The following is a 56,195-nucleotide window of genomic DNA, read 5'->3' as shown; positions in this document are numbered from 1 at the left end:
CGACAAGGGGCTGTGCCACAAGGTCGGCTCCTATTGTTCGGACAAGGTGCTCGGCATCTGCGTCACGTCGAAGGACGCCTATTGCTGCTTCGGCAGCAAGCTATCCCGCATCCTGCAGGAGCAGGGCCGCCAGCAGATCAACAAGCCGTGGGGCAAGCCCAAGGACGAGACCTGCAAAGGCTTCACCATCGAGGAGTTTCAGCGCCTCGACCTGTCGAAAATGGATTTCTCGGAGGTCTATGCCGAGTTCATGGACGCCGCGAAATTGCCCGACGAGGTCAGTGTCATGACCGACATCCAGCAGAAAATTCAGGGGTATTATGACCTTCACGGGGGCAAATGATGTGGAAGGTCCGGGGGGACCATGCGCCGTCGACATGTCGGTGCTCGACCTCGCCATCTTCCTGCGGATCCACCGCTCCGGGCGCGGCACGTCAGCCGGCGAGGTCGCACAGACGGTCGGGCACTGGTTCGACTGTCAGATCGACCCGCGAGAGATCGAGCGATCGTTTCCTCGCATGGTCGACGCCGGTTGGCTCGTGCGCCGCGACAGCGGGATGCGCGCCACGATCAAGGGCCGCAAGCACGGCCGCAGTCACCTCCGTGGGATCGTCCGCATGCTCGATCAGGGCACCAAGATGCTCGACGTCGCGCGGATGATGCACGTCCTTCAACTCGCAATGATTGAGCTCGACGGGGAGCACGACGATGATGACGATCAGGGATAACCGCCGCGGCCGCGTCGCCGCCACGCTTCTCATGCTCCTCGCAGCTGCCGCGCCGGTCGCGGCGCCGGCGGGGGCGCAGTCGCTCGATCTCCAATCAGTGGCGATGGCCGATGCCGGCGACGACGCGGAGAGCGAGGACCAGGTGCAGCCTGAGGTCCTCGAGGCAAACGTCGATACGCCTGTTCAGGGTGACGATTTCTACTGCGGCCAGCGCCGCCTCGGGCAGTGGTTCTATTGCGAGCGTCCGAAGACCCCCCCCAAGTCCCCGCAACCTGCCCAGCAGGCTCAAGCATCGGCGACGGACCGGATGAAGGCGATCTCCAAGCAGCTCAACGAGCTGAAGAACCGCGCCATCCTCGAGCCGACCGAGGCCAACGTCATTGCCTATGTGCGCTATCAGCGCGAGCAGTTGGATCGGGCCTCCACCTTCTCCGACACCTGGCAGCGCGCGCTCTGGCAGAACCCCGACATCGACTACACGCTGCAGCGACCGGTCTCCACCGTCGGCAAGCGTGCCTGGACCGATAACCGCAGCGCAACGCGCGATCAGGCGCTGTCTCGTATCGGCCAGCGGTACGGCATGTTCTACTTCTTCGCGCAGAGCTGCGCCGCGTGCGAGGTCTTCTCTCCGATCCTCCGCTCGGTCGCCGACAGTCATCGTATGACCGTGATGGCCGTCTCAACCGATGGTGGTCCGAGCCGAACCTTCCCCAATTACGTGGTCGACAGCGGCCAGCGCGAGCGCATGGGCGTGCCGCTGGCCACGCCTGCGCTCGTCCTCTTCGACACCGTGACCCGCAAGACCGTGCCCATCGGCTTCGGCGTCATGTCGGCCGACGAGGTCATGGAGCGGATCTTCATGCTCACCAACACCAAGCCGGGTCAGGATTTCTGATGACCGCTACCACCTGCAAACCCCGCCCCTCCCCCTTCCGCGTCTTCCTGCGGCGGTCCGCCGCGGTCGTCGCGTGCCTCGGGGCCGCGAGCATGATCCCGGTCGACATCGCGCGTGCCGACGTCGCCGGGCAGATGAATAGCTTCTTCCAGGACGCGGGCGGCGCCGCCAATGTCACTGGCCCCAGCGCATATCAGGGCCAGAGCGCCGGATACTATTCGATGGGCAATGTCTGGACCCGCTTCCCGCAAAAGAGCGTGCAGCCGCTCAATCTCCAGATGCCGAGCGTGCGCGCCGGGTGTGGCGGCATCGACATCTTCACCGGCTCCTTCTCGTTCATCAACGGCGCCGAGATGGTCGCTATGCTGAAGGCGACCGCGAACAACGCGCTCGGCTTCGCGTTCCAGCTCGCGATCGACAGCGTCTCGCCCGAAATCGGCAAGGTCATGGATGGCATGGCCAACAAGGCGCAGCAGATGAACCAGATGAACATCTCGTCGTGCGAGGCAGCGCAGGGCCTGGTGGGGGGCCTATGGCCGAAGATGGCCGGAGCGCGGTCCAACGTCTGCGCAGCGATCGGCAACAGCCAAGGTATCTTCTCCGACTGGGCGCGGTCCCGTCAGGAGTGCGGACCGGGAAATAAGCAGGAGTCGACGATCGACGCCAACACCGATCCCAAGGTGGCGGAGAATGCGGCCGGCACGCCGCGCAACTACACCTGGGACGCAATCCAGAAGTCCAATAAGTTCGGCACCTTCGATCAGGCGTTCTCGGAATACCTGATGACCCTCGTCGGCACGATCATCGTCAACCCGAAGGGTGGCGATGACGGCGGCCCGGCTGTGGTCTTTCATGGGCCTGCCGAGGAGGCGGTCGTCACCGCCCTTCTCGATGGTACGGGCACGGGCGGGCAACCGGTCAAGTTTCTGAAGTGCGACGAGCAGCTGAAGTGCCTCAAGGTCACCGAACAGAATCTTCAGATCGCGACCGGACTTCGCACGAAGATCAAGGGCATGATCGACTCGATCAACTCGAAGATCCGCACCGACAGCGCGCTCGACGTTGGGGAGCAGCAGCTCCTCAATATGACGACGATCCCGCTCTACAAAATGCTCGCGGTCCAAGCGATGGCACACCAGAGCTTTAATCCCGGTGAGACGAACGCTCTTGCCGAGATCGTCGCTGTGAACATGCTCTCGGCGATGATCGACAACATGCTCGATCGGATCAGCCAGTCATCGGTCCAGGTCCAGTCGGGTGACGTCGACGTCAGCAAGGCATGGCGCGAGCAGCTGGCGTCGGCACGTGACCGCTACTCGCAGCGCGACTTCAAGCTGAACGACAAGCTCAATCAGACGATCTTCCTCATCAACAAATCCGTGATGCTGGAATCGACCCTGCAGAACAGCATGTCGCCGGCGATGGCCGCTTCGCTCAATTTCTCGCGCGGGCTGAGCGCGCAGGGCCTCAACTAAGGACGAACGGCATGGTCGAGGTCTTCACGATCGGCGGTGGCGAATACATCGTCAACACGTTCAACGCCGTCGCAGCGTGGACGGGAGGGGGCGGCTACCGTTCGCTCCTTCGCGTCGTCATGGTCCTCGGCCTGATCTATTCGCTTCTGTGCGTCGCCTTCACGATGAACGTCCGCGTCTGGATGAACTGGTTCATTGGCTCGACGCTCATCTACATGTGCTTGATGGTCCCTACCGTGTCGGTGAAGGTGACCGACCGCATCAACCCGTCGCTGGCCCCTGCCGCCGTTGCCAACGTGCCCCTCGGGCTGGGCGTGATCGCGAGCTTCACCAGTCAGGTCGGTGACTGGCTCACCCGCACGGCCGAGACGGTCTTCACGATGCCAAGCCAGCTGAACTACTCAACCAACGGCATGGTCTATGGCGCGCGCCTTTTCGACGCGACGCGCAATTTCGAGATCCGCGACGCCGAGTTTGCGACCAACCTGTCGGCGCATTTCAAGAACTGCGTGTTCGGCGACATCATGCTCGGTCAGAAGTCGATGACCGACTTGGCGAACGCGAAGGACCTATGGAGCGCGATGGGGCCGGGTTCGGTCGCCCGGTCGCAGCCTTGGGTCAGCCGCAACGGTGCGTCGGTGACAAGCGACATCATCACGTGCAACAACGCCTACAACCTGCTCTCAGAGCAATGGATGCCGATGATCGCGGCGCACACGCCGATCTGGTCGAAGCAGGCCTTCCCCAAACTCTCGACCGCCGTCGCCTCGGCTAAGCTTCGTGCCGATGTTCCGATCGTCAATCAGGCCTTCACCGCCTCGAGCGCCAACTACGAAGCCGTGATGCGGCAGAACACGGCGATCAACGCGTTCATGCAGGCTCGCGACGGGATGGCCGGCGGTCCGGGCGCGGCGTCGATCGATACCTTCGCCACGACGCGGGCGGACATTCAGGCGCGCAACACGTACAACTCGATCGCCCAACAGGCGATGAGCTGGGTTCCGATCCTCAACATCGTGCTCACGGTCGTGTTCTACGCGATGTTCCCGGTGATTTTCCCGCTCTTCCTGATGCCTCAAACGGGGGTCGGGGCGCTCAAGGGCTATCTGACCGGGTTCTTCTACCTCGCGTCTTGGGGGCCGCTGTACGTCATCCTCCACATGATCTGCATGACGCGCGCCACCAGTGCCGCCCAGGGCGCAGCGGAAGGAGGTATGTCGCTAGGCACGTTCGCGGGCATCGGCGCCGTCAATGCCGAGACGGCCACGATCGCCGGCTTCATGCTGATGAGTGTGCCCTTCCTCGCGGCGGGTCTCGCCAAGGGCGCGATGAGTATCTCGGGTCAGGCGACATCGGTCCTCAACCCGGCTCAGAACGCAGCTGAAGCGGCTGCGGCCGAGCAGACGACCGGCAACTATTCTTATGGCAACACGAGCTTCGCCAACTCGACATCGAACATGCGTCAAAGCAACAATTGGCAAGACACACCCATGTTTTCGTCGGGTGCTGCCGGTTCGAGCTTCCGATTTGACAATGGTGCCACCGCAAGCAGCTATGGCAACGGCCACTCCGTAATTGATACAAACGGGGCAATTAGTCGATTTGAGAGCACGCCGACCCTCAATGCGGGCTTCCTTTCGGATATGAAGACCACGAAGAGCGCCTATGACCGATCTGCTGAAAGTGACGAGGCCTCTGCAGCGGCGTTGACGACATATAGCCAGACGGGTCGTTGGGCCACCGGGGTTTCTGCCGAGCAAATCCGAGGCTGGGAAACGGGATCAACCTCGCAGCATACTGCGACGGTCGACCGGAGCGTCCGTAACAGTCAGGGCACATCTACCGGCCTCGAGGATCAAAGCGCCATTACGCAATCGAGGCGGCTTACCGACGGCAACAATCGTAGCGCTGAGACAATCGACACTGTTCGTGGCACGATCGGAGCCAGCATCGGCGGGGGTGGCGGTCGCCGTTCCAGTCCTGCTCCGGAAGGGGCAGGCGCCAACACTCCAACGACGGGCCGCGGCGGATTGCTCGGTCGTGCCGTTGGTGCTCTTCCCTCGATTGGTGGAGAGGTCTCCAAGACCGGGATCCAAGGCGACCGCCTCAGTCACAACGCGGATCAATCTCGCGGCACTGATGATCGCAATTCGACGACGCAGAGCGTCCGCGACGACACCACTGTCGCCAACGGCGCAAGCATCGGCGATACCGACACAAACCGCTCCGGGACGTTCGCTCGCGGCAGCACCAGTCGCAGTTCGTCGCTTTCGCGCGAAGAGGCCCTTGCCCGGGCGCATTCGTTCGAGGAGCGCGCGCGCCAGTCGCGTGAGAGGGCACAGCAGCTCTCCCAAGATATCAGCTATGCCGAAACGCATAGCATGCAGATGAGCACCAACCTCAGTGCTGAGCTTGGTGATTGGTACGCCCGCGAGAGCCAGAAAGCCGGTGGGCTTGATGCGCCTGGGCTTCATGAAGTTGGCCTGACCGGTCATCGCCGGCAGGTGCGCGATACCTTGATCGCGAAGTTCCTTTCTGAACGTCAGGAAGGTATGTTCAACGAGGTACAGGGCCAGCTCCATCTAAATGACCCGCATGAGCTGAGTGGTCCGGCGCTGGCCGGCGCAGGAGCCATAGAGAAGATGTATAAGCCCGGCGGCCTGATAGATGCTGGCGGCCCTGGGCAGTCAGCCGCACCCGTCGCTGCGGCCGAGGCGATTGAGGCAGGGTCGGGCAAGGTGCAGGATGCGCGTAGTCTGGCTACGGCGCAGCGCTCTTCTACCGTTATGGCTGCGCAGCCCGTGAAGGCAGAGATCGACGAAAAGCTTGGAAAGGGCTTCTTCGTCGACCCCTCGCTGAGGAAGTGAAGCCTAACTCCAGAACCAAAGAAGGAGGCCGACGAAACATGCACCGTAGACTGCCAAATAGGCAAGCTGATGGCTTCGTGGTGCATCCGCAGCCGGAGCTTCAACAGCCGGGATTTCAGACGCCGGCGTCGCGATCACGCCGCCAGAGCCGCTCTGGTCTCGCGTAATCAGGTACTGGGTGAGGTCGTAGGCCATGGCACATTGCTCCCGCCGCAAGGATACAGCGTTTGTTAATGGCCATCAAGGCGTTCGCCGCACCGGAGTTCATAACGAAAACCCGTCAGCGCGACAGGTGTTTGACGGTGCGCTGCTAGGGTTTTCTTGGCTCCTGGTTATGATGATCGGACTCTTCCCGTTGGCAGAGGCATGGTTGAATAGATCACCATCGATAACGATGCCTACGACCATCGCCTTCTTCATCGCCGTCGGCAGCGGCATCTTGCTTCGAAAGCGGCACTCCTGGGTAGGTGTGGTACTCCACATCTACGGGCAGATCGCCATCTGGCTTTCCCTGTTCGTCATGTCGCTCGCTATCGTACTGGCCCTGCTGGGTCACAAATGATCCCATTCTGCCTGATCCTCGGTGACAGCACCGCAGTTGGCACCGCCGCAGCGTTGGCGATGTCGGGCATTCAGTGCGAGACGCGCGCTCGTGTTGGCGCATCTTCCAGTGACGCGCTGCGGTTCTCCCCTGAGACGTTGTCTGCCAGCCTCGTTGTCATAGCTCTCGGTTCGAACGATCCGCGCAGCCCTAAGCTTCTTCGAAATCTGGACGTCATCCGGCGTAGAACCACTGCGTCCCGGGTCGTTTGGATCGCGCCGTATAACCCGGCTGCCTCAGCGATCGTCAGGACTGTTGCCGTGACCTTCGGCGATACGGTCGTGCACCTGGACGCCTTTCGTACACAAGACGGCATCCACCCTGTCAGTTATAGCTCAGTCGCTCAGATGGTGAGTGCGCCACGACCAACACAACGCTCGCCAGGTGCCCGGTCAACCTCACCAAGCGCTCAGCGGCTCGTCCGCCAAGCCGTTGTTGTCACCTTCTAAGCCGTGGCGGGTCTTTGCAACAGGCTGAAGGTCCTCCGCAAAGAGCGTGGTTGGAGCCAAGCACAGCTCGCTGAAAGGCTTCAGATCTCACGGCAAGCGGTCAACGCGATCGAAACGGGGAAGCACGATCCATCGTTGTCTAGCGCGTTCCAGATTGCACGCCTTTTCAGTCGACCGATTGCCGAAATCTTCGGCGACTAGGTCAAGGTTTTCGGTGACGGGACGTAGGGATGTGCCTGGCGCACAACCTCTGCGGCTTTCGCAATGGCGTCGATCTCCTTCATCGTGCCGCTCTGATCAATCCTCCAATTTGACCGGGGATTGAATACGATGGGCAAAGCCGTCACCTCGCCTATCAGCTTTTCCCAGTGCGCTTCGGGCTTGCCAGTGACGCCAGCGAGTAAATGGGCGAGCAGCGCCCGAATATCGTTCGTGTCTTCCGGAGCGTCATGGTTGGCCATTGGTCACCCTTTCTCGCCGTTCTGCGGCAGTCTGAACCGGGAGGGGCTCCTATCGGTTTGCTACCGGCAAACGAAAAGGATGACCATGAGCGACGCATCTCTCGTCAACGTAAACACTGCGACGGCCGAGCAGCTGGATGCTGTTCCCGAGCTCAAAGGCCATGGTTTCGAGATTGTGCGCTACCGTGAGGAGCGCGGCAAGTTCACCGATCTTCGTCAGCTTGATGAGGTGCCCGGCATGGCCGGAAAGGCCGACGGCGGAAGGTCTGCACTGACCGTTGGCGACGCCTGATGCCTTAGCGGCGCAGGATCGGCACCGACGATACAGAAGCATGGCCGCGGCGACCGCATCCTCGGCATCGCAACCGAATGACCTTGGATGCCACGTCGCCGTCGCCATGAAACCGTTCGAGGATTTGGCCTGCCGGCATGTTCATGCTCCGACCGCAGACGCATGCAATCCGCATGTCGGCGCGATCGGCCGCCCATTCACCGAGCGTTTTGTACGGTGCCTCGATCGTCGGCCGTTTGCTCACAGCGGTGACACGTCCTCATACCGTCCCGCCTTGCGAAGCTGGCGAACGATCCCGTTAAACGCGGCCGTCACGCCTTGGGCTCTGCCAATTTCGTTCGTCTGGGATGCTGCATCCCAATAGAGCTCGAGGGGCCAACGTTCAGGGCAGTGGGGTAGAAGACAGCGTAGCGCGAGACGGACTTCCATGCCGTCGACGGTCGTCTCCGAACACCTGGCCACGCCGGCACGCAGGATGTGCACCGACAGCGCGATCACCACGCGCTGGTGCCGAGGCAGCGTCGACACGGATTAGTGGAAGTCGTGCGATTTGAAGCGCGCGACCTCCTCAGGATCCTTACCGTCCGCATGGGGCGGCCAGTATTGGTTGCGCGGCTCGGGCTGCCATCCCTTGTCCCCGCGATCCGGTGAGCCTGGATGTTGGCCCGCATCGCCGCGCCCGGTGCGGTGCGGGAAGGACATATCTCCGACACGGTGGAGCAGGTCGCCATGGTCGACGATCCGGTCGCAGATGACGTGGATCACCTCGCCTTCCTTCTGCACGCGCCCCTTTAGACCGACCATGGAGGCCGACATTACGGTTCGGCGCTGCGCCTCGAAGCGGTCGGGCCAAAGTATGCCGTTGGCGATTCCGGTCTCGTCCTCGATCGTTATGAACAGCACACCCTTCGCGGAACCGGGCTTCTGACGCACAAGGATGATGCCCGCGACTTCGACATGGCGGCCGTCGCGGACGCTGGCGAGATCCGCGCAGCGCGTCACGCCGCGACGTGTCAGCTCGTCACGCACGAACGTCAGCGGATGAGCACGGAGCGACAATTGCAGGTTGCGATAATCCTCGATCACCTCACGGCCATCAGTCAGCGCCCGCAGCTGCACCTCTGGCTCAATGCCTTCCGCGCTCAGTGTCTCGGCCGCGCGGTCAGCCGCGGCAAAGAGCGGCAGCGGAGCCTCGCCGAGCCCCCTCACCTTCCATAGACCCTGCCGGCGATCGGCACCGAAGCTGTGAAAGGCATCGCCGTCCGCCAGCTTCTCGATCGCGGCACGCTGCGCGCCGGATCGGCGCCACACGTCCTCGACGCAGTCATATGCGGTGGTGCTGCGCGCCGAGACGATTTTCGCTCCGTCAGCGTTCGATAGGCCGCGGATTACTCGCAGGCCAAGCCGCACCGCCAAATAACGCCCGCCTGTTCGCTCGAGGGTGCAATCCCACCGGCTCGCATTGACGCAAGGTGGCCGCACCTCGACCCCGTGCTCGCGCGCGTCGCGGACGATCTGTGCGGGCGCGTAGAAGCCCATGGGCTGCGCGTTCATCAGCGCGGCGCAGAACACGTCCGGATGATGGTGTTTCATCCAGCTGCTCGCATAGGAGATCTTGGCGAAGCTGGCGGCGTGGCTCTCGGGGAAGCCGTAGGAGCCGAAGCCCTCAAGCTGGCGGAAGGTGCGCTCCGCGAAGTCGCGGGGATAGCCGCGTGCGACCATGCCCTCGATCAGCTTCTCGCTGAAATGGCTGACCCCGCCGGTGAATTTGAAGGTGGCCATGGCGCGGCGCAGCTGGTCCGCCTCGGCCGGCGTGAAGCCCGCGCCGACGATGGCGACCTTCATGGCTTGCTCCTGAAACAGGGGAACGCCGAGGGTCTTTTCCAACACCGCGCGCAGCTCCGGGCGCGGGTACTCCGGCCGTTCCAGCCCCTCACGCCGGCGAAGGTACGGGTGGACCATGTCACCCTGGATCGGCCCCGGCCGCACGATCGCGACCTGGATCACGAGGTCATAGAAGCGGCGCGGTTTCATGCGCGGCAGCATGCTCATCTGCGCGCGGCTCTCGATCTGGAAGGTGCCGAGCGTGTCAGCCTTCTGGATCATGGCGTAGACGGCCGGGTCATCGTCCTGCAGGTCGGCCAATCCAACCCGAATGCCTTTGTCCTGTTCGAGTAGGTTGAAGGCCCGGTTCATGCAGCCGAGCATGCCGAGGCCGAGGACGTCGACCTTCATGAACTTGAGGGAGTCGATGTCGTCCTTGTCCCACTCGATGATCTGCCGATCCTCCATCGCAGCGGGCTCGATCGGCACTAGGTCGTCAAGGCGATCATGGGTCAGCACGAAGCCGCCCGGGTGCTGCGACATGTGACGCGGCACGCCGATCAGCTTGCGCGCGAGGTCGAGCGTCAGGCGCAGCCGGCGATCGGCGATGTCGAGGTTGAGCTCGTCGACCTGCTTCTCGCCGACGCCTTCGGCCGACCAGCCCCACACAAGGCCGGCGAGCGAGGAGGTCAGGTCCTCAGGCAGCCCAAGCGCCTTGCCGACGTCGCGCACCGCGCCGCGCGCGCGGTATCGCGTCACGACCGCCGTCAGCGCGGAGTGGTTGCGACCGTATGTCTCATAGATCCACTGGATGATCTCCTCGCGGCGCTCATGCTCGAAGTCGACGTCGATGTCGGGCGGTTCGCGGCGCTCCCCCGACACGAAGCGCTCGAACAGCAGCTCATGCTTGATCGGATCGATCGAGGTGACGCCGAGCACGAAGCACACGCAGCTGTTTGCGGCCGAGCCGCGGCCTTGGCAGAGGATCCCGCGCCGACGCGCCTCGCGCACGATGGCGTACACGGTGAGGAAGTACGGTGCGTAGCCTAGCTCGCCGATCAGCCGCATCTCATGCGCGATCTGCGTCGTGTAGGCCTCCGGCACGTTGCCGTCGAACATCCGCTCGACCGCTTCGGTCGCCAGCTTCTCCAAGGCTTCTTGCGCTGACAGCCCTTCGATCAGGCGCTCGTGCGGGTACTGATAGGCCAGCTCGCCAAGGTCGAAAGTGCAGATGCGCGCAATGTCGACGCTGGCCTGTAGCGCGTCCGGATAGGCGCGGAATCGCCGGACCATCTCGTCTGGCGACTTGAGCGCCCGGTCCGCGTTCACCTCCCGGCGATAGCCGAGCTCGTCGACGGTGCATTTCTCGCGCACTGCAGTCACGACGTCCTGCAGCAGTCGTGCCTCGGGCGCATGATAGAGGACGTCGCCTGTCACGACGGCACGGACGCCTGCCCCGCCCGCCTGTCGCGCCAGCGCATCGATGCGGACCGCGTCCCCCGGCCGACGCCGCTGGAACAGGGCCATATAGCCGCGACGCCCGTAGATAGCCTTCAGGTCCTTCAGCGCGGCGACGTTCTCCTCGTCCGCCTCGTGCGGCAGCAGGATGGCGACAACACCCTCGGACCACGGCTCGAGGTCGTGCCAGTGGAGGAGGCACCCGCCCTTGCCCGCCCGCTTCTTGCCGACGGTGAGCAGCCGCGTGATCCTCGACCAGGCGGGCCGGTCGGTCGGATAGAGCAGCAGGCGCCGGCCGCAGGACAGATCGACGCGCGTGCCCGCGATCGAGCGGACGCCTGTGGCTTTCTGCGCCTCCCATGCCCGTACGACACCCCCAACGGTGCCGATGTCGCTGACGCCGATCGCCGGGTAGCCGAGCAGCGCCGCGGCCGCGAACAGCTCCTCCGGCGACGACGCGCCGCGCAGGAGCGAAAAATGGGTGAGCACCTGTAGCTCGACATAGTGGGTCATCCGAAGACCCCGTGCATCCACCAGGACAGGTCGCCCGTATCTTCCTCGAAACCGTCACCGCGGCGGAAGACCCAGTAGCGGCCGCCCGCATCGTCCTCGACACGGTAATAGTCCCGCACCGCCCACACCTCGGCATCGCGGCGCCACCACTCGCCGTGCACGCGCTCGGGGCCGTCGCCGGCAACGATCTTGTAGGTCTTGCCCCGCCACTCGAACCGACGCGGTGGCTGGTCCGGCATCAGCGCCATCACGCGCGCCAGCGGTTCAGGCCGGGCAAAGAGGCGGATCGGGCGCTTCCATGCCGGCCATGATCCTGGCATCTCCACCGGGTCGGAGCGGGTGACGGCCCGCTCCGGCACATGGCTTTCGACGGGCGCAAGCCGGTAGACGGCATAGCCTCCAATCCTGCCGGCGATGACGTCGACGAGGCGCGCCGGGTCCCGCACCAGCGTCTCGCCGGCGAGGACCGCGCCAAGGTCGACCGCATCCAACGGTTCGGTATGCGGCGCGACCAGCCAGAATTGCTCGAGACCCATGCCAGGGTCGATCCGCTCGATCCTGAGCTTCAGGAGCCTGAGAAGGTGCGATACCTCGCGCGTCGGCCGCGACGTGCCGACACCCACGACCTGTTCCGTGCCGTCGACGCGCACGGCCGTGAGGCGGAGTGCCCGTGCGCCCAAGCCTCGCGCCTCCAGGACCTGCGCTAGATCGTTCAGCAGGTCGCCCATAACCTGTTCGATCGCCTCAGCTGTGCCGATCGGCTCAAGGAGGCGACGTTCGACGATCGGAACTTCGGCATCCTCGCGCGGGGTGATTGGCTCGGCCACGGCGCCGAGCGCCTGGTCCAGACGCGTGATCGCCGGCAGGCCGAGCCGACGCGCCAGCGGTCCGCGCGCGACCGGCAGCAGATCCGCTATCGTCTCGAAGCCGAAGCGTTTGGCCGCGCTGATGGCGCTCGGCGCCAGGCGCAATGCGACGATCGGCAGCGGCGAGATCGCACTGGCGGTTGCACCCGGCTCGACGCGGGTCAGCTCGCTGCGGCCGAAGCGAGCGAGGGCATGGGCCGCCCCTGCCGTATCAGCGACGGCCACGCGTGCGGTAAAGCCGGCACGACGGCAGAAGGCGATCAGCCGCCTGCAGAACCGCTCCTCACCACCATGCAGATGCGCGCAGCCAGCAAGGTCGATCCAGAGCCCATCGGCGGGCGTGACAGCAGCAATCGGAGACCAGCGCCGAACCGCGAACAGCGCCAAGCGGTCGAGGAGTGCAGCATCAGCCTCCGGCTCGGCCGGACGGAAATCGAGATCCGATACGAGCGCGCGCGCATGGGTCGCAGCCATACCGGGATGGATGCCAAGCGCCCGTGCGCCTTCGCAGGCAGCAACCACCTCCTCGCGCCGGCCAGCCTTCCCGATAAGCGCCAGAGGTGGAAAGCCATGGGTTTTAATATCCAACGGCGATGCTTTTGGCTCCGGATGCCCTGCGATCACGGTCTTATAGGGGTGGCTTGCTGCCTCCGATCGCCGGCCGAGCTCGCGCATAGGCGGCTGCGCATGTGTTGGCAGCGCCGCGATCTGCGTCTCGACGTCGACGCGGGACGGCAGGCCCTCGCGTGCCCACCGCGCACCTGGCCGCCAACCGCCGCCCCGCGGCACCGAACAGGCGCCGGGGTCGTCATCTACCGGCAGCTCGAGGACAAGCCGTTCAGGCTGCCGCGAAGCGGACCGTTCCAACCGTCTCAGCCGCTCGATGGCCAAGTCCGGCAGGAACAGCGAGACGACCCGTCTCATCGCTGCCCTCCACAATCAGGGAGAAGCCCTCACCACCACGCTGGCGAGCGCATTCCACCGTCCATCTCGCCCTTCCTACACCCGCGACCTCAAGCCGCTCGGACGGTGTGGTGCCGATCCGCCAGCGGGTCCAGGCCGCGGATGGTTCGGCAAGCGGATCCTCGTTGAGTCCGCGTCGACGGCGCAAAAGCAGGACCGGCATGTCAGCCTCGGCCGCGACCAACTGCAGGCGGCGGGTGGCGACCATGGAGACTTTGCTCGCCTCCGCGACGATGGCAGACGGTGTACCGTCGCGCACCGTATCCTCGATCACCGCCAGAAGGGCCGCGTCATCGCGCGGTTGGGCATGGATCACGGCTGCGCTGGGTAAGCCGATCTGCTCCAGCGCCGGCGCATACAGGTCAGCGCGGCAGCTCGCCCACAACACCGGCCCGCCTGTCGCAGCAGCTTCGCGCGCGGCGATGCTGGCGAGGAAGAGGGTCGTCGCCGCGTCGTCGACCATCGTGGCACTCTGTGCCGTCGCCTCGTGTAGCGCGCCCGCGCGAAGGCCCCCTGCCCCGAGCCGCCCGTCGATCGCATCGACACCGAAAGGCATGATGCGGAAGTCGGTCGCGGGTGTGGCGATCGTCCGAAGATGCGCTATGGTCGGCGCTGATGAATCAAGGGCGGCGGGCATAAGGGTTAGACTCTACTCGTTCCCTTTATGTTCCGTTACCGAGCTCTATTGGTCAAGCCTCGATCCTCTCGGTTCATCGTTTCGCGGTGGAACACCTGCAAAACGGTGTGAAAACAAACGGCGAAAATCAGCTTTCCAAGGCTGGTCGCGTGACTCATAGAAATGCGATGCCGATCCGCGCCGAAAACCGTTGGCTTTACCCGATCGACTGGCAGCAGCTGTCAGGCACGATCCGGTTCGACCGCGCCGGCAGGCGCTGCGAGCAATGCGGTCGGCCGCACCTTCGGCGGGTCGCTCACCTTGGCGATGGACGCTGGTGGGATGCCGATGCGAGGTGTTGGCGGTCAGACCAGGGCAAGCGGGTTTCGATGAAGGGCGGCTTTACGCTGGCGAGCGTCCGGACGACCTATGTCGTGCTGGCATGCGCGCACCTCGATCATGATCCGAGCAACAGCGCCCCGGCTAACCTGCGAGCGCTCTGTCAACGCTGCCACATGATCCACGATGCGGCCGAGCACCGCTGGCAGCGCTGGTGGAATGGGTTTCGGCTGCGGGCGATGCGGGACCTGTATGAGGATCCGCGCATCACCCGCGAGCGACACGCTGCAAGTTAGAGGTCAATGTTTCGGTTCTTCATGGCGTCAGCCGCGATGTCAGCGATCGGCCCTATCCCGCCGACTGCCTCATAGATCACGGTAACATCGTGGTCCTCGAGCTTGTCGAGCATCAGCGCAACCGCTCGGGCGTTCGCCTCATCCAGTACGGTCTTTGTGTCGTCGCTCGTCATGAGTAAGGATTCCGCTCGTTTTTCTAGGGAGCATGAATAGCATGAACATCAGCGAGCTGGCCAAGGGCGTCGCCACGTCGACGGGATCGAGCGAAGCCGACGCCAAGAAGGCGATCACGGCGGTTTTCGATCAGATCGCGGACGCTGCAGCGAAGGGCGATGAAGTCTCGATCCCTGGTTTCGGCAAGTTTGCCGTCAAGGATCGGCCCGAGCGGCAGGGCCGCAACCCGGCGACCGGCGAAGCCATGACGATCGCGGCGTCGAAGAAGGTGTCGTTTACCGCCGCGAAGGGTCTGAAGGACAAGCTCTGACGAACAAGCGCCGGCGATCGTCGCCGGCGCCGATAGGAGGCGCTGATGTGTAATCGGTATCGATTAACGGCGAAGCAGGCCGAGGTGGCTGCGACGTTCGGCATCCGCACCCCCTATGAGGTGGAGGAGACGTTTCCAATTGGCGATATCTTCCCGACGGGGAAGAAGACGCCGTTCTATGGCGCTGTCGTTGTGCAGGATGGCGACGATCGCAGGCTCGAGCGCATGGAGTGGGGCGTGCCGACGCAGGTGCCGAGTAAGCGTGATCCGACGGTAAAGCTGACGAAGTACGTGACCAACGTGCGCAATCTCAGTTCCAGCTTCTGGCGGTCGATGCTGACCACCCCGGCTCGGCGTTGTCTCGTGCCGGTTACGTCGTTCTCTGAATATGGACTCGCGCCTGGTGAGGACGGCAAGAAGCCGCTGCACTGGTTCGACGTGCCCAGCCGACCTGTCTTCGCCTTTGCCGGAATTTGGAGACCGACGGAGCGCGGGAATGCTTATAGTTTTCTTACTACTGAGCCCAACTTCCTAGTCTCGCCTATACACCCCAAGGCAATGCCTGTCATTCTGCATGACGACGATTATGCTCGATGGCTCACTGGCCCCTGGAACGAGTTAGAGCCACTTGTATCTCCGTATCCGGCGCAACTCATGCGCTTAGAATAGCGCTGCACTTGCAAGCGGCCGCGCCGACTTTGCCTTTTATGCGGCACCGTTATGGGGATTTATGAGGCTTCGGCTTGGTAGGCTGCGGATGCGGATGTTGAATAGTGGTCTTCATCACAGTGAGGCCGTCGTCGCTCTTCACCCAATTGGCATTCCCCGATTGATCTATGACAATGATTTGCTGATCCGTCGGCATTGGATAACCAGAAATCCTCGATCCGCCGCTCGTAATAATTGATACGCAATCTGTTCTGCCGCCATTCGCCGCTGGTCTCTTTAGGCCAGCGCAAATCAAGGCACTCGATTTTGCTTCCTTCGCGAGCCGCATGCCCTCTTCGTAACCAACCGAGAGGACTGTACCTGATGCAAAGAAAAGACCGTACAGGATACCGAAGACGATCATGGCAACAAAGGGGCCGGACCCAATTATAATAGGTCCAAAGCAGCCTGCTGCCTTCATACCGTTCATGCCTGCTCGGCTGACCGCCCTTACGCGATGACCAACCTTCCGATCGATCCATCGTATTCTATCGATGATCGCTAGGCAGGTCATGCTTACAGCGCCGCCTAATATGCATATCAAGGTAACCGCCAGAAAGATCGCTGTCGCGGAGGCGTTCAGGATAGCGACTATTCCGGCTATGAAATCGCCAGCCGCAGTCTGGTCCTGCAAGCCGGATGGCAGGCCAAACTCATTGAACAACGAAAGCTGGGATGATTCTCCCACAAATAATATATAGGGAGGTATTAGCAGTGTGACGACTGGAAGCGAAAGGCGCAGGACCTTTACAGCGCGACCGAGGAAGCGCTGCCTTAAATTACCGTGCTGACCGTCTGCTAAAATAGGCACTTCCAGCCCTAACTCCGAAACGTCATATCGGTTCTAGGCGGGGCTACAGACACTCCGCCTCATCGATTTACGCCTATGCAAGTGGTACGGTAAACGCGTCTATAAAGCGATCTGCTGTCAGGTTATGTGTGGCGAGTTGTTGATGTACGGCCGCGGGGTCTCCAAGAACCTCCTCATTCGCCGCTTTAACGAAGTCCAAAAAGCTATCTCTAAGTAGCCGAAGCCGGTGCCCATCTATGACCCGGCAATCCGGTATAGCAGTGGCCTGCGGCCCTACATACGAGAGTGGATGAATGATAATCGGGATAAATGGCTCGGTATCCCCATATCGGTCTTTGAACCACTCGATTGATTGGCCGAGTTGGCCGAGGTCGCGCTTTTTTATGCCTTCCTCGGATCCAGCCTCATTTTTGCATTCTATGACCAGAAACTCCCTCCCTGGTAGCCGCCAGAGATTATCCGGACCTTCCTGATAGTCCTCCTCTGGCCGCTGCGAGAGCATCCCGATTGCTAGACCAAGCTGACGCACAGCCTCCTCAAAACGTTTGTAAGGCACGCGCTTAAAGGCAAGATCCTCCTTGACGTCCGTCGCGAAAAAGATCCGATCCTGATGCTCAAGACGGCGGGTCCGCAGGTAACGTATTGCAGACACAGCCTGAGCTTCGTTCACTGTTGAGAGGCGTTCATAGCTAAGCGCTTCGAGTGGGCGGGTTACGCTCCGGTTCAAAGCGTAGGCCGCCTTGGTTATTTTCTGCGCCTCTGCCCGATCGTGAAAGTGCGTAAGCTGCGCAAGGCGGCTCATCAACCAGGCCTTATTGTCATCGTCCGTTGCTGAGGTCACCACAGGTTGCAGCGTTGCGACTGCTCCCCTCGTATCGCCATCTCGAGCCAAGTCGATTGCGGATCGCAGGGTCACCTGCGTGCGGTCAAAGCGCAATTCATTTGATCCCTCGGCTTTCAGCAGTGCCGACCGCGCTGATTTTCGCCACCCGTCGTGCCTGCTCAGACAGTGGTCGACGACTTGAGCGACCTTTCCGATATCGATTGTCCCGCCCGCCGCCTTCTCGACCTGTTTCGCGAGTTTTAGAGAAAGGTCGAGCTGCGCACTCGTCGCGGCGGTAAGCATCGCCTTTCCGTCCGCAGAAAGAAGCCTCTCCGTCAACTTCGAGCCGAACAGGATGACGGCGCAAAAGTCGTCAATTGATCTCACGCCACGACCCATGCCTTGCTCTATCCGCTGCACCTGCCGGTGCAGAGTGACACCGGACGCGCTCAGCACTGTCATGTCCGCGCGTTCTACCAGCGATGCAGCCTCTGGCAGACCTACAATAGCGAGAACGCGGCACGCGTCGTCCGGGAGATCGATGCCGTCATATCTGTTCACAAGCACCGTCATACCGACGTGCGATTGCCTGAGCTTCGCGACACCGTCAGCAACATCATCGCCCATCAATATTTGGTCGGCGTGGTTAGCCCATTCCTCAGAAGCTGCTTTCGATGGAACAATAACGACGACGTTATGCTCCTTTGAAAGCTCCTTCAACATACCGCTGACGTCGTTGAACGTTATGTCCTTGTTGAGCTGTTGCGGCATCAAAATCATCCGCTCGCCCATTGTCGCGGAAGGCGTGGTTACCGCCACCTCCAGAACGTCAGGGTCTGCTCCAAAGTGAGTGGCTAGGATAGTGTCATCAGAGAGCGTCGCGGTCATGTAGATGCGCCGTTTGGCACGCCTAAAGGGGTTGACCAGGTCTGCCCAGGGATAGACGGCAGAAATCTCCATCTCTTGGCCGCCTATTATCACCCGGCAGAGCGCGAGGCCTTCGCCAAGGAATGGGACGACGTATTTGAAGGGCTTTTCGCTCTCGGCGTTGACTAACTCTGTCAGTAGTTCATCTGCAGCATCTTTGAGCGCCCAGTAGGGCACCTCAACGTAATCGCTGTGATCGTTAGCTTTAATCCGTTTGAGGCTGCGTGGGCTTTGTTGGTTGATTGCCTCCTCGAACCTGTTGAGAGCCCATTCGTAAACGGGATGGCTGGACGGGATCGTTAGCCGGAATTGCCGCTCAAGAGTGCGCAGGCATGCATGTGCATCGTCCACGACGATGGCGCCTATGGGGATCTTCTCGCCCTCTTTGGCGACGCCAAACACTGACATGCCATTAAAGACGTGACGTGACCCCCGTTTCTTCATCCACTTGGAACTAGAGACCGGCCCTCGAAGGGACGGACGGAATGAAGCGGAAGCAGTTTTCGGAAGAGCAGATCATCGGCATCCTGAAGGAGGCCGAGGCAGGTGCGGTGGTGACGGAGCTGTGCCGGAAGCACGGGATGTCGAGCGCCACCTACTATGCGTGGAAGGCGAAGTTTGGCGGCCTGGAGGTGTCCGACGCAAAGCGTCTGCGGTCGCTCGAGGAAGAGAACGCACGGCTCAAGCGCCTGCTCGCCGACACGATGCTGGACAACGCCGGTCTGAAGGACCTGCTGTCAAAAAAATGGTAGCGCCCGCCGCGAAGCGGCAAGCAGTCGTGCATCTCCAGACGACGCTGGGGATGAGCGAGCGGCGGGCGTGTGCTGTCGTCGGAGCGGATCGCACGAGTATGCGATATCGCTCGTGCCGAGCGGATGATGGTGACCTTCGATCGAGGTTATGTGAGCTGGCGCAGCAGCGCCGGCGGTTCGGCTATCGACGTCTACACATCCTGCTTCGCCGTGACGGCATCACGATCAACCGCAAGAAGACCCAGCGGCTCTACCGCGAGGAGGGGCTGACGGTCAGGCGCAGGAAGGGACGCAAGCGCGCCGTCGGCGCGCGGGCACCGGCGCCAGTGCTGGCACTTCCCAACCAGCGCTGGAGCCTGGACTTCGTTCACGATCAACTCGCCACCGGCCGCCGGTTTCGGGTGCTGAACGTCGTTGATGATGTGACCCGCGAGTGCCTGGCGGCGGTGGTCGATACGTCGATCTCGGGCCGTCGGGTGGTGCGCGAACTAGGTGATCTGATTGCCAGACGTGGTGCGCCGAAGATGATCGTCAGCGATAACGGCACCGAGCTGACGTCGAACGCGGTGCTGGCCTGGTCCGGCGATGTGGGTGTCGAGTGGCATTACATCGCGCCGGGCAAGCCGACCCAGAACGGGTTCGTCGAGAGCTTCAACGGTCGCATGCGCGACGAACTGCTCAACGAGACGCTGTTCTTTACCATCGGCCAGGCCCGCTCGATCCTCGCGCGCTGGGTCGATGACTACAACACCGAGCGGCCGCACTCGTCGTTGGGCTACGCTACCCCGGCCGCATTCGCTGCCGGGCTTGAACAGCAACGGGCGGGGTTAACCCCGCCCGTTGCTTCACCCGCGCTCATGCGCGACAACACCGGTCGGTCTCTGGTTGCCGCTGGATGAAAGACTGGGGTCACGTCAGACGTGATAGATGCTTGTAACGAGGATCTTAGAGCCGGCTTTGACATCAGGGTCCCGGGTGGCCGTAGAAACGGCGATACCCAAGCGATCTGCCTCCCATACTACTTGGTCGACTAGAAGGTTATCCGCGCATACAAATACGGCCGGATAAATTCCCTCATTAATCGAGCTTTGCAGAGCGAGCAGTCCGACGGTCGTCTTTCCGGATCCTACATTAAGCTTGATGACAGTGTCTTTAGACGTTCTCCGGGAGAACCACCCGTCGAGTACGTCCCGTTGAACATCCCGAAGAAAATCGAAATCCTTATGTTTGTCGAGGGTCTGGAATATCTCACGCGGGTTAATAGGTGCGACCTCGTCGTCATCCAGCAGCGCATCAAAGTCGATATCCATAAGGCACCCTCTTCCGATTAGAGTAGAGGACTCGCATTGATTACGCCTGCCCTGCAATGGGTAAATGTCTCTGCCTGGCTTCAATGTGTGCGGTCTGGTATGGGTATACCCTCTGCGTTCCTACTCTGGCCGGTCCGATTTCCGCCAAAATTGGACGTCATAAATTTGGCTCGGGTTGGCCCTTTGGTCCGCCTGAAGTCCTAACCAAGGAGGACCAAAGGGCACCCTACCAAACGGCACCGCAGAGCTCCTTTGAGGATTGAAGCTCTGCCTTATGTGCGCTCGCAAGACGGTGTCGGCGCGTTGAATTTACTGCTGGCGACTGTCCTACAAACGATAGGCCCGCGAGACAGTCGGGTGCTCCACCTCGATGCTTGGACACATGGGTGAGGTTATGTCTTAATCCTCGCTCTATGTAGATTCGTTTCAATGCGGCGTCGAACACCGCCTGGTACCGATCAGCGGCCAAGCGTTATGGGTTTGCGTGTGTTCATTGACGGGTATGCCACAGTCCTCGTGGCACACCTCACATTTCAATCGAACTATAATTTTCGAAGGCATTCTAGAAAGGGTAAGCGGGTGCTGTTCCCTTGATGGTCGTCCACTGCCAATGCGTAAACTCTTCCCAGTTCGCCGGGCCGCCGATCGATGTTCCGTTACCAGATGCTCCGACACCACCGAAAGGGTTAACGACGTCGTCGTTCACGGTTTGGTCGTTGATGTGGACCAGACCCGCCTGAAGGCGGTCACCAATGGCCATACCGCGTCCAACGTCGCGGGTGATGATCGCCGCGGACAGGCCGTATTCAGTGTCGTTGGCGAGCGCGATCGCCTGTTCATCACTCTCGAACGGTACGACAACCGCCACAGGCCCGAAGATTTCGTCGCTGAACGCAGGCATGTCCTTGCTTACCCCTGTCAGCACGGTCGGCTTGAAAAACAAACCATCGGACGTGCCACCCGCAGCTACCTTCGCACCTTGGGCAACGCTTCCATCTAGGACCTTGCGGGCGTGGTCGGCTTGCGTCTGGTTGATGAGCGGTCCAACCGCGACCTGCCCGGACATTGGATCGCCCACCGGCAGCGCTTCCGCGTGAGCTACGAGGCGCTTGGTGAACTCCTCGACGATGGTCGCATGCACCAGCACCCGCCCTGCAGACATGCAAATCTGTCCCTGATGAAGATAGCTCGCCCATGAGGCATTCTTGGCTGCCAGTTCGAGATCCGCGTCTTCGAGGACGATCAAAGAATTTTTACCGCCAAGTTCCAGCGAGACCTTTTTCAGGTTTTCGCTGGCCGTCTTGCCTACCATCCGACCAGCGGCGGTAGATCCAGTAAATTGAATCATGGCGACGTTCGGATCACGGCACAGCGCCTCGCCCGCGTCGCCGCGTCCCGGCAGTACCTGGAGGACGCCATTTGGTAGACCCGCAAGCTCGAACAACCGGGCGATCACGAAGCCGCCACAAATGGACGTGCGCGGATCGGGTTTTAGCACAACTGCATTGCCGACCGCGATCGCTGGTGCGACTGCGCGCATCGCCAGATAGAGCGGAAAGTTGAACGGGGCGATGATGCCTACGACGCCTAACGGTCGGCGACGGGCGAGGCTGATGCGCCCACGCTCGCTCGGCAGCACAAGCCCCTGCGCTTGCTGTGGCATGGCACCCGCAAGCGAGATCGACTTGATGGTTATAGACAGTTCGAATTCGGCCTTCGCTCTGACCGATCCACTCTCGCGCATGATCCACTCGACGATCTCGTCCCACCGCTCGGTTGCAACCTGCACAACCTTTGGAAAAACGGCTGCCCGATTATCCGGAGTATCGGAGGCCCATGCCTTCTGAGCGGCGCGCGCACTCGCGGCAGCCGCCGCGATGTCGTCGGGGCTGGCGATGCCGATCTTGCCTAACGTCGCTCCCGTTGCAGGTTCTTGAACGTCTGTCGTTGTCGACAGCGTTGTCCAGCTCCCGGTGAACGCCCCGCCGCTAAGCTGCTCGTCTCCGATCAGTTTTGTGCTGTCCGTCACTTCCGCTCTCCTAGCTTTTCGTTTGGCATAGCGTACCTTCGATCAACATCGGGCCGCAAAGACCGTTGAGGTCGCTCACCGATACCCAGTGGATATGATGACCCTAATTTAGGCGTTGTTTTCGGTCTACAAGCCAATTGGTGGTACGCAGGCGACCGTGGCGAGCTACCGTCAGGGTATTGGATAGATACAAGATCTGTATTGGACGGCAGTCGACTCTCGTCATTACGCTCCTGAAATCGACACGCACGAAAAGCGGCGATGCGTTCGGCTGGAGCCGAAGCGACACGATGCGGCGCCATTGCCGCAAGGAGAGGATTGATGAACGACGACGCGAGCATTCGGGCGCTCAACGCAGTCCTCGCCGCTGAGGATGGCTTGATGCAGGGGCGGCTCGAGCGGCGTGACTTCTTGCGAGTTGCCGCAATGGCGGGAATCGCTTCCACAACTGCTGTGAGCCGGGCCGCATTCGCGCAGGCCGCCCGCGAAAATCAGCTTCAGCTTGGCGCGGCACTCCAAAAGCAGTACGATTATATCGTTTGTGGCGCCGGTTCGTCCGGGTCGGTTGTCGCGCGCCGTCTCGCTGAAAACCCGGCGGTCAAAGTGCTGCTTCTTGAGGCAGGCGGCAGCGATCAGGTGCCGAGCGTTACCAATCCTGGCGTTTGGTTCACAAACCTCGGTAGCGAGCGGGACTGGGGCTTCAAGGGCGCGCCAAATCCCAAGATCAACAATCGCGAAATCGCATTATCGATGGGCAAGGTCCTGGGCGGCGGATCGTCGATCAACGTTATGATCTGGTCGCGTGGTCACAAGAACGACTGGGACTATTTCGCGAGTGAGTCCGGTGATCCGCGCTGGAGCTACGAGAACGTGCTCGGAATTTACCGCCGCATTGAGGATTACCAAGGTCCTGCCGATGCGCACCGACGAGGCAAGGGTGGTCTTGTATATGTCGGCGAAACACCAAATCCTTCGCCCATTGCGCCCGCGATGCTCGCATCGTGCAAAGGCGTTGGGATCCCGACTTTCCCTGATCAGAACGCCATCCTGATGGAGGGCGTCGGCGGGGCTGCGATCCCCAACGTTCGCTACAAGCCCGGCGAGCGCCTCAACGTGTTCAGCACCTATGTCCGGCCGATTCTGGATCGGCCGAACATCACGGTCCTCACGCAGGCGACGATCCGCAAGCTCACCACCAAGGGCACGCGCGTCACTGGGGTCGAGTTCACCCATGGCGGAAAGCTGATGACCATCGGTGCGACGCGCGAGGTAATTCTTTCGACCGGCGCGATCAACACGCCCAAGATCCTGATGCAGTCGGGCATCGGCGAGGCGGCGCAGCTTCGCAAATTCGGCATTCCTGTCGTCGCGGACCTCCCGGGTGTCGGCAAGAACTTCCAGGATCACGTGATGATCGCGGGTTGCGTCTGGGAGTACAAAGAGCCGATCGCGCCGCGCAACAATGCCGCCGAGGCAACTTTCTTTTGGAAGAGTGACTCCAAGCTCGACACGCCGGATTTGCAGCCGTTCCAGATCGAGATTCCCTACGTGAGTGAAGTCACGGGCAAGCAGTACAACCCGCCTGCTGGAAGCTGGTCGCTATCACCTGCCGTGGTGCGTCCGAAGAGCCGCGGTGAGATCACCATCACCGGTGCGGACCCCAGTTCCCCGGTCAACATTGCGGCAAATACCTTCGCTGAGCCCGATGACATGACGGCAATGCTCCGTTGCATCGAGCTTTGCCGCGAGATCGGCAATACCGGTCCACTCGCGGCTTTCAACAAGCGGGAGGTTATGCCGGGGAAGATCACTGGCGCCGACCTCCAGGACTTCGCCCGCAACGCGGCGGTGACCTACTGGCACCAGAGCTGCACCGCCAAGATGGGTCGGGATAACATGTCCGTCGTGGACGGGCAGTTGCGCGTTCACGGCATCCAGGGCCTCCGCATCGCGGACGCCTCGATCATGCCTCGCGTAACGACCGGCAATACCATGGCAGGCTGCGTCATCATCGGGGAGCAGGCTGCCAGCGCCATCACCGCCTAAACGAACACGATCAAAAAAGAGGGGAATGCACCATGCCGATTTCGGCAACGATCCGTGGCGTCCTGGCGACGTCCGCCGCCCTGCTGGGCTTTGCTGCCGCCATACCCGTTCAAGCTCAGACAGCGGTCGACCCCGGTGACTACACGGCGCTACCCCCCGGCACCGACCTCGCGCTGGTCTACGGCCAGTTCATCAACCGCGACAAGCTCAAGCTTCCAGGCGGCGGGGAGCTGAAGGACGACACCAATCTCAACACATCGGTCGCGCTGCTGCGCTACGTCCACTTCACGAAACTCGGGCCGTTCGTCGTCGATCCGCAAATCATCGTACCGGTGGGGTCGGTCCATGATGCTCGGGTTGGTGGGCAGAATCTGGGATCATCCACCGGTATCGGAGACGTTCTCGTCTTTGCGACGATCTGGTTTGTTAACAAGCCGAGCGATAACTATTCGACGTATCTCGGCTTCTCGCCGATCGTGGGTATCCCTACCGGGACGTACGACCGCAACAAGGCCGTCAACTTCGGCAATAATCGGTGGTCGTTCGATCCGCAGATTGGCTTCATCCAGGGGCTAGGCAAGAACGTCACCCTCGATCTCTACGGCGACGTGAACTTCTTCACGGTCAACAATGACGTCGGCGCGCTCAGCCAGCGGTTGACGAAGAAGCCCGTCTACCATGTCCAGAGCTGGCTTCGGTACGCCTTGCCCGACAAGAAGACGACGATCGCCATCGGCACCGCGAGTATGTGGGGAGGCAAGGAGCACCTCGACGGCGTCTATACCGGTCAGCGCTCTGAGCGTCAGCAGATTAGACTGGCGATCCAAAAATTCGTCGCGCCGAAGTGGCAGCTCGAGCTGATCGGCGGACGTGACGTACAATCACGAGAGGGCTTCAACGAAGCTGCCCGAATTCAGGTGCGGGTCCTAAAAATCCTCTGACCGACCCTGCGGAACCAAGCTCGAAGCCGAGGTGGGCCGGTCGCTGCGGCGATCGACCCACCTTCCTTATGTTCCCCCAGCGTCAATCTGCCAACTTCGCGCCGCTGAAGCCTCGGTGGTTGCCTCAACGCGTGAACACCCCTGAGCTATTGGAGGGCGCCAGCGACCACCTCGGTTGCGACTCCGCGCTGCTGCCGCATTCGCACTTCCGGCTTTGCAGGCGCCCCGCCCCGTGCGCGAACTCGCAAGCGTGGGGGGGGCATATCCAGCGCCGCCGACGAACGTTCCAAAGGGCTCACCCGCTTCTACAGATCATTGGTGTGCCATCGATTTACATACCATGCCGGTATCGGCTAAGAATTCTTTGGCGGGGGCATACTTGATATTCCCGAAAGACTGATTTGCCTTGTTGGTGTCACCGACCTCCTAGGTATCGATCGCATACGTCATCTGTATTGGACGTTCGGAAAGACTTCTTCCTAACTTTCGTCAACGAACGCGTTCTGACCGGGCGGAGCCCCGGCAGTCGAGCGAACGGGGAGGAAATACATGAAGGCTCATCGAAGCTACACGGCGACCATCCGCCGAACTGTGTCCAGCACGGCACTCGCGATCGGTCTTGGCGTGGTTCCCGCCCCTGCCTTGGCACAGACCACCATTCCCGCCCAAACGCCACCGGAACAGCCCGTCGTTGAGGCGGGCACCTCGGCAGCACAGGCCGCGCCGGCCCCGGCGGCCTCCGCCCCACCCGTACAGCAGTCCGACCCCATCGCCGAGGAACCTGGAGGCATTGGCGACATCGTCGTGACGGCGCGCCGTCGCGAGGAGAGCATCCAGAACGTCCCTATTTCCGTCGCGGCGTTCGGGGGCAGCGCGCTCGCCGAGCGTCAGATCGACTCCTCCGACAAGCTCACCCAGCTCGCTCCCAATGTCCAATTCAGCGCGGTTGCGCCCGCATCCGGCAACAGCTCGTCCTCCGCGATTTTCATCCGCGGCGTCGGTCAGACCGACTTCCTGGCCTCGACCGATCCCGGCGTTGGCTTCTACGTCGACGGCGTCTACTTCGCACGCGCCAGTGGAACCGCCATATCGCTACTTGATGTTGAGCGCGTCGAGGTGCTCCGCGGCCCGCAGGGGACGCTGTTCGGTCGCAACACCGTCGGCGGTGCCATCCAGGTCTTCTCCGCGCGCCCAAACTTCTCCGGCGTGTCCGGCAACGTTGGCTGGACGCTCGGTGACTATAAGCGCGCGGATCTGCGCGGCGTCCTCAACCTCCCGGTGAGCGAGACGCTGGCGGTACGGTTCGCGGCCACCAAGCGCATCCGCGACGGCTACGTCACCAACATCCTCGACGGACGCGACTTCGGTGACGTCAACACATTTGCGGCCCGTGCAAGCCTGCTGTGGAAGCCGAGTGACAAGTTCGAGGCGCTGCTGATCGGCGACTACACCAAGGACGACGTGAACGGGTCGCCGACCGTCTTCGGCGGGATCAACACCAGCGCCGCGTTCGTCCGCTTCGCCTCGGTAATCGCGGGTTGTCCCGGCTTCGCGCTGACGAACCCCGTCACGCCGGTGCCGGAGAACAACGATCGCCGCTGCGCCAACAACCAGTACTCGGCCCTCGGCCCCTTCAAGGTCGCCTCCAACGCGCCCAGCCGGTCCGAGCTGGAGATGTACGGCATCGGCCTGACACTCCAGTACGACGTCGCCGACTGGCTGACCGTCAAGTCGATCACTGCCTATCGCGAGACCAACCCTTTCTCGATCCGCGACGCCGACAACACGCCGCTGCGCATCCTCGAGACCGTCAACCAGGACAACATAAAGCAGTTCACCCAGGAGCTGCAGTTCCTTGGCGAGACCCCCAACGGCCGCCTCAAGTACCAATTCGGCGCCTACTATTTTCGCGAGACCGACTACCAGTTCTACCCGGTCTTCCTCCCGTCGCAGATCAGCGCCACCACCGGCGAGGAACTGCGCGTCGGCGGCCTCAACAACAACGCCGACATCAAGAATGAATCGCTGGCGATCTTTACGCAGGAGTCCTTCGCGATCACGGACAAGCTGAACCTGACGGTCGGCCTCCGCTACACCCGCGACAAGAAGGAGGCCACGCCGTTCGAGACCGCCGCCGTCAGCGGCTACGGCTACACGAACGTCGGCTACAACGTGGCCTATCCCGCGCCGCTGAACGCCCAGAACGTCTGCCTCGGGCCGCAGCGCACGGGCGCGGTGGCCGCGACCTGCACCGGCTCCCGGACCTTCCTCTTCAACCCGGTCCTCAACTCGAAGACCAACAGCAAGTTCACGCCCGCGGCGACGCTGCAATATCAGTGGACACCGGAGCTCATGACCTATGCGAGCTACTCGCAGGGCTTCAAGAGCGGCGGCTTCAACACCCGCATCGTGCAGCCCGTCATCTCGCCCAACGCGCCGACGGGTCGGGAATTTCTGCCCGAATTCGACCCCGAGCAGGTGACGTCGTACGAGATCGGCGGCAAGCTGCTCATCGGCCGCACGCTCCGGCTTTCCGCCGCAGCCTTCAAGTCGAAATACAAGGACATCCAGATCGTTGTGCGCGAGGGCGTCGCCCCGGTCGTGCGCAACGCCGGCGAGGCGACGATCAATGGCTTCGAGGTCGAAGGAACCGTCAGCCCGATCGGTCCGCTGCTGATCAATTTCGGCGTCGGATACACGGATTTTGGCTACGACAGCTTCACGAACGCGCTCAATGCCGGGCAGGCGAACCTTGCGCCTGGCGCGCTAGGTCGCGTCGACCTCGACGACATGCAGGCCTATACGCCGAAGTGGAGCCTCAACGGCGGGTTCGCCTACCGCATCCCGTTGAGCTCGGGTTCGCTCACTCCGCGCGTCGACGTCGCGTACCGCAGCAAGACCTACTTCGACGCGCCGAACACCGAGCAGATCGCCCAGAACAAGTATGCGCTGGTCAACGCGACCTTGCGTTACGCCGACCGGGCCGACCGCTACAGCATCGCTGCGGGCGTCACCAATCTGACCAACAAGGCCTATATTGGCAGCGGCAATTCGTCCCTCACCGCAGCATCCGGCTATGCCGAGGTGACGTACGGCCCGCCGCGCATGTTCACGGTCGAAGGCACGATCAATTTCTGAACCCTCTCTCCACGGGCAAGTGTCCGGTAGGTCCCGGTCGCTTCCCGACCTCGTTACGGTCGCCCCGATGCTGTTCGTCAGCATCTGGGCGACTGGCTTTTTGGTCGCACGCCTCGTCGCGGGCCACGCGGACCCGCTCACTTTCCTGACCATCCGCTTCGCGTGCGGTACGGCCATATTCACCGGCTTAGCTGCGCTCGCCGGTGCGTCCAGGCCCCGCGAACCGCGGTTGTGGGCGAACGCGGTCGTCGCTGGCCTCCTGCTCCAGGGAATTTATCTGGCGGGCGTGTTCTGGTCAGTCAGCCATGGCCTGCCGGCAGCGGTCTGCGCCCTCATCACAGGCCTGCAGCCGCTCCTGACCGCAGCGCTGGCCGGGCCGATGCTTGGCGACCGCGTCACCCGTCGGCAGTGGATGGGAATCCTGGTCGGCTTGATCGGCGCGACAATGGTGCTCGCCCCGCAGGTGACCTCGTCCGTCCACGCGGCGGCTCCCGTCACCGTCGCGGTCGCGGCGCTGGCGACCGTCGCCATCACGCTCGGCACCATCTGGCAGAAGCGCAGCGGCGGTGGCGTTGACCTACGCGTCGGCGCGGCGATCCAATTCGCCGCCTCGGGCCTCGTCATCGCGCCCGTCGCGCTCCTGACCGAGGATATGCGCTTCGATGGCAGCTGGGAGGCGTGGAGCGCGCTAACCTGGTCGGTAATCGGCCTGTCGGTCGGCGGGATGACCTTGCTCCTGATGATGATCGGGCGCAGCGCGGTCTCGGTCGTCGCCTCGCTGTTCTACCTTGTGCCGCCCGTCGTGGCGGTGCTGGCGTTCATGCTCTTTGGGGAGGCGCTCGGCGCGGTGCAGATCGCCGGCCTGATCGTCGCCTCCGCGGGGGTCGCGATCACGACACGGGACAGAAGCTGACGTATGTTGATGGTCTAGGAAGGGCGCCGGTGAGAGGATGGTTCAAGTCGTACGCTAAGCCCGGCGACTGCTCCGATCGGGATGGTGAAAGGGGAATGCTAGCGGGAGGTCCGCTGGCTTGGGATTAGCGCCCGATCCCGGACCGGCCGTTCGCGACACCATTTCAAAAGAGGATCGTTTTCTCAGGGAAGGATGCTGTTAGATGTCATTGGAGCTAAATAAGGCGAACGTGATCGCCTTTTACGAGATGATGTTCAACGACTGCCGACCTGCTGAGGCAATCAAGCAATATGTCGGCGGAGAATATATCCAGCACAACCCTCAAGTCGCTACCGGAAAGCAGGCATTTATCGACTATTTTGAGCGGATGGCACGAGAGTGGCCTGGCAAGAGAGTCGAATTCAAGCGGACTATTGCAGAAGGAAATACCGTGGTCCTGCACTGCCATCAGCACTGGCCCGGAGACCACGACTACGCTGGCATCGACATCTTCCGATTAGATGATGAGGGTCGTATCGTCGAGCATTGGGATGTGCTTCAAATTATCCCCGACCACTTTGAAAACCCGAACGGCATGTTCTGATGAGGGGTCCGTACTCCCACATTCTGCCATTGAGCCTGCTCCGTACGGTCCCGAAGGCTGCCAGCCATTTATCGATCGAGTACCGCCTTTGAGCGCCCGCCGGTTCTTCGTAACAGGGAGCCTGCAGTGAGACAGCCGGGAAGTATGCGCTGATCGCACGGGCAGGCGATGGGCTTGCCTACCCTGACCGATTCTGCTGAGCCTACGTCCTTGATGCGGGCACCGACGGCTGACGGCCTCAGGCGGGTAGCGCGGCCCCCGGCAGCTCGTCCGGAACGTGCGACCTGTACCGCCGAGCGAAGAGCATCATCGCCGCGACCGAGATCAGCCCCGGCACCGCGAAAGCGACGAAGTTCAACGCCATCGGCAGCTTGGCAGCGAGCAGCAGTCCGCCCAGCAGCGGCCCGACGATCGCTCCGACCCGACCGACTCCCGAGGCCCAGCCGAGCCCCGTCGTCTTGATAGAAGCGCCGTAGAAGTCCGCCACGGTCGCGTAGAGGAGGATCTGCGTGCCCGTCGTGCCTGCTCCCGCGACGAATATCAGCAGGTAGAGGACGGCCGTCGGGCTCTTCGCGCCGAGCAGCGCGATACACGTCGCGCCGATCGCGAAGGAACTGACCACAACGCGCACCAGTCCGTAACGGTCGGCAAGCCGCCCGCCGCCGATGGCGCCGAACATACCGCCGAAGTTGAGGGCAAGAAGAAACGACAGGCTCGAGCCGAGCCCGTAGCCGGCGGTGCGCATCAGCTGCGGCAGCCAGGAGCCGAGCGCGTACACCATCAGCAGGCAGCAGAAGAAGCATGTCCACAGCGCCAGCGTTCCACCCGCCCGGCCATCGTGAAACAGCGCGGCGATGGAGGATGAGCCCGCTTTAGCGTCCCGCAGGACCAGTTGGCCGCCCGGGACCGTGCGGCCGGGTGCGATCTTCGTCAGAATGGCACTCGCACGTCCCTCGTCCCCCCGACGTATCAGAACGGCGAGCGACTCAGGTAGCTTCCAGAGCACGATCGGGAGCAGACAAAGAGGCACCGCGGCAGCGAAGAACATGGCACGCCAACCAAACGTCGGCAGCAGCCAGATGCCGAGCCCGGCGGCTACCATGCCGCCGACTGCGTAGCCACTGAACATCAGCGCCACGAGCGTCGTTCGCAGGCGTTTCGGTGCATATTCATTCGTCAGCGCCACGGCGTTGGGCATGAGCCCACCGCATCCTAGTCCCGCCAGGAAGCGCATGACCCCGAACTCCGTTGTGTTCCCGACGAAGCCGTTGACGATCGTCGACACGCTGAAGATGGAGAAGCAGATGGCGATGCAGCGCTTGCGCCCGATCCGGTCGCCCAGCGATCCGAAGGTTAGCGCGCCGATCATCATGCCGAACAGCGCCCAGCTTGCGAGCGAGCCCGCCTGGGGTGGGGTGAGGTCCCACTGTTCCATCAGCTGGGGCAGGATCGCGCCATAGATGAAGACGTCGTAGCCATCAACGATGAGGAGCAGGCCGCAGAGGACGACGATTGTCCAGTGGAAGCGGCCGAACGTGGCCTCGTCGACAATGTCGTTGACCACGGTGCCTGCCATAGACCTACTCCCCTGCAAAATCGGTGACGTCTCAGACACGCTCCAGCATGAGCGCGATCCCCTGGCCGACGCCGATGCACATGAATGCCATGGCGTAGCGACCACCGGTGCGATGCAGCTCCTCAACGGCCGTCATCGTAATCCGCGCACCCGACATGCCGAGCGGATGGCCGTACGCAATAGCCCCTCCGTTCCGATTTACGCGCGGATCATCCTGCGCGATGCCAAGATCACGCAACGTAGCGATGGCCTGACTGGCGAATGCCTCATTCAGCTCGATCACGTCGAGCCGATCAAGGCTAATCCCGGTATTCCTGCTCAGCTTGCGCGCCGCCTCGATCGGACCGACGCCCATGATCCTTGGCGCGATGCCAGCTGCTGCCATGCCAAGCACACGTGCGCGAGGACGAAGCCCGTTACGTGATGCGGCGTCTTCGGAGGCGACGAGCATAGCTGCTGCGCCGTCATTTAGCCCGGAGGCGTTCCCCGCCGTCACCGTACCGTCGTGGCGTACCACCGGCTTCAGCTTGGCAAGAGCGCCCAGGCTTGACGCGCGCGGATGCTCATCCTGTGAGAAATCGATCGGATCGCCCTTTCGCTGAGGAACGCTGACCGACACGATTTCAGCCGCCACACGACCACTAGCGATAGCTGCTGCGGCCTTCTCCTGGCTGGCGAGGGCGAAGCGGTCCTGATCTTCGCGTGATACGCGCCACACGTCAGCGACGTTCTCGCCGGTTTCGGGCATGGAGTCGACGCCATAGGCGTGACGCATCGCGGGATTGACGAAGCGCCATCCCAGCGTCGTGTCCTCAATCTTCTGAGAGCGGTCAAAGGCTGAATTAGCCTTGCCGAGCACGTACGGTGCCCTGCTCATGCTCTCGACACCGCCGGCGATTATGAACTGTGCATCCCCGCAGCGTATCGCCTGCGCCGCGATGCCGACAGCGTTTAGGCCTGAGCCGCAGAGGCGATTGACGGTTGTACCTGGCACGGCTTCAGGCAACCCGGCCAAAAGCACGGCCATGCGCGCGACGTTGCGATTGTCCTCTCCCGCTTGGTTGGCACAACCAAGGATCGTGTCGTCAACGGTTTCCCAGTCTACGCCTGCGTTGCGTGCGGCGAGCTCGCGGATGGGGATGGCCGCGAGGTCGTCGGCGCGGATCGATGACAGGCCGCCATTGAGCTTGCCGATGGGGGTACGGATGGCGTCGCAGATGAAGGCGTCAGGCATGGGACCTCAGACGAAGGCGTCGATAATGGCGTCGGCAAGGGCGTTTGGTGCGTCAAGCGGAGCAAGGTGAGCAGCATCGAGCATGACATGTTGAGCACCCGAGATGCGTTCGATCAGGTGCTCGCCATGACCGACGAACGGTGTCGAGGTATCGCGGTCCCCCGAGACGACGAGCGTTGGAACGGAGATTGTTTGCAAGCGATCAGCGATGTCCATGTCACGGATAGCAGCCGCGCACCCGGCATAGCCTGCCGGCTCCATACAGAGCAGGCCACGTCGTACGCTGGCGGCGATCTCGGGCCTGGCTTGCACAAAGCTTGGCGATAGAAACCGCGACATGGCAAGGTCAGCGATCCCAGCTACGCCTTCCTCCCGCACCTTCTCGACCCGAGCCGTCCAGGCGGATCGATCCATCGTTGCCGAGGTGCATATGAGCGCCAAGCCGGTAACTCTTTCCGGCGCGTCCATTGCAAGCTGCATGGCGATCATGCCGCCCAGGGACACGCCCGCCACCAATGCGGCTTCAACGTCAGCTGCATCCATAGCCGCTGCCACGTCGCCTGCGAGCATCGACAGCTCATAGTCTCCTGCCGGGGCATCGGATGCGCCGTGACCACGGGTGTCGATGCGCAAAAGCGAGAACCGATGCCTAAGCGCGGGAATTGCCGCGTCCCACAGGTCCATGTCGGTCCCAATGGAATTCAGCAGCACCAGCGACGGAGCAGCGGTGTCGCCTTCGACCTTCCAGTAGATGTCAGCGCCTTGCGATCGGATGAAAGGCATCAGGCAGCGCGCTCTAACGCGGTTTCGTCTGTGAATGATGCATCAGTCTTCGCCCGCACCTCGTCCACGGTGATGCCTGGGGCCAGCTCGATCAGGCGTAATCCAGGCTTGTCGCATGCGAGAACGGCCAGGTCCGTGATGATCAGATCAACGCACGCCTTGCCGGTGAGCGGCAAGGTGCAGGCCGGCAGTATCTTAGATACGCCTGCCTTGTTGGCGTGATCCATGACGACCACAACACGCTTGACGCCGGCGACGAGATCCATCGCGCCGCCCATGCCTTTCACCATCTTGCCCGGGATGGTCCAGTTCGCGATGTCACCAGTCTCGCTGACCTCCATCGCGCCGAGAACGGCCATGTCGATGTGCCCGCCGCGGATCATCGCAAAGCTGTCCGCCGACGAGAAGAAGCTGGACGTGGGCAGCGCTGTAATCGTCTGCTTGCCGGCGTTGATGAGATCAGGATCGACCGCATCACGCGTAGGAAATGGGCCAATTCCGAGCATTCCGTTTTCTGACTGAAGCGTCACGTCAAGACCTTCAGGAACGTAGTTGGCTACCAGCGTCGGTATGCCGATGCCGAGATTGACATAGAACCCGTCTTGCAGCTCGCGAGCGGCCCTCGCCGCCATCTGTTCGCGGGTCCAGCCCTTCGTATCGCCGGCCATCACGCGTCCTCCTTCTCGCGAACCGTCAGCTTCTCGATCCGCTTCTCGTTGATGGTCGACAGGACGACCCGGTCGACAAAGATGCCGGGCGTGTGGATGCAATCGGGGTCGAAGCTGCCCGCTTCCACGATCTCCTCGACCTCCGCCACAGTGACCCGACCCGCTGTCGCCATGTTCGGGTTGAAGTTGCGCGCGGTCTTGCGGAACATGAGGTTGCCCGCCGGGTCCGCCCGCCAGGCCTTTACGATCGACAGGTCGGATCGCAGCCAGGTCTCGCGGACGTACTCCTCTCCGTCGAAGTTCTCGACGGGCTTGCCCTCCGCCACGACGGTGCCGACGCCCGTTTTGGTGTAGAATGCCGGGATGCCCGCACCGCCCGCACGAATGCGCTCAGCCAAGGTTCCTTGCGGCGTAAGTTCAAGGTCAAGCTCGCCCGAGAGGTACTGCTGCTCGAAAAGCTTGTTTTCGCCCACGTACGACGAGATCATCTTCGCGATCTGTCGGGTCTCCAGCAGCATCCAGAGGCCGAAGCCGTCGGCGCCGGCGTTGTTGGAGATGACGGTCAGCCCCTTCACCCCGCTTGCGCGAATTTCCGGGATCAGGCTTTCGGGATTGCCGGACAGGCCGAAGCCGCCCGACATGATCGTCATGCCGTCGAAAAGCAGCCCGTCGAGGGCCGCCGCCGGATTGTCGTAGACCTTGTTCTTCATGTCGCTCCGATCAGCCCAGGTCACCGCCCGCGACGGGCAGGATGGAGCCGGTGATGTACGATGCCTCGTCCGAGGCGAGGAAGAGGATCGGCGCGATCTGCTCATCGAGCGTCGCGTACCGTCCGAGGAACGTGGACGTCGTGACCTGCTCGACCGCCTCAGCCATCCAGGCCTGCTCACGTGCGTCGTCCCCGTCGGGATTGCGCGGCACCATGCGGGGCGGGGCCTGCGTTCCGCCCGGCGCCGTAGCAACGACCCGGATGCCGCGGTCACCGTATTCCATCGCCAAGCTTTGGGTCATTGCGTTGATGCCGCCCTTGGCCGCCGAATAGGGTACCCGTCGGATGCCACGCGTCGCGTTGGACGAGACGTTGACGATCGTACCCACTCCCTGGTGGAGCATGATTGGCAGGACGGCGTGGCAGCTCCAGAGCGTTGGCATGAGCGATCGCCGGATTTCGGCCTCTATCTGCTGCGGCTCAAACTCGGCGAACGGTCGCATACGGATCGCGCCGCCTACATTGTTGACGAGGATGTCGACGCGGCCGAACTCGGTTTCGGCCGCGCGCATCGCCGATACGGCACCCTCGCTCGTCTCGAGATCGCAAACAAAGGCGCGCGCGGCCCTGCCTGCTTCATGTGCGACATCGGCGACAAAGTCGGCGCGATCGACAAGCATGACGGCCGCACCTTCAGCGGCCGCACGTAGCGCAACGCCGCGGCCGATGCCCTGCGCCGCGCCCGTCACGACCATCGTCTTGCCACGGAACCGGTCGGCAAAGATCATGCCGCAGCCTTTACCGAACTCTCGCTGGGCGCGAATTTTTCGTAGTGGAAGTGCTTTGGCTCAACGCCCTTGTCCCGCAGAAAGGTGCGTACAGCCTCGACCATGGGCGGCGGTCCACACAGGTAGATGTCACAGTCACCGGCGTTGAGGTGGTCGTCCGAAAGATGCTCGGTGACATAACCCTTGAGGGGATGTCCGCTCTCCGGATCGGCGACGCATACCGCAGAGGTCAGCGTCGGCAGGCGGGCGGCCAAAGCGTCGATGCGCTCCATCTCGACCATGTCGCCATCTTTGGTCACGCCATAGATCAGGTGAAGCGGCTGCTCGGTGCCCTGATCAGCAAGGACCTCCAACATCGACAGGATCGGCGCTAGGCCGGTGCCACCGGCGAGGAGTATTGTCGGGCGATCGACGTTTCGCAGAAAGAAGCTGCCCTGCGGTCCGACAAAGCTCATCCGAGCGCCGGGCTGCGCCTTCTCGCTAAGCCAGCTGCTCATCAGGCCGCCCGGAATGTTGCGGATAAGGAAGCTGGCTTCCGCCGCGCCAGGTTTGGAGCTGAACGAATAGGAGCGGTGTTGCCCAGTGTCCGGAACCATCAGGTTCACGTACTGGCCCGGGAGGAAGCCTAGAGCGGCGGGATCGTCCACCCGCAGCGTGAGGATGATCGTGCTGTCGGAGACCATCTCCACGCTGGCAACTTCGCCGCCATGTATGGCGGGCTTCACCTTGCACGCCGACGACGGCACCGGCACTGCGATCACGCAATCGGACGAGACCTGCATCTGGCAGGTCAGGACCATGCCTTCTTCCGCCTCGTCCTCGGTCAGCGCTTCTTCGATGTACTCGTCGCCAAGCTCGTAGCTGCCCTGCTCGCAGCGGCACTTGCATGTGCCGCATACGCCGTCCGAACAGTCCATCGGCAGGTTGATCTTCTGGCGGAACGCGGCGTCGAGCACCTTCTCGCCTGCGTTGCAGTCGATGAAGCGCGTAGCGCCGTCCTCGAAGTTGAGTGCGATACGGTAGCCCATGTGATCCTCTCGAGCCCGGCGTCAGATGTGATAAATGTCGATCACCTGGCGGATGTAGTCGTTCTTGAGCACGACCTTCTTGTTGGTAATGACCGGCTGATCACCAGTCGCGTCGATGGTGTAATAGGATGTCCCGAAGAAGCTCAGCGTCTCCTTGTAGCGGTGACTGAGCGTATGCCAGTTGAACCGTACCTCAAGCACACCGTCTGTCTCGCTCGTCACCTCAATGTTTGTGACGGCATGGTTCGTACGTGGCTCGGGCATACTTGCTCCCGATCGCTCGGTCTTGATGCGGAAGACGCGATCTTCCAGCCCATCCCGATTGGGATAGTAGATCAGCGAAATCTCACGCTGAGGGTCTTCGACCAGTTTGTCGTCGTCGTCCCAAGCCGGCATCCAGAACACTGCGTTGGGCGCGTAGCAGGTCAGCCATTCATCCCACTGCCGATCGTCGAGCAGCCGCGCCTCCCGAAAGAGGAACGCGGCAACCCGGTCATAAGCGAGTGTCATGCTGCCACCCGCAAACGGTCGACCTGCCGGACAGTGCTGCCGCCGTCGCCACCATCGTCCTTGTCGAGGGCCGCGATCAACGTCTGCGCCCAATATTCGTGCTGCCGCACGAACAGACCCTCATCCTCGCTGCGATTGCCGCTGAGCGTAGGCTCTAGACCCATCGCCGTGGCGTTCTCATCAGGACCCGCGATCCAGTGCGTAGCGCCGCGGCTCAGATCATTCCACAAATCGCCTGCGCCTTCGTAGGCGGTCTGGCAGGAGCGGAACTCCTCCAGATCGTCAGGCGTGCCCATCCCACTGACGTTGAAGAAGTCCTCGTACTGACGGATGCGAAGCGCCCTTTCGGCGTCCGCCTCGCCTTTCGGCGCGAAGCAGTAGATCGTGACCTCGGTCTTATCCACGCTCACCGGACGGATGACCCGGATCTGCGTCGAGAACTGGTCCATCAGATACACATTGGGGTAGAGGCACAGGTTGCGCGTCTGATCGACGATCGGCTTGGCACGCTCCTCGCCCAGTCGCTCCGCCAGCTCCTCGCGGTGTGCGTATACGGGGCGAACCTCAGGGTTGAGGAGCCGTGTCCACAACAGAATGTGGCCGTTGTCGAAGCCGTAGACGCCGCCAACGCTCTTCGACCAACCATCGGGGTCGACTGCCTTGGTGGCCTCCTCCTTGCGCCGGCCGGTCGTTGCCGAGTAATTCCAGTGGACTGCGCTGACGTGATAGCCGTCCGCGCCATTCTCCATCTGAAGCTTCCAGTTGCCGTCGTAGACGTAGGATGAGTTCCCGCGAAGCACCTCCAGCCCTTCTGGCGCCTGGTCGACCATCTGGTCGATGATCACGCGGGTCGAGCCAAGCCAATCCTCCAACGACTGCACGTCGGGGTTGATGCTGCCAAACAGGAAACCGCGGTAGTTCTCGAAACGCGCTACCTTGGTCAGATCGTGCGAACCCTCAGTGTTGAACGCCTCGGGGTAGTCTCCCGTCTTGCCGTCCTTAACCTTGAGAAGCTTGCCCGCGTTGCTGAACGTCCAACCATGGAACTGGCAGGTGAAGCTGCCCTTGTTGCCATGCTTCTTGCGGCAGAGCATCGCGCCCCGGTGCGCGCAGGCATTGATGACCGCGTTGAGCTGGCCAGTTTTGTCGCGCGTGATGATGATCGGCTGACGGCCGATGAAGGTCGTGAAATAGTCGTTGTTCTCCGGTATCTGGCTCTCGTGGGCGAGATAGACCCAGTTCCCCTCGAAGATGTGCTTCATCTCGAGGTCGAACAGGGCCGGATCGGTGAATACGTCGCGTCGGCAGCGGAATGCGCCCGTGGCGGGATCGTCAACGACCGCGGTTTCGAGGCGTTCGCGGATATTTGCGCGAAGGTCGGTCATGGTGCTTCTCCTTTGCGACGAATGTCAGGCGACGGCGAGCCGGGCGCGGTTTGAGAAGGCCTCGTCGTCTGCCACCTCAGCGCGCTGCAGCTGGAAATCGAAAGCGATGTGAGCGCTGTCGCCCTGCCGGTTCGGCACGGGCAGCAGGCCTTCGCGGGTGCCGAAGGCGAAGTCGTCCGCGGCGAAAGGATCGTCACCGAAGTTGATTTGTGTCGTCAGCTGCCTGTAGCCGGGAGCCTCGATGAAGAAGTGAACGTGGGCAGGGCGATTGCCGTGTCGACCCAAGACCTTCATCAGCTGATCTGACGCACCACCCGGCGGGACGCTATAGCCGTTCGGCATCTTGGAATGGAACGAGTAGCGCCCATCGTCGCCGAGCTTGATCCGCCGGCGGTTATTGAAGGGCGTCTGTTCGTGGGTCGGATCGAAGTGCGAGTAGAACCCACGCGAGTCCGCGTGCCAGACGTGAAGTATGGCATTCTTCACCGCCTCCCCGTCAGGTCCCGTGATCTGACCTGTCATGTAGAGGGTGGTCGTCTCATCCGGGTCATCCGTCAGATTGGCGTCGTTCTCGACTAGCGGAGCGCCTTCGACGTAAAGGGGGCCTTCGATCGTACGCGGTGTGCCGCCGGTCTTGCCCGCCTCCGCATCCTTGGCGTCCATGTACAGGTCGAGGAAATGCTCGATGCCCGTACCGGGCATGAGGAGGCCAAATTCTCCGGCAGCCGATTGCAGATAGTTGACCGCACTCCAGACCTCGTTCTCACTGATATCGTGACGGACGATGATCGTCATGGTTGCTTCGACGAGATCGCGCATGATGGCCTTCACCCGAGGATTGCCGTCGGTTGACGCTGTACCGGCAACGCGGTCGAGCAGGTCCTGGATTGCGGGGGTCTGTACGAAGGAAACGTCCATGGGGGTCTCTCCTGGAATTCTATCTGGTCGCCGCCTTGGGCGGTCTATCAGTTGCGGCTGCTTCAGCGGTCGTCGTCGTGGAGCGATGACGGGTGGCGGCACAGGGCAGTGACCCGCATCGTCATGAAAGGGTAGAGCGGCAGGCTCATTAGAATGTCATGCAGTTCGGCATTCGAAGCGACATCGAAGATGCTGACATTCGCGTATTGGCCTACGACCCGCCAGATGTGCCGCCATGTGCCCGCACGCTGGAGATCCTGGAACCGCGCCTTTTCGGCAGCTTTGAGGCGGGCGCCTTCTTCGGCGTCGAAGCCGATCGGTATGTTCACGTCCATCTCTACCTGGAACAACATGGTCGTCAGGCCCTCTCTGCAACGACGTGGAGTGTGGGTGCGGTGCGGTCTCGACGATGGAAAGCCACGCGGTCCTCATCGAGCGCCACACCGAGGCCGGGACCGGTCGGGACCGCGAGCTCGAAGTCGGCGTAGCGAAGCGGTTCTGCCAGTATGTCCTGGGCAAGCAGCAACGGACCGAACAGCTCTGTGCCCCATGCGAGCGTCGGAAGGGTTGCACACAGATGGGCCGACGCCGCTGTCCCGACACCGCCTTCAAGCATCGTCCCGCCGTAGAGGCCAACACCGCCGGCATGGGCAATCGTCGCGACAGCATGTGCGGGTAGCAGACCACCCGATTGCGCGATCTTCACCGCGAAGATGCGGGCGCCCGAGCAGGCGGCAATAGCGAAGGCGTCACAGGGACCATGTAGCGCCTCGTCCGCCATCAGCGGCACGATGTGCTTAGCCGACAGCCGCGCCATCGATGCGTGCGCATGCCTTGCGACTGGTTGCTCGACGAGGTCGACACCGGCATCTTGCAATAGACGCATACCGAGATCGGCCTGTGCTTCATCCCAGTTCTGGTTGACGTCGACACGGACGCTGCCGCGGTCACCAACCGCCTTTTTGATGGCAGCGACATGCGAGACGTCGTCGCGGACCGATCGCTTGCCGATCTTGAGCTTGAAGATGTTATGCCGGCGAAGATCGAGAACGCGCTCCGCTTCCTCGATGTCGCGCGCGGTGTCACCGCTCGCCAGCGTCCACGCAACCGGAAGACTGTCGCGGACGCGTCCCCCACCGATCAGCTCGGACACCGGTACTCCCAGGCGCTTGCCTGCCAAATCTAAAAGCGCCGTCTCCACCGCACACTTAGCGATATGGTTGCCGAAAACGCTTTGCGTCACCTTGGCCATGGCGGCGCCGACTCTAGTCGGGTCGCAGGTCCTGAGCACAGGAGCGATGTAGCTGTCGATGGCGAGTTTTATACCTTCAGGGCTCTCCTCACCGTAGCTGAGGCCGCCGATCGTCGTGCCTTCACCGATACCTTCTAAACCGTCGGAGTCGCGCATTCGCACCAGTACGATCGACTGGTGATGAATCGTCGCCATCGCTAGGACATGCGGACGTATCGTCGGAATATCGACGATGAAGGTATCGATCTCTGCGATCGTGACCATGACCTCTCCACATCCTCAGCTCTACGTTATCCCAGCATAGGTACGTCGGAGGGGCTGGACGCGCAAAGATCAATGTGGTTTGCTCACGATACTCACAGGGTATTCAAGCGATGGATCTTCGTCAGTTTCGCTATTTTGTGACCGTCGCGGCCGAACGGAATTTCAATAAGGCGGCAGAGCGGCTGCACATGGCGCAGCCGCCCCTCAGCCGGTCAATCCAGCAATTGGAAGCCGAGATCGGTGCAGAATTGATCGATCGTACGAGCAGGCCGCTTTCCCTGACGCCCATGGGGCACTTCTTCCACGATCAGGCCGTGCAAATTCTGCGGCGTGTCGAAGACATGCGTGCGATGATGGAGGCCGCGATCGCGACCGATAAGCGGCGCTTTACGATTGGGTTCGTGTCATCCACGATCTACGCCCGGCTGCCGGCACTAATACGTGAGTTTCGCTCCGAGCTACCCGATGTAGAGTTGACGCTGGTGGAGAGTACGACCCTTGATCAAATCGCTGCTCTAAAGGAAGGCCGTATTGATATTGGCTTTGGGCGCATCCGATTTGAGGATCCTGCCGTGCGACGCACCGTCCTGCGACGAGAACCCCTAATCGCAGCGGTACCGCTTGCCAGCACACTGGGCATAGACGGCGGTCCCATTTCATTGGCGGCACTCGCTCGCGAAAAAGTAATCCTTTACCCGAGCGCTCCGCGGCCGAGCTACGCCGATCAAGTTCTGTCGCTGTTTCATGACAATGGTCTCACGCCCAGCGTCATCCACGAAGCTAGAGAATTGCAGATTGCGATTGGCTTAGTGGCGGCGGAGGAGGGAGTCGCCATCATTCCAGAATCCGTAAAGCGAGCACGCCCGGACGACGTTCGTTACCTAGAGCTACTAGAACCCGCCCATTCACCTATCATTATGAGCCACCGTGTCGGCGATTTTTCACCAGAAATCTCTGCTTTCATGCGTATCATCGCGCGCAAGTACAACGACTGGAAATATCCTGTGCCCGAAGCGCTGTTGATCACGGTATAACTAAACTAGCAGCATCGACGCCCTCTTTTTAAGTAAGCTTAGGGGTCATCGCGAAACCTTCCCTGCGCGATGGCCTCGCCCAAGTCTAGGTCGATGCCTGCGGTCAGCTGAAAGTTGCTCTCCTACTTCTTGTCGGAACCGATCAGCAGGAGCCGCGAGCCCCGCAACCTGCATGGCGCCAGCTGCGAGGCGGGCTGTCGGTGGAAGCGCGTCGACGATCGGACATCGCGCTCTGTTTGTCTGACATCCGCCATGCTAATCAAAGCTCGGGGAGGCGGGCCGGTGCTCACACAGATACGAAGGATCAAGAACCTCGGGGTCTTCGGTGACTATTCGCGCAGCCCTGAGGTCCCCGACCTGAACCGATACAACCTGATCTATGGCGAGAACGGCTCGGGCAAGACGACGCTCTCGCGTCTGCTCGCCTGCCTCGAGGAGGGCGAGCACGCGGATCACCCTGACCTAGAGTTCACAATCGAGACCCAGTCGGGCGCGTTGGCGCGCGGAACCCGGTATGGGCGCAAGGTGCGGGCGTTCAACAGCGACTTCATCGAGGCGAACATCGGCGGTTTGGACGGGCCGCTGCGTCACATCCTCATTTTGGGTGAGGAGAACAAGCTGGTCGCGGCGGAGATCAAGTCAGAGATCGACACACGAGACGCCCGCCTCCGGCGCATCGCGGAGTTGGACGCATCGGTCGCCAAGCTGGAGACGGAGCGTGGGCGCTTGTTCTCGGGCATCGCGAAGACGATCGGCGAGGCGACGAGCGGGGCGACCCTGCGCAGCTACCGCAAGCCTGACGCGGAGGGCGCGTTCCGGAATCTTACCGGGGGCGAGCAGCTGTCCGACGAAGAACTCGCCCTCCACCACACCACCGTCCACCAGGACATGATGCCGTCGATCGTCCAAATCCAAGAGCCGAGCGTCCGGATCGGCGTTGACGAACCAGAGAGCGCCATCGCCGTAGCGCGAGGCACTGCGCTGCGCGCGTGCGACCTGGCGGCCGAGTCCGCGCAGTCGAATGTCCTGGAACGCCTGTTGGGGAAGCCCGACATCGCAAGCTGGGTCGAGCAAGGCATATCCCTGCACGGCCGGCATTCCTCGGAGACCTGCGAATTCTGCGCGCGACCGATGCCTGCTGAACGGCTCGCAGCTTTGGCGGACCACTTCAGCGCGGAGGACCAACGACTGAAGGCGCGCATCGAGCGCGAGCGCGACCGGTTGTCAGCGGCAATCGAGGGCCTGAACCGGATCATCGCGCCGGACCGCCTCGCCCTTTATTCCGAACTCCGTGACAGCTACGACGCAGCAACCAAAGAACTCGACGCCGCGCTCATAGAGCTCAAGGCCCGGCTGGGCGAGGTTGACGCCACGCTCACGAGCAAGTTGGCCAACCGCACCCGATCATACGAGGCCACGGCGTCCAGTGATACGGCCAGGCTGGCGCAGTCCTTCACGAACCTAAACGCGATCATCGAGCGCCATAATGAGAAAACCGCCGGCTTCGACAGCGCACGCAGTACGTCGCGTGACGCGATCGAGGCACATTACCTGCGTTCAATCAAGGGGCAGGCTGATGAGCTGGCCGAGCGGATAGTCGCCGCCACGGTCGAGATCGCCCTGCTGCGGAACGGTGGCGAGGGCCTGCCGGACGTGCGCGGCATCGCGGCGCTGAACGCCTCCATCGCGGCGAAGCAGGCTCAGGTCTCGAACGAGCACAAGGGCGGAGAGAACCTGACGAGGGATCTTTGTCAATTCCTGGGCAGGACCGATCTACGGTTCGACTCAGGCGTGGACGGCTACCATGTCATGCGACGAGGCAGGCCGGCGAGGCGCCTCAGCGAGGGTGAGAAGACCGCGATCGCGTTCCTATACTTCCTAGTGCAGCTGACGGACCGCGACTTCGACATGTCGGAGGGAGTGGTGGTCATCGACGACCCGATCTCAAGCCTCGACGCCTCGGCGATCTACCAAGCCTTCTCGTTCCTGAAGAACAGGACGCAGGGTGCCAAGCAACTCTTCATCCTCACCCATAACTTCGAGTTTCTCAGACTAGTCATCAACTGGCTTCAGAACATTCCAGGACCCAGAGCGGAGAAGACCTTCACGATGGTCCTCTGCTCCGAAACGGAGGAAGGCCGTTCCGCACGCCTCGCGCCGCTCGACCGGTTACTCATCGATCACGCGACCGAATACCACTACCTGTTCAAGGTGCTGCACACCTTCAAGTCGGACGGGACGATCCTCGGCTGCTACCACGTCCCGAACATAGCCCGTAAGGTGCTTGAGACGTTCCTCGACTTCCACGTGCCCTCCAACCGGAGCCTGCACCGGAAGCTCGAGGAGACCGACTTCGACCCGCACAAGAAGACGGCGATCTACAAGTTCGCCAATGACCTCTCGCACCACACCGGCAAGTCGTTCGACCCAGCCCTCGTGGCGGAAACCCAGAAGAACACGATCTACCTGCTCGAGATGATCGAGGCGGTCGCACCACTCCACTACGGCGGCCTGAAGGCACTCGCGGAGGCTTAGACCCCGCGCGCCACCTTCGCCCGCTTGACGGCACCGGCGTTCATCCGACACACCAACCCGCCCGGATTTTGCAGGCAAAGACGCGGTTGGGAGCGCCGTGGACCATTTCGGCGATCGGCGACGTGTTGATCGGCAAGGGCACCACCGCAGCGAGCCGGGGTGGTAATCGGCGAGCCGTAGCTGAACGAACGTCCGCTTACGCCGATTGCCATCCGAACTCGGTCGGGCCGTAATCCTACCAGAACGTGTAAGTTTCGCTACCGATCTCCCGTCAGGCTAATCCGATTGCCAAGATGGCGGAAGGCGCGATCACGACAGGTGAGAAGGATGATCTGCATCCGCGTTGCCGCCTCCGTCAGGATTTCAGTCATGAGATCGAGGCGGGTATCGTCCGAATAGACCAGCGGGTCGTCCAGGATCAGCGATACTGGCATTCCCTGCTCGAGGAGCATGTCGGCAAAGGCGAGCCGCGTAAGGACTGCCAGCTGCTCCTGGGTGCCCCTGGAGAGATCGCCGCAACTCTCGCCCAAACCGCCCCGCGCAATCGACGCCAAGCCAAGGTCGTCGCCAAAGCCGGGATTCGCACCCGGCAGCAGCCGTTCGATGTGCCGGCGCGCACGCCGCGCCACCGGCCCGACGAATGTCCGTGACGTCTCGGCGCGCGCACTCTCCAACATGTCGCGAAGCAACTTCAGCGTTTCGGCTTCCTGCGTCACACGTGCCAGGTTGGTAGCTGCGGCATCAGCCTCCTCGCGCGCGACTGCGGCGCGGTCGGCCAGCCCCTTGCCGCCTTCCGCCTCGATCCGCGCCTCGAGCCCGGCAATCACCTTTTCCAGGTCGGTACGCTGGGCCCGGGCCACCTCGACCCGCTTGTCCAGCAGGCCGATCTGCCGTTCGATGGTAGCAACGTCATGCGCAGTCGCTGCGCGTTCGGCATCCTGCAGGTTGACGAGCGCTGCCGCCTCCTGCTGGCGCGCATCGCGCAAAGCGTCGTCAAGCGAGGCCACCTCGGGCCTGGCTTCCAAGGTGGCAAGCTGTGCCGCGGCGTTCAGCGCATCCCGCTCGGCGCCAGCTTCCTGCACCATCAATGGAGTATTGCGCGCCTCCACCTCGCGCAACTGCTCGGATGCCACTGCATCGACACCTTCCGCCCTTGCGAGCGCCGTATCCGCCTCACCTAACGCGATGGTCAGCGCCTCGACGTCTGGTTCCTCGCCACTCCCCTCCCCTTCCGCGCCTTCCTGCAATTCGACGATGAAAAGCTTCAGGGCCGACGCGCCCACCTCGATTCCGAGCAGCGTCACGGCAGGCGTGATCCCGATGATCCGCGCCTCGAGCGTGCGAAGGTTGGCGACCGCGTCTCGCGCGGCCTCGTTGCGAGCGCGAGCCGCAGTGACGCTCTCCACCCCGTGCTCGGCCAAGGCCGCGTTCAGATCATCGGTCGCATTGGCGAGCGCCGTCTCGGCGCCTTGCAGCCCGACCGGCGGACGGATGATCAGTTCGGCATCGCCCAGTTGGATGCGCGTCTCGCGAGACAACATCCGGTCTCCACGCTCCGCCGCAGATCCGTCGATCGTCAGGCCGCTGACATCACCGGCGAACTCGATCCGCGTCGCACCGGCATCCACGGCCGCCCGCGCCTTGTCCACGGCACGTTCACGTTCTTCGAGGGCCTTGATGACGGTGGTGGGGATCACCGCAGTCGCGAGCTGTCGCGTCACTTCGTATTCGGCCTCCAGCGCAACCAGCTCGGCATATCGCCGTCGTGCCTCGCCGACTGCTACCCGGCGCTCGCGCTCGGCAGCCCGTATCCGAGCAGCGTCAAGTGCCGCGTGGGCGGTCCGCCCAGTGTCACGAGCACGGGTTAGCAGCTCACGGGCTGTCGTCGCTCGTTCCTGCGCGGCCGCCAACTCCCCGATCAGGCTGGATCGACTATCCCGTGCCTTGCTGAGCGCTGTAGCCGTGTCGCTGACAGCTTTGCGGGCGATTGCGAGGCGCGATGCGAGATCCTCAAGTGCCCTGACACGGTCGACAAGGCGGCCCTGCTCAGCGCGGCGTGTGTCGAGCAGCTGAGCGGCAGAGCGCGCCACGTCAAGCTGGCCTACCAGCGCCCGACGCTGCTCAGCATCGGTTGTATCGGCAAGATCGCGGTCGAGCAGCTTCAGCCGCGCCCGTGCGGCCTCGAGGTCGGAAAAGCCCTGCTCTAGGGCGGCAAGCCGAGTGGCCGCCTCGCTCGCGGCGCGCTGCGCGGCGTCATGCTCGTCGCGGGCCGCAGTCTGGCGACCAGTCAGCCGACCGCTGTTGGTCCAGTATTCCGCGTACTGACTGTCGATGCGGGGGCGAACACGCTGGTAGGCAACACCGCCCATGATCGTGCCGACCTCAGCTTCCAGGGTAGCGCGAACGCTGTCGCGCACGATCTCGCCTGGCGCAGTCACTTCAAGCGCCTGCGCCTGCCCGACCCACAACAGACCGAGTGCGCCGTGGGCGGCCGCGTCGCCGCCCTGGCTGGTGTCGCGACGCGCGCCGAGCAGTGCTTGCAGCTGCGCCTCGGCATCCTCGCCCTGCGCACGCCCGTTCGGTCCCCGAACCTCGACCGAAGCACTCTTCAGGAAGCGCTTGCTGACTTCCCACGCCTCGCCTTTCGCCTCGAAGCCGATCTCGATCTGCGGGGCGACGGCCTCGCCGTAAGGCGCATAGCTGCGCGCAAGCCGGTTGGCGGTGTTGTGCCGGATGAAGAAAGCGGCGCGCATCGCTTCCAGCAGCGTCGACTTGCCGGTCTCGTTGGGCTCTATGATGACGTTGAGCCCATCCGTCAGCCCGTCGAGCACGAAGGGGTCGCGGTATTTGCGGAAGTTTGAGAGCGCGATGCGCCGGATCCGAAGGCTCATGCCGCGTCCTGCCCACGCTGATGTTCCACGAACAGGCGCTCGAGCGCCCGCCTGGCAATGGCGCCGTCGCTGCCACCGGCCTCTATCATGCTCATCAGCTTGGCCGCGGCCGTGCCGATCATACCCTCGACCCGCAGGTCTGCCAGATCCTGTTCGCTCGGCCGACCGACGAGATCGTCGGCGGTGACCGTCAGATGGCGGAGGCGATGGCGCAGGTCATTGTCGAGGCGCGCAAGGATCGCGATACGATCGGATAAACTGACGATACCCGAGAGCGAGAGCTGCAGGAGGGTTGCCGATGGTTCGACCTGCGCAAGCAGCCGGTCGCACTCGGCGGCAAAGCCCTCCGCGTCGGCAACCGTCCACGAACGCATCAGCCACTGGAACCTGCCAGTACGGATTGGCGATACCGACGGCTCCGCCCCAGCCTCAAGCGTCACGAGCAGAGCGTAGCCCGGCTCATCCCGCTGGAAGCGATCGGTTTCGGGCGTGCCTGAGTACCAGGTGCGCGCATCGACCCGGAGGCTCCCGTGCCAGTCGCCAAGCGCAAGATAGTCGAGGTTGGAGCGCTGCGCGCGATCAGGCGCAATCTGGTTCTGCGCCTCGCCGCGCGACGAGAAGTCGCGGATCGAGCCGTGTGCCAGACCGATGCGCAAGCTCGCGCCTGGCGTCTCCATCGTGTCGAACAGCGCGGTCGGATCGTCGAGATTATGCCGGTGGGTCAGTGGTGCCGGTAGCAGCCACTGCCCGGGCTCCAGCTCGCATGGCACCGGCTCGGCGAGGATACGGACATTGGCGGCGCCTTTGGCGCGGACACGATCCCACAAGCCGCTGTTGCGGGCGAAGTCATGGTTGCCGGGCAGCAGCCACCAGGTACAGGCATAGCGCTGCATCCGTGACACCGCCTGCACGATCACGCGGTCTTCCGGTCCCTCAGTATCGAACACATCGCCAGCGACCAGCACATGCGCGACATCATGCTCCGCAGCTGCTTTGCCGATCGCGTCAATCGCATCGAACCGCGCCTCGCTAAGCGCAGCGCGCACGTCGCTGTCGAAGCGGCCATACGGCTTGCCGAGTTGCCAGTCGGCAGTGTGGATCAGGCGTAGCATGGAAACCTTCTGGCGGTGTGGGTTATGGCTGTCGAGCCGGACGTCCTGCCCCCTTCCCTACCCCGCCACCATGTAAAGTCAGCGGATCGCGACAACCTTGACCTCGACGGCATCGGCGATCTTCTTCCAGTTCTGGTCGCTGGTCCATGCGGGCAGACCGTCCCGTCGGGCAAGAGCCAGACAGAAACGGTCACCAAGGCTGAGTCCCGCCTCCGCTGTTGCCGCCCGCAACCGCCCGGCAATCTGCGCGAGTGCCTTGTCGGCCGGCACGACCGTCAGCGGCAATGGATCGAGCATCGCATCGACTTCGCGCTCGGGCATGCCGGCATGGACGAAGTGACTGACTACCTCGGCATAGTTAACGCTGCTCACCCGCGCCCCACCGATCTCAGCCGCGACCTTTGTCGCGCCGCGTTCGCCCTTGAGCATCGCGATGATCGCAGACGCGTCCAGCACCACGCTCATTCGCCGCTCTCTTCCCGACGTCGGGCAAGGAATGCGTCGACGGATGCGTCGGGATTACCGCCAGTGTACTGCTTGGCCAGAGCCTGGGCACGTGCCACAGCCTGACTTGCCGTCCGCAACACCACGCCGTCCTCCGTCTCATCAAGGTAGACCGCACCACCGCCACTCAGGCCAAGGCGCTTCCTCACGTCTGCCGGCAGGCTCATGCGCCCGTTAGGCGTAATGTTGATTTGCAAGGTCATGTTTGCACGCCAGCCCTGATGTACCACGTTGACGCAACATAGCTGACGCCCCCGCCGACGACAACAATGTCGATATTGCGTCTGTCCCTTATACTAATGTCACAGCTGGTACGTTGTGCCACGCCGCCACGATTCTGCCAAATACGCATTTTAGGAGGTACGGTTTGGGTATACCTCTGAAAGACCGGAGCGCGCCCGGTCTTTTTTCCGTCAAACGCGCTCTCAAAAAAGACTGGACATAACAAGACTGTTCATAAAGGACTGAAGCATGTTCGTCCGGGCTTATCTCCGCGCATCGACCGCTGAACAGGATGCGACCCGCGCTCGCGCAGCGCTGGATGCGTTCGCCGCCTCACATGGATTCCGTATCGCATCGCGCTATGTTGAACACGAGAGCGGCACTCGCCTCGCCCGGCCGGAGCTTTTTCGACTACTGGACGATTGCGGCCCCGGTGACGTGTTGCTGGTCGAGCAGGTCGACCGTCTATCGCGCCTCAGCTCGGCCGATTGGAGCAAGTTGCGATCGGAGATCGAGGCACGCCAGGTTCGGATCGTGTCTCTCGATCTGCCAACCTCCTGGAACCTGATCGCTACCCCCGACGACTTCACAGCTCGGATGTTCGCCGCGGTAAATGCAATGATGCTCGACGTCCTCGCCGCGGTCGCTCGCAAGGATTATGATGATCGTCGGCGCCGGCAAGCCGAAGGCGTCAGCCGAGCTCGAACCGCAGGCCTCTACAAAGGCCGCGTTGAGAACACTGCCCGCAACGCCGCGATCGCCCGGTCACTGAAGGATGGGCAGAGCTGGCGCGAGATCATGATCGGCACGGGCTGCAGTCGGACGTTGCTCGCTAAGATTGCTCGCCGCCTGAAGAACGAACGGTCGGGCGACGCCAGCGGCACTGATCCGTGCGCTGTCGAGGACATCGCCTGAGCGCCAGCAATTCGGGCTTCCCCTGCCCTTCCAACTCGCCAAGCCGCTGTGCCGTAGCGTCGACGCCGTCGTCAGGCGCGTTTTCCCAAGGCTTTAACAAAATTCCTTCTGGCTAACGATCCAACAGTCGTTACGGGCGTTATCAATATCGCTGAGCTGATTTCCCAGATACGGTAGACGGCGCAGCAGATGCTGCCTTTTGGCAGTATTTGGGAGGCGTCGGTTAACCATGATGGACAAGGAACTGCTTCGCGGTCTTGAGGAGCATCACCGAGTCATCCGGGTTGGCCTCACGTTAATTCAGAGTCACTGCGCAACCGACTGCGCGAACATTGCCGGTCTGGAAAAGGCTCGCTTAGATCTAACCCGCGCAAGCCGCGAAAGGTCGGCGTTTGTTAGCGACTGCATTATTCCGCGTTTACTGGAAACGGCAGACAGCGACGATCGTGCTGCGCTGTCGGATTTCCTTGTCGCCTTCACCTCTAAGAGGCTCATCTCAGACAAACACATCGAAAGGTGGACCGACGACAAGATCGCAGCCGACGTACCTGGCTACTGCGCGGCCGCTCGTACCATCTGGTCAATGATGGAGGAGCAAATGGAACGCGAAACTCGCGTGCTCGGAGCGCGCTTGCTGCGCAACTCCGAGCTATGCAGCGCGCGACGCTGAGCCTTTACCGTCGCCGCGACTGACGGCGGGGTTGTCTCAAGCGGAGGCGATAGGCGAGCGCCCATACTTTTCGAACAGCAGGTTCAGGGCTTCCGCCATGAGTTTGACTTGGTCGGTGTCGTGCTCGACAGCCAGCATCGCAAGCTGCTTACGAACCGCGGGATCGAAGTAACCGGCAATGTTCACCTTGCCGTTCCGGCGAGGGCCCGGCGCCGCCCGAACAGGCCCGTCCCCCTCCCCCGCCTCGACCGCCTCGGCCGGTCGAGCGATAGGCGACGGCGCTGGCGCAACCTTGCCGCCAATCTCTCCCAGCTTACCCAGACCTGCTGCGAAGCCAACCTTTCTAGTCATGCCGCCTCACCCTTCTTCTTACGCTGCGCAGGTGCACGTGTGCGAGTGTGCAGCTGTGCGACCACCCAGTCAAACAAGGCGGTCACCTCTGCGGCAGCTTTTCCGTTCGGCTCGACCTCCTGCGCTGCTTGGCCCGAAATCATACAGCGGCTGAAGGCGACGCGATCCCCAAACGACGGGTCCGCGACCTGAAGCCCGAACGACGAAGCGATCGTCTCGGCCGCCTCCTGGCCACCAGTGCCTTGGTGAGGCACGCTGTTGAGGACCGCGAACGCCGTTTTGCCAACCAGCTTCAACAGCTCGACTGTCTTCGCCATAGCCCTGAGATCCATGATCGTGGGCTGACACGGTACGAGGATCAGATCTGCCGCCTTTGCCGCCTCGAGAGCTGTGCTCTCGCTGTGCGGAGCCGTGTCGAGGATTACCACGTCGGCCCCCATCGACTTCGCTTCCTCGAGAACCTTTGTCAGCCTGGATGGCTGGATCGATAGCACTGCGGGCGTCTCATCCGCGCGATGATCCTTCCATTCGGCTGCGCTGGCCTGTGGATCGAGGTCGAGGAGCAAGGTGTTCTTGCCGGTAGCGGCGAAAGCTGTCGCAAGGTGGATCGCGAGCGTCGTTTTTCCGACCCCGCCCTTCTGCGCAATGAGAGCCACTGTCTTCATCTTGATATCCTCGCTTTGCCCTATGCACAGTCGTGACTGTGCACACGTGCGCGATTGCGTTGGTACGTATGCCCACACTCGCGCTAGCGCACAAGCGCGAAAACGCACGTGCGCGCGTGTGCACAGGTGCACGGTCGCACCAGTGTCTGAACCGTTGTTGCGTTGAATGACCTTGTTCAATGGTGCCAACACAGCTGCTCAAGCCAGCTCGGCTCAAAGCAATGACGCTGCGCCGGTGAGCCGACTGGTTTCTGGGGCGGGTCTCGCACGTGCGGGCTCTACCCTGCGTCGCTTAGCTGGCGGCGTCAGGCCGCCCCTAAGCACCTCCTCTTACCATCCTCGGTGAGCCCTTCCCGTTCAACATCCATCAGCTACCCACACGACAAGCAGCCCGACTACAGATCCTTCGCACTATCGCGTAATCACGACCGTGCGACGACGCACCCTCGCACCTGTGCACACCTGCGACAGTGCATTATCGCAATAGTGCGCCGAGCCAATGCAGCCCTTAGCGCCGTGTCGCAGAGATCGCGTCGGCGACCTGTCGTCCCTCGGCCGAGCCAGAGCCATGCGCCACGCAATCACGGCGGTCGCATCGCACCTGTGCACCAGTGCACCGGTGATTCATTCCATCGCAGGGTGTGGAGCATAACGCTTTCGCACGATCCCCAACGCTAAGGGGGCGGGTGAAAAGGGAGCTTCTGAACTAGCTGGCGCCTTCGGGGGGAGGGCACCCCACGACCTTGGCAGGCTAGAGCCAAGCGCACTCGCTCACGCATACGCTCCCAGACATACGTGCATCGACGCGCGGGTGCGCTGGTGCACAGAAGCGTAATTGCGACGTCGCAGACGTGCAAGTGAGCACCTGTGCACAGGTGCGCGGTCGCACACTCGCGATACCTATATCAGTATGCCGACGATGACCAACATCAGGGCGGCGTTGGACGCGAGGATCTTCCCGACGCCCAGCGCGCGAGCCGATCGGCCTTTCCTCCTGGTAGACCAGGTGCGGTCGATCCCGGTACGTACTGCCAATATCCCGTCGACGGCTAGGACGGACCCTATAACGAACAGCATCAGGGTGAAGGCCTTCACAAATTCTCGACCTGATGACGGCGATATGGCGAACGCAGCCACGAGACAGACCGTCGCGATCCCGTAGAGCGATGCGCCAGCATCGAGGAGACCGGACATCAGGAGACGGCGAGGTTGGCTCCACGGGATCGGCACAAACATCGTCGGCCTTCTGCAGACGCGGCACGGCTCAACCGGACTGGCGGGCGGCCACGCTCCGAGGCGATTGCCGCAATATCCGCATGTCGGCGCAGTGGGGGAGGGGGCCGTTTGCATCGACTACGCTGACGGATCCGTGATGGTTTCGTCTGCCGGCACGTCGGCGCGCATGGAGGCATTGTAGCAGGCGGGGTCGCAGAACAGCATAGGACGGCCTCTACACGTCATCTGGTGCCCCTCCAGCATGACGGGCCTGCTTGCCAGTCGCTGGCATCGCTCGTTGGTCTTCGTCATGAAGCCGCAAGGGATGGCGATCGGTTCACCACGCGGCGCCTCCATCTCGGCCGCGTCTAGCGGCTCTATGTTGAGGTCCGGGGCAGGATCGAAGAAGTCCCGCTGCTGGATACGCGCGTGTTTCATATGGACACCTGACGACGATGGGGGAGGGGGCTCTCGAGCGATGCTCTCGCTCGCCTGCTAACTCCCTCTCCCCTCTAAAGCTTATTGCCTCGGCGCTGGTGGTGCCATCGGAGGCGCCGGGGAGGGCGCCGGTCCGATCGAAGCTCCAGTTGGTTGGGGCAACCGCGTCTGTGCCTGATTGGTCAGCTTGACGAAGGCGTCGAGCATCGCGACCGAAGTGATCTTGCCCATGTCGGTGCTGGTATACGCACCTCCGAGAGCGCCGACGCCGGCGTTGGTGAGCAGACCGCCTCCCAGGATCGACAGATCCTTTTTGCGGGCCGAGCCCGTCGCGATCGCCTGTTGGATGCCGGTTTTCACCTCGATCAAGGTAAGCATGGTCTGGCTCGACTTGACCTTCTGTTTGAACCCGAGGCCGCCGGGGAACATCGTGCCGAGCCCGCCTCCGCTGCCACCCGCATCAGAATCCGAATAGAGCACCTTGGCCTGGAGAAGGTAATCCGCGGCCTTCAGAGTGGCTTGGTTGTTCGCGCCAGCGACGCTTCCACCCGCTGCGAGCTGACGCTCTCGCTGCAGGGCGTCGAAGCCTTCTCCACGATCGACGACCTGGAAGCAGCCCGATTGAGCAACGAGAAGCTTCAGCAGGGGGATCGGATCAACACGCTGACTCCCGCCGTTCTGGGCTTCTGCCATCCGCATCAGCGCCGCAAGGCCCGGGGGAATGCCCTCGGCGGTTCCTCCAGCGGCGCGCTCCTCCACCAACGCGATGGTCCCGTAGGGTCGATCGCAGCGTGGAACCTGCGTATTCTCGTCGATCCCGATCCCCCCCTTACCCGCCTTCTGGGCGAGCGCCGGCGAAGCCGACGCTGCGAGCAATGCCATGATTGCGATAGTACGGCGCATTGTATCCCTCCCTCGTTCGATGATCGTGTACCATAGGTTTGTTGCTATCTCAGTGCGTTGCGACTGAAATGACCTATTCCAGAAAGCCCTTTGCGCTGTCGGCTTTGACCTCGAGAGCGCGAGCAAGACCGGTCTGCAGCCGGATCGTCTTGTCTGTTGATCCGACCACCTTCACCGGAGCCATCATTTCCTTTGCTGTGGTCGAGCCGAAAAGGCGGTCATTCCCGTGCCAGAAGGCCGTCAGCCCCTCCGCAATCCTGACGCGGTAGGTCCCGACCTGGACCGGTGTTGCCGTCTTCTTCCCCCCAGCTACGTAGATCCCCAACACATCCTTGTCGGTCGCGACGTCGTTCAAGACGACCACGTAGCCATGATTGGGCCTGTCTGGAGCGCGAAACCTTAGAATGCCCTGTCGACGGTTAAGGTCGGTTGCCGGTGTGGTGAACACCGTGCCGCTTTCCGGGAATGGCACTGGAATCATCCTCTGAAATGCCGACGTCATCACCGAGGTGTACGTCCTATAGATGACATACATGCCCCCGAGCGCGACGGCCGGAACTAGGATTGCTTGAAGTAGCGCACGTCCGACGCCGGCCATTTGCCATCTTGCGTTGGTCCATGACGATCCCTGGCCCATTTCCACACGCCCGCGCTTGTCGTTCCAGATCGTCGGGCCGTCATCGATACCCTGGCGCCTCCGATACCGGGCCCGCATATAGTCGCGATCATCAAGCCCCATGACGTGCCGCTCCAGTTGTTATGGCGCGCTTCGTCACGGCGCGGTGATGCAGAATCTTCAGCTGCTGCATGAAGTCGGCGATGACGAAGGAAAACTCGTCTGCGACCTCCTTCTCGGCCGCACATTCCGGCGCGATCGAAGCCGCGGCGAGCACCAAATGAGCCGCTGCAATCGGATGCTCATCCATGAGGTGAAAGGCTCTCGTGCGAAGATCGTCGGCCAGCTCCTCGGCGGGGGTGTGTACCCCGGCTTGGCTGGTAGGTGTAGGGGCTTGCAATCGTAGCGGTGTCTGCTCGCCAACAGCGCTATTTCCTGCTCACGCTATCTGCCACTGGCGCGTGGCACCGTGCTCGAATTAGCTGCCAATGTGCTCGCCATCATCCGGCGCTGCTCGCAAACGAGGCGTCGCACTCACGTTATCTGCCAACAGCTTCGACCGCCAAGGGGAGGTCGATCAGACGGCCATAGGTTGTCCCGTTTCTCCATCTGCACCGGGCAGTTTCGGGAAAAGCCAATCGGGAACACATTTCGGGAAAATGGCGCCCTCGTTGCCATCGAGCGCGCCTTCCCGCCGTCAGCCGTCCCACGCGACCTTCCCAATCGGGAAAGCGGAGTGCCGCGTCACCAGTATTTCGAAATCGCCCGAAACTGCTCGACCGCAACCTTCGTCCCTTCACCTTCCTCGGCATGAACGAGGCAGTGGTCAATATGGTCGTTGATGAGCGCGCGCTTGGCGCTGGCAATCGCGCTTTCGACGGCCTGGAGCTGCTGGGCGATG

General features: G+C 62.3%; 56 protein-coding genes (2 of these 56 cut by a window edge). 21 read left to right on the top strand and 35 right to left on the bottom strand.

Going from position 1 to position 56,195, the window contains the following annotated elements; translation table 11 throughout:
* The 5 genes from FHY04_RS17460 to FHY04_RS17440 form a co-directional block, all read left to right on the top strand.
* On the top strand, positions 1 to 343 hold the 3' portion of the coding sequence (locus FHY04_RS17460) for a conjugal transfer protein TraN (protein WP_183937301.1). 1,451 nt of this gene lie to the left of the window's left edge; 343 of the gene's 1,794 nt are visible here — the last part of the coding sequence; the start codon falls outside the window, past its left edge; it ends in the stop codon at positions 341 to 343.
* Between the two features lie 34 nt (positions 344 to 377).
* Entirely contained in the window at positions 378 to 728 is a 351-nt protein-coding gene (locus FHY04_RS17455; protein ID WP_066708155.1) for a hypothetical protein, read from the top strand.
* The gene (locus tag FHY04_RS17450) at positions 709 to 1,623 is read left to right on the top strand and encodes a conjugal transfer protein TraF (protein WP_231728705.1); all 915 of its coding nucleotides are present in this window, start codon (positions 709 to 711) and stop codon (positions 1,621 to 1,623) included. Before FHY04_RS17455 ends, FHY04_RS17450 begins: the two co-directional genes overlap by 20 nt.
* Before the next feature lie 92 nt (positions 1,624 to 1,715).
* On the top strand, positions 1,716 to 3,098 hold the full coding sequence (locus FHY04_RS17445) for a conjugal transfer protein TraH (RefSeq protein WP_066773556.1): 1,383 nt from the start codon (positions 1,716 to 1,718) through the stop codon (positions 3,096 to 3,098).
* 11 nt (positions 3,099 to 3,109) lie between these two features.
* Positions 3,110 to 5,965 (top strand): conjugal transfer protein TraG N-terminal domain-containing protein, encoded by a 2,856-nt coding sequence (locus tag FHY04_RS17440; RefSeq protein ID WP_183937300.1) that lies wholly within the window; start codon positions 3,110 to 3,112, stop codon positions 5,963 to 5,965.
* Between the two features lie 3 nt (positions 5,966 to 5,968).
* Here FHY04_RS17440 and FHY04_RS17435 read toward each other — a convergent pair whose 3' ends face one another.
* The gene (locus FHY04_RS17435) at positions 5,969 to 6,160 is read right to left on the bottom strand and encodes a hypothetical protein (protein WP_156442303.1); all 192 of its coding nucleotides are present in this window, start codon (positions 6,158 to 6,160) and stop codon (positions 5,969 to 5,971) included.
* Positions 6,161 to 6,299: 139 nt separating this feature from the next.
* Between FHY04_RS17435 and FHY04_RS17430 the strand changes: the two genes are divergently transcribed.
* Together FHY04_RS17430 and FHY04_RS17425 are read left to right on the top strand one after the other, a co-directional pair.
* On the top strand, positions 6,300 to 6,527 hold the full coding sequence (locus FHY04_RS17430; protein WP_221211859.1) for a hypothetical protein: 228 nt from the start codon (positions 6,300 to 6,302) through the stop codon (positions 6,525 to 6,527).
* Between the two features lie 491 nt (positions 6,528 to 7,018).
* The gene (locus FHY04_RS17425) at positions 7,019 to 7,216 is read left to right on the top strand and encodes a helix-turn-helix transcriptional regulator (RefSeq protein WP_082731336.1); all 198 of its coding nucleotides are present in this window, start codon (positions 7,019 to 7,021) and stop codon (positions 7,214 to 7,216) included.
* Here FHY04_RS17425 and FHY04_RS17420 read toward each other — a convergent pair.
* Complete coding sequence (locus FHY04_RS17420) at positions 7,213 to 7,476, bottom strand: hypothetical protein (protein ID WP_066773505.1); 264 nt, start codon at positions 7,474 to 7,476, stop codon at positions 7,213 to 7,215. The two genes, FHY04_RS17425 and FHY04_RS17420, sit on opposite strands and share 4 nt — an antisense overlap.
* Positions 7,477 to 7,561: 85 nt before the next feature.
* On the opposite strand from FHY04_RS17420, the gene FHY04_RS17415 reads away from it, so the two are divergent.
* Positions 7,562 to 7,768 carry a helix-hairpin-helix domain-containing protein gene (locus tag FHY04_RS17415; protein ID WP_066773553.1) on the top strand — a complete coding sequence of 69 codons (207 nt, stop codon included), beginning with the start codon at positions 7,562 to 7,564 and terminating at the stop codon, positions 7,766 to 7,768.
* Between the two features lie 240 nt (positions 7,769 to 8,008).
* On the opposite strand, the gene FHY04_RS22315 is transcribed toward FHY04_RS17415, so the two are convergent.
* Genes FHY04_RS22315 through FHY04_RS17400 form a run of 4 tightly spaced genes read right to left on the bottom strand, consistent with a single transcriptional unit; the run spans position 8,009 to position 14,029 of the window.
* The gene (locus tag FHY04_RS22315) at positions 8,009 to 8,296 is read right to left on the bottom strand and encodes a hypothetical protein (RefSeq protein ID WP_058745473.1); all 288 of its coding nucleotides are present in this window, start codon (positions 8,294 to 8,296) and stop codon (positions 8,009 to 8,011) included.
* A 3-nt stretch (positions 8,297 to 8,299) separates the two neighbouring features.
* Entirely contained in the window at positions 8,300 to 11,563 is a 3,264-nt protein-coding gene (locus FHY04_RS17410; RefSeq protein ID WP_066773501.1) for an error-prone DNA polymerase, read from the bottom strand.
* Entirely contained in the window at positions 11,560 to 13,353 is a 1,794-nt protein-coding gene (locus FHY04_RS17405) for a DNA polymerase Y family protein (protein WP_242417102.1), read from the bottom strand. The genes FHY04_RS17410 and FHY04_RS17405 overlap by 4 nt, the downstream gene beginning before the upstream one ends.
* Entirely contained in the window at positions 13,268 to 14,029 is a 762-nt protein-coding gene (locus FHY04_RS17400; protein WP_183937299.1) for an ImuA family protein, read from the bottom strand. Before FHY04_RS17400 ends, FHY04_RS17405 begins: the two co-directional genes overlap by 86 nt.
* A gap of 86 nt (positions 14,030 to 14,115) precedes the next feature.
* On the opposite strand from FHY04_RS17400, the gene FHY04_RS17395 reads away from it, so the two are divergent.
* Complete coding sequence (locus tag FHY04_RS17395; protein WP_242417103.1) at positions 14,116 to 14,643, top strand: hypothetical protein; 528 nt, start codon at positions 14,116 to 14,118, stop codon at positions 14,641 to 14,643.
* Here FHY04_RS17395 and FHY04_RS17390 read toward each other — a convergent pair.
* Complete coding sequence (locus FHY04_RS17390; protein ID WP_156442302.1) at positions 14,640 to 14,816, bottom strand: hypothetical protein; 177 nt, start codon at positions 14,814 to 14,816, stop codon at positions 14,640 to 14,642. The genes FHY04_RS17395 and FHY04_RS17390 overlap by 4 nt on opposite strands.
* Positions 14,817 to 14,857: 41 nt before the next feature.
* On the opposite strand from FHY04_RS17390, the gene FHY04_RS17385 reads away from it, so the two are divergent.
* On the top strand, positions 14,858 to 15,127 hold the full coding sequence (locus tag FHY04_RS17385) for an HU family DNA-binding protein (protein ID WP_066773491.1): 270 nt from the start codon (positions 14,858 to 14,860) through the stop codon (positions 15,125 to 15,127).
* 45 nt (positions 15,128 to 15,172) lie between these two features.
* A complete protein-coding gene (locus tag FHY04_RS17380) occupies positions 15,173 to 15,796 on the top strand; it encodes an SOS response-associated peptidase (protein WP_082731335.1) in 624 nt (207 codons plus the stop codon).
* A 49-nt stretch (positions 15,797 to 15,845) separates the two neighbouring features.
* Here the strand turns inward: FHY04_RS17380 and FHY04_RS17375 are convergent, their stop codons facing one another.
* Both FHY04_RS17375 and FHY04_RS17370 read right to left on the bottom strand, forming a co-directional pair.
* Positions 15,846 to 16,646: a hypothetical protein gene (locus FHY04_RS17375; protein ID WP_183937298.1), complete on the bottom strand. Its 801-nt coding sequence runs from the start codon at positions 16,644 to 16,646 to the stop codon at positions 15,846 to 15,848.
* Positions 16,647 to 16,719: 73 nt separating this feature from the next.
* A complete protein-coding gene (locus FHY04_RS17370) occupies positions 16,720 to 18,804 on the bottom strand; it encodes a helicase C-terminal domain-containing protein (RefSeq protein ID WP_183937297.1) in 2,085 nt (694 codons plus the stop codon).
* A 77-nt stretch (positions 18,805 to 18,881) separates the two neighbouring features.
* Between FHY04_RS17370 and FHY04_RS17365 the strand changes: the two genes are divergently transcribed.
* Positions 18,882 to 20,047, top strand: a protein-coding gene (locus FHY04_RS17365; protein WP_409349176.1) for an IS3 family transposase whose coding sequence is annotated in 2 segments (ribosomal slippage) — positions 18,882 to 19,134 and positions 19,134 to 20,047 — 1,167 coding nt in all. Because the reading frame shifts where the segments join, the coding sequence is not laid out codon by codon here.
* A gap of 15 nt (positions 20,048 to 20,062) precedes the next feature.
* On the opposite strand, the gene FHY04_RS17360 is transcribed toward FHY04_RS17365, so the two are convergent.
* Positions 20,063 to 20,458 (bottom strand): DEAD/DEAH box helicase family protein, encoded by a 396-nt coding sequence (locus tag FHY04_RS17360; RefSeq protein ID WP_183937295.1) that lies wholly within the window; start codon positions 20,456 to 20,458, stop codon positions 20,063 to 20,065.
* Positions 20,459 to 21,020: 562 nt separating this feature from the next.
* A complete protein-coding gene (locus tag FHY04_RS17355; protein WP_022676122.1) occupies positions 21,021 to 22,487 on the bottom strand; it encodes a benzaldehyde dehydrogenase in 1,467 nt (488 codons plus the stop codon).
* A gap of 321 nt (positions 22,488 to 22,808) precedes the next feature.
* On the opposite strand from FHY04_RS17355, the gene FHY04_RS17350 reads away from it, so the two are divergent.
* The 5 genes from FHY04_RS17350 (at position 22,809) to FHY04_RS17330 (ending at position 30,108) form a co-directional block, all read left to right on the top strand.
* Entirely contained in the window at positions 22,809 to 24,533 is a 1,725-nt protein-coding gene (locus tag FHY04_RS17350; protein ID WP_221211858.1) for a GMC family oxidoreductase, read from the top strand.
* A 32-nt stretch (positions 24,534 to 24,565) separates the two neighbouring features.
* Entirely contained in the window at positions 24,566 to 25,474 is a 909-nt protein-coding gene (locus FHY04_RS17345) for a transporter (protein WP_066667187.1), read from the top strand.
* 642 nt (positions 25,475 to 26,116) lie between these two features.
* Complete coding sequence (locus tag FHY04_RS17340) at positions 26,117 to 28,612, top strand: TonB-dependent receptor (protein WP_183937294.1); 2,496 nt, start codon at positions 26,117 to 26,119, stop codon at positions 28,610 to 28,612.
* Positions 28,613 to 28,631: 19 nt separating this feature from the next.
* The gene (locus tag FHY04_RS17335; RefSeq protein WP_221211857.1) at positions 28,632 to 29,525 is read left to right on the top strand and encodes a DMT family transporter; all 894 of its coding nucleotides are present in this window, start codon (positions 28,632 to 28,634) and stop codon (positions 29,523 to 29,525) included.
* Between the two features lie 202 nt (positions 29,526 to 29,727).
* Positions 29,728 to 30,108: a nuclear transport factor 2 family protein gene (locus tag FHY04_RS17330; RefSeq protein ID WP_022674932.1), complete on the top strand. Its 381-nt coding sequence runs from the start codon at positions 29,728 to 29,730 to the stop codon at positions 30,106 to 30,108.
* Between the two features lie 238 nt (positions 30,109 to 30,346).
* On the opposite strand, the gene FHY04_RS17325 is transcribed toward FHY04_RS17330, so the two are convergent.
* From FHY04_RS17325 to FHY04_RS17270, 12 genes are all read right to left on the bottom strand, one after another.
* Entirely contained in the window at positions 30,347 to 31,684 is a 1,338-nt protein-coding gene (locus FHY04_RS17325) for an MFS transporter (protein ID WP_022674933.1), read from the bottom strand.
* 31 nt (positions 31,685 to 31,715) lie between these two features.
* Positions 31,716 to 32,918, bottom strand: a complete 1,203-nt coding sequence (pcaF, locus tag FHY04_RS17320; protein ID WP_022674934.1) for a 3-oxoadipyl-CoA thiolase — start codon at positions 32,916 to 32,918, stop codon at positions 31,716 to 31,718.
* Positions 32,919 to 32,924: 6 nt separating this feature from the next.
* A complete protein-coding gene (gene pcaD, locus FHY04_RS17315; RefSeq protein ID WP_066667190.1) occupies positions 32,925 to 33,701 on the bottom strand; it encodes a 3-oxoadipate enol-lactonase in 777 nt (258 codons plus the stop codon).
* The gene (locus FHY04_RS17310; protein WP_022674936.1) at positions 33,701 to 34,369 is read right to left on the bottom strand and encodes a 3-oxoacid CoA-transferase subunit B; all 669 of its coding nucleotides are present in this window, start codon (positions 34,367 to 34,369) and stop codon (positions 33,701 to 33,703) included. The genes pcaD and FHY04_RS17310 overlap by 1 nt, the downstream gene beginning before the upstream one ends.
* The gene (locus FHY04_RS17305) at positions 34,369 to 35,079 is read right to left on the bottom strand and encodes a CoA transferase subunit A (protein ID WP_022674937.1); all 711 of its coding nucleotides are present in this window, start codon (positions 35,077 to 35,079) and stop codon (positions 34,369 to 34,371) included. The genes FHY04_RS17310 and FHY04_RS17305 overlap by 1 nt, the downstream gene beginning before the upstream one ends.
* Positions 35,080 to 35,089: 10 nt before the next feature.
* Positions 35,090 to 35,866, bottom strand: coding sequence for a benzoate diol dehydrogenase BenD (gene benD / locus FHY04_RS17300; RefSeq protein ID WP_022674938.1), 777 nt, complete (start codon positions 35,864 to 35,866; stop codon positions 35,090 to 35,092).
* A complete protein-coding gene (gene benC / locus FHY04_RS17295) occupies positions 35,863 to 36,894 on the bottom strand; it encodes a benzoate 1,2-dioxygenase electron transfer component BenC (RefSeq protein ID WP_022674939.1) in 1,032 nt (343 codons plus the stop codon). Before benC ends, benD begins: the two co-directional genes overlap by 4 nt.
* A 21-nt stretch (positions 36,895 to 36,915) precedes the next feature.
* Positions 36,916 to 37,404, bottom strand: coding sequence for a benzoate 1,2-dioxygenase small subunit (gene benB, locus FHY04_RS17290; protein ID WP_022674940.1), 489 nt, complete (start codon positions 37,402 to 37,404; stop codon positions 36,916 to 36,918).
* Positions 37,401 to 38,789 carry a Rieske 2Fe-2S domain-containing protein gene (locus FHY04_RS17285; RefSeq protein WP_022674941.1) on the bottom strand — a complete coding sequence of 463 codons (1,389 nt, stop codon included), beginning with the start codon at positions 38,787 to 38,789 and terminating at the stop codon, positions 37,401 to 37,403. The genes benB and FHY04_RS17285 overlap by 4 nt, the downstream gene beginning before the upstream one ends.
* 24 nt (positions 38,790 to 38,813) lie before the next feature.
* Positions 38,814 to 39,707, bottom strand: coding sequence for a dioxygenase (locus tag FHY04_RS17280; protein WP_022674942.1), 894 nt, complete (start codon positions 39,705 to 39,707; stop codon positions 38,814 to 38,816).
* 62 nt (positions 39,708 to 39,769) lie between these two features.
* Positions 39,770 to 40,060, bottom strand: coding sequence for a muconolactone Delta-isomerase (gene catC, locus FHY04_RS17275; RefSeq protein WP_022674943.1), 291 nt, complete (start codon positions 40,058 to 40,060; stop codon positions 39,770 to 39,772).
* Positions 40,061 to 40,065: 5 nt separating this feature from the next.
* Positions 40,066 to 41,223 (bottom strand): muconate/chloromuconate family cycloisomerase, encoded by a 1,158-nt coding sequence (locus tag FHY04_RS17270; protein ID WP_183937293.1) that lies wholly within the window; start codon positions 41,221 to 41,223, stop codon positions 40,066 to 40,068.
* 110 nt (positions 41,224 to 41,333) lie between these two features.
* Between FHY04_RS17270 and FHY04_RS17265 the strand changes: the two genes are divergently transcribed.
* Both FHY04_RS17265 and FHY04_RS17260 read left to right on the top strand, forming a co-directional pair.
* Positions 41,334 to 42,257, top strand: a complete 924-nt coding sequence (locus FHY04_RS17265) for a LysR family transcriptional regulator (RefSeq protein WP_022674945.1) — start codon at positions 41,334 to 41,336, stop codon at positions 42,255 to 42,257.
* Positions 42,258 to 42,539: 282 nt separating this feature from the next.
* A complete protein-coding gene (locus tag FHY04_RS17260) occupies positions 42,540 to 44,792 on the top strand; it encodes an AAA family ATPase (protein ID WP_066667207.1) in 2,253 nt (750 codons plus the stop codon).
* A gap of 257 nt (positions 44,793 to 45,049) precedes the next feature.
* On the opposite strand, the gene FHY04_RS17255 is transcribed toward FHY04_RS17260, so the two are convergent.
* From FHY04_RS17255 to FHY04_RS17240, 4 genes are all read right to left on the bottom strand, one after another.
* A complete protein-coding gene (locus FHY04_RS17255; RefSeq protein WP_022676110.1) occupies positions 45,050 to 47,683 on the bottom strand; it encodes an AAA family ATPase in 2,634 nt (877 codons plus the stop codon).
* Complete coding sequence (locus tag FHY04_RS17250; protein WP_022676111.1) at positions 47,680 to 48,795, bottom strand: DNA repair exonuclease; 1,116 nt, start codon at positions 48,793 to 48,795, stop codon at positions 47,680 to 47,682. Before FHY04_RS17250 ends, FHY04_RS17255 begins: the two co-directional genes overlap by 4 nt.
* Before the next feature lie 78 nt (positions 48,796 to 48,873).
* Positions 48,874 to 49,260: a type II toxin-antitoxin system VapC family toxin gene (locus tag FHY04_RS17245; RefSeq protein ID WP_022676112.1), complete on the bottom strand. Its 387-nt coding sequence runs from the start codon at positions 49,258 to 49,260 to the stop codon at positions 48,874 to 48,876.
* Positions 49,257 to 49,502 carry an AbrB/MazE/SpoVT family DNA-binding domain-containing protein gene (locus tag FHY04_RS17240; protein ID WP_022676113.1) on the bottom strand — a complete coding sequence of 82 codons (246 nt, stop codon included), beginning with the start codon at positions 49,500 to 49,502 and terminating at the stop codon, positions 49,257 to 49,259. The genes FHY04_RS17245 and FHY04_RS17240 overlap by 4 nt, the downstream gene beginning before the upstream one ends.
* Before the next feature lie 268 nt (positions 49,503 to 49,770).
* Between FHY04_RS17240 and FHY04_RS17235 the strand changes: the two genes are divergently transcribed.
* Both FHY04_RS17235 and FHY04_RS17230 read left to right on the top strand, forming a co-directional pair.
* Positions 49,771 to 50,436, top strand: coding sequence for a recombinase family protein (locus FHY04_RS17235; protein ID WP_022676114.1), 666 nt, complete (start codon positions 49,771 to 49,773; stop codon positions 50,434 to 50,436).
* A 229-nt stretch (positions 50,437 to 50,665) separates the two neighbouring features.
* Entirely contained in the window at positions 50,666 to 51,106 is a 441-nt protein-coding gene (locus FHY04_RS17230; protein WP_022676115.1) for a hypothetical protein, read from the top strand.
* Positions 51,107 to 51,142: 36 nt separating this feature from the next.
* Here the strand turns inward: FHY04_RS17230 and FHY04_RS17225 are convergent, their stop codons facing one another.
* From FHY04_RS17225 to FHY04_RS17190, 8 genes are all read right to left on the bottom strand, one after another.
* The gene (locus tag FHY04_RS17225) at positions 51,143 to 51,457 is read right to left on the bottom strand and encodes a ribbon-helix-helix domain-containing protein (protein WP_022676116.1); all 315 of its coding nucleotides are present in this window, start codon (positions 51,455 to 51,457) and stop codon (positions 51,143 to 51,145) included.
* Entirely contained in the window at positions 51,454 to 52,122 is a 669-nt protein-coding gene (gene parA, locus FHY04_RS17220) for a ParA family partition ATPase (protein ID WP_066667192.1), read from the bottom strand. Before parA ends, FHY04_RS17225 begins: the two co-directional genes overlap by 4 nt.
* Positions 52,123 to 53,022: 900 nt before the next feature.
* Positions 53,023 to 53,316, bottom strand: a complete 294-nt coding sequence (locus tag FHY04_RS17215; protein ID WP_022675752.1) for a hypothetical protein — start codon at positions 53,314 to 53,316, stop codon at positions 53,023 to 53,025.
* 159 nt (positions 53,317 to 53,475) lie between these two features.
* Positions 53,476 to 53,775 (bottom strand): hypothetical protein, encoded by a 300-nt coding sequence (locus FHY04_RS17210; protein ID WP_022675751.1) that lies wholly within the window; start codon positions 53,773 to 53,775, stop codon positions 53,476 to 53,478.
* Positions 53,776 to 53,856: 81 nt separating this feature from the next.
* On the bottom strand, positions 53,857 to 54,678 hold the full coding sequence (locus FHY04_RS17205; protein WP_022675750.1) for a CsgG/HfaB family protein: 822 nt from the start codon (positions 54,676 to 54,678) through the stop codon (positions 53,857 to 53,859).
* 73 nt (positions 54,679 to 54,751) lie between these two features.
* Entirely contained in the window at positions 54,752 to 55,417 is a 666-nt protein-coding gene (locus FHY04_RS17200; RefSeq protein WP_022675749.1) for a hypothetical protein, read from the bottom strand.
* Positions 55,407 to 55,604, bottom strand: a complete 198-nt coding sequence (locus FHY04_RS17195; protein ID WP_158441947.1) for a hypothetical protein — start codon at positions 55,602 to 55,604, stop codon at positions 55,407 to 55,409. Before FHY04_RS17195 ends, FHY04_RS17200 begins: the two co-directional genes overlap by 11 nt.
* A 434-nt stretch (positions 55,605 to 56,038) precedes the next feature.
* Positions 56,039 to 56,195, bottom strand: partial view of a metal-sensing transcriptional repressor gene (locus FHY04_RS17190; RefSeq protein WP_116463005.1) — the 3' portion only. It continues 113 nt past the right edge of the window; the window shows 157 of its 270 coding nt (coding positions 114-270); its start codon lies beyond the right edge, outside the window; its stop codon occupies positions 56,039 to 56,041.

It is taken from the genome of Sphingomonas sp. BK481 (genome assembly GCF_014194875.1).
Classification (GTDB): domain Bacteria; phylum Pseudomonadota; class Alphaproteobacteria; order Sphingomonadales; family Sphingomonadaceae; genus Sphingomonas; species Sphingomonas aerolata.
The sequence above is the reverse complement of the archived record's forward strand: the minus strand, read 5'-3'. Positions and strand labels throughout refer to the sequence as shown.

What these genes read in the sequence shown, in the direction of transcription:
- FHY04_RS17455 (WP_066708155.1), top strand. Translation starts at nt 378, where the DNA reads ATGTCGGTGCTCGACCTCGCCATCTTCCTGCGGATCCACCGCTCCGGG.
- FHY04_RS17450 (WP_231728705.1), top strand. Translation starts at nt 709, where the DNA reads ATGATGACGATCAGGGATAACCGCCGCGGCCGCGTCGCCGCCACGCTT.
- FHY04_RS17445 (WP_066773556.1), top strand. Translation starts at nt 1,716, where the DNA reads ATGATCCCGGTCGACATCGCGCGTGCCGACGTCGCCGGGCAGATGAAT.
- FHY04_RS17440 (WP_183937300.1), top strand. Translation starts at nt 3,110, where the DNA reads ATGGTCGAGGTCTTCACGATCGGCGGTGGCGAATACATCGTCAACACG.
- FHY04_RS17435 (WP_156442303.1), bottom strand. Translation starts at nt 6,160, where the DNA reads ATGGCCTACGACCTCACCCAGTACCTGATTACGCGAGACCAGAGCGGC.
- FHY04_RS17430 (WP_221211859.1), top strand. Translation starts at nt 6,300, where the DNA reads ATGATGATCGGACTCTTCCCGTTGGCAGAGGCATGGTTGAATAGATCA.
- FHY04_RS17420 (WP_066773505.1), bottom strand. Translation starts at nt 7,476, where the DNA reads ATGGCCAACCATGACGCTCCGGAAGACACGAACGATATTCGGGCGCTG.
- FHY04_RS17415 (WP_066773553.1), top strand. Translation starts at nt 7,562, where the DNA reads ATGAGCGACGCATCTCTCGTCAACGTAAACACTGCGACGGCCGAGCAG.
- FHY04_RS17410 (WP_066773501.1), bottom strand. Translation starts at nt 11,563, where the DNA reads ATGACCCACTATGTCGAGCTACAGGTGCTCACCCATTTTTCGCTCCTG.
- FHY04_RS17405 (WP_242417102.1), bottom strand. Translation starts at nt 13,353, where the DNA reads ATGAGACGGGTCGTCTCGCTGTTCCTGCCGGACTTGGCCATCGAGCGG.
- FHY04_RS17400 (WP_183937299.1), bottom strand. Translation starts at nt 14,029, where the DNA reads ATGCCCGCCGCCCTTGATTCATCAGCGCCGACCATAGCGCATCTTCGG.
- FHY04_RS17390 (WP_156442302.1), bottom strand. Translation starts at nt 14,816, where the DNA reads ATGACGAGCGACGACACAAAGACCGTACTGGATGAGGCGAACGCCCGA.
- FHY04_RS17385 (WP_066773491.1), top strand. Translation starts at nt 14,858, where the DNA reads ATGAACATCAGCGAGCTGGCCAAGGGCGTCGCCACGTCGACGGGATCG.
- FHY04_RS17380 (WP_082731335.1), top strand. Translation starts at nt 15,173, where the DNA reads ATGTGTAATCGGTATCGATTAACGGCGAAGCAGGCCGAGGTGGCTGCG.
- FHY04_RS17370 (WP_183937297.1), bottom strand. Translation starts at nt 18,804, where the DNA reads ATGTCAGTGTTTGGCGTCGCCAAAGAGGGCGAGAAGATCCCCATAGGC.
- FHY04_RS17360 (WP_183937295.1), bottom strand. Translation starts at nt 20,458, where the DNA reads ATGGATATCGACTTTGATGCGCTGCTGGATGACGACGAGGTCGCACCT.
- FHY04_RS17350 (WP_221211858.1), top strand. Translation starts at nt 22,809, where the DNA reads ATGAACGACGACGCGAGCATTCGGGCGCTCAACGCAGTCCTCGCCGCT.
- FHY04_RS17345 (WP_066667187.1), top strand. Translation starts at nt 24,566, where the DNA reads ATGCCGATTTCGGCAACGATCCGTGGCGTCCTGGCGACGTCCGCCGCC.
- FHY04_RS17330 (WP_022674932.1), top strand. Translation starts at nt 29,728, where the DNA reads ATGTCATTGGAGCTAAATAAGGCGAACGTGATCGCCTTTTACGAGATG.
- FHY04_RS17325 (WP_022674933.1), bottom strand. Translation starts at nt 31,684, where the DNA reads ATGGCAGGCACCGTGGTCAACGACATTGTCGACGAGGCCACGTTCGGC.
- pcaF (WP_022674934.1), bottom strand. Translation starts at nt 32,918, where the DNA reads ATGCCTGACGCCTTCATCTGCGACGCCATCCGTACCCCCATCGGCAAG.
- pcaD (WP_066667190.1), bottom strand. Translation starts at nt 33,701, where the DNA reads ATGCCTTTCATCCGATCGCAAGGCGCTGACATCTACTGGAAGGTCGAA.
- FHY04_RS17310 (WP_022674936.1), bottom strand. Translation starts at nt 34,369, where the DNA reads ATGGCCGGCGATACGAAGGGCTGGACCCGCGAACAGATGGCGGCGAGG.
- FHY04_RS17305 (WP_022674937.1), bottom strand. Translation starts at nt 35,079, where the DNA reads ATGAAGAACAAGGTCTACGACAATCCGGCGGCGGCCCTCGACGGGCTG.
- benD (WP_022674938.1), bottom strand. Translation starts at nt 35,866, where the DNA reads ATGATCTTTGCCGACCGGTTCCGTGGCAAGACGATGGTCGTGACGGGC.
- benC (WP_022674939.1), bottom strand. Translation starts at nt 36,894, where the DNA reads ATGGGCTACCGTATCGCACTCAACTTCGAGGACGGCGCTACGCGCTTC.
- benB (WP_022674940.1), bottom strand. Translation starts at nt 37,404, where the DNA reads ATGACACTCGCTTATGACCGGGTTGCCGCGTTCCTCTTTCGGGAGGCG.
- FHY04_RS17285 (WP_022674941.1), bottom strand. Translation starts at nt 38,789, where the DNA reads ATGACCGACCTTCGCGCAAATATCCGCGAACGCCTCGAAACCGCGGTC.
- FHY04_RS17280 (WP_022674942.1), bottom strand. Translation starts at nt 39,707, where the DNA reads ATGGACGTTTCCTTCGTACAGACCCCCGCAATCCAGGACCTGCTCGAC.
- catC (WP_022674943.1), bottom strand. Translation starts at nt 40,060, where the DNA reads ATGTTGTTCCAGGTAGAGATGGACGTGAACATACCGATCGGCTTCGAC.
- FHY04_RS17270 (WP_183937293.1), bottom strand. Translation starts at nt 41,223, where the DNA reads ATGGTCACGATCGCAGAGATCGATACCTTCATCGTCGATATTCCGACG.
- FHY04_RS17265 (WP_022674945.1), top strand. Translation starts at nt 41,334, where the DNA reads ATGGATCTTCGTCAGTTTCGCTATTTTGTGACCGTCGCGGCCGAACGG.
- FHY04_RS17255 (WP_022676110.1), bottom strand. Translation starts at nt 47,683, where the DNA reads ATGAGCCTTCGGATCCGGCGCATCGCGCTCTCAAACTTCCGCAAATAC.
- FHY04_RS17250 (WP_022676111.1), bottom strand. Translation starts at nt 48,795, where the DNA reads ATGCTACGCCTGATCCACACTGCCGACTGGCAACTCGGCAAGCCGTAT.
- FHY04_RS17245 (WP_022676112.1), bottom strand. Translation starts at nt 49,260, where the DNA reads ATGAGCGTGGTGCTGGACGCGTCTGCGATCATCGCGATGCTCAAGGGC.
- FHY04_RS17240 (WP_022676113.1), bottom strand. Translation starts at nt 49,502, where the DNA reads ATGACCTTGCAAATCAACATTACGCCTAACGGGCGCATGAGCCTGCCG.
- FHY04_RS17235 (WP_022676114.1), top strand. Translation starts at nt 49,771, where the DNA reads ATGTTCGTCCGGGCTTATCTCCGCGCATCGACCGCTGAACAGGATGCG.
- FHY04_RS17230 (WP_022676115.1), top strand. Translation starts at nt 50,666, where the DNA reads ATGATGGACAAGGAACTGCTTCGCGGTCTTGAGGAGCATCACCGAGTC.
- FHY04_RS17225 (WP_022676116.1), bottom strand. Translation starts at nt 51,457, where the DNA reads ATGACTAGAAAGGTTGGCTTCGCAGCAGGTCTGGGTAAGCTGGGAGAG.
- parA (WP_066667192.1), bottom strand. Translation starts at nt 52,122, where the DNA reads ATGAAGACAGTGGCTCTCATTGCGCAGAAGGGCGGGGTCGGAAAAACG.
- FHY04_RS17215 (WP_022675752.1), bottom strand. Translation starts at nt 53,316, where the DNA reads ATGTCCGGTCTCCTCGATGCTGGCGCATCGCTCTACGGGATCGCGACG.
- FHY04_RS17210 (WP_022675751.1), bottom strand. Translation starts at nt 53,775, where the DNA reads ATGAAACACGCGCGTATCCAGCAGCGGGACTTCTTCGATCCTGCCCCG.
- FHY04_RS17205 (WP_022675750.1), bottom strand. Translation starts at nt 54,678, where the DNA reads ATGCGCCGTACTATCGCAATCATGGCATTGCTCGCAGCGTCGGCTTCG.
- FHY04_RS17200 (WP_022675749.1), bottom strand. Translation starts at nt 55,417, where the DNA reads ATGGGGCTTGATGATCGCGACTATATGCGGGCCCGGTATCGGAGGCGC.
- FHY04_RS17195 (WP_158441947.1), bottom strand. Translation starts at nt 55,604, where the DNA reads ATGGATGAGCATCCGATTGCAGCGGCTCATTTGGTGCTCGCCGCGGCT.